The 57,671-nt window shown below is 41.4% G+C and carries 51 protein-coding genes and 1 riboswitch (2 of these 52 cut by a window edge); of the genes, 23 read left to right on the forward strand and 28 right to left on the reverse strand.

What is annotated here, in order from left to right:
* Positions 1-454 carry the 5' portion of a transporter substrate-binding domain-containing protein gene (locus tag EVU92_RS03110; protein ID WP_130049966.1) on the reverse strand. Its footprint begins 416 nt before the window's first position, so only the first 454 of its 870 coding nucleotides appear in the window; the start codon lies at positions 452-454; the stop codon falls past the left edge of the window.
* Positions 455-487: 33 nt separating this feature from the next.
* Here EVU92_RS03110 and chrA point away from each other — a divergent pair, with 33 nt between their 5' ends.
* Positions 488-1,624 (forward strand): chromate efflux transporter, encoded by a 1,137-nt coding sequence (gene chrA / locus EVU92_RS03115; RefSeq protein WP_130049967.1) that lies wholly within the window; start codon positions 488-490, stop codon positions 1,622-1,624.
* Here chrA and EVU92_RS03120 read toward each other — a convergent pair.
* From EVU92_RS03120 to speA, 4 genes are read right to left on the reverse strand one after another with little or no spacing between them, the layout of a single operon-like run.
* Entirely contained in the window at positions 1,621-2,871 is a 1,251-nt protein-coding gene (locus EVU92_RS03120; protein ID WP_130049968.1) for a mechanosensitive ion channel domain-containing protein, read from the reverse strand. The genes chrA and EVU92_RS03120 overlap by 4 nt on opposite strands.
* A complete protein-coding gene (locus EVU92_RS03125; RefSeq protein WP_130049969.1) occupies positions 2,868-3,791 on the reverse strand; it encodes an acetyltransferase in 924 nt (307 codons plus the stop codon). The genes EVU92_RS03120 and EVU92_RS03125 overlap by 4 nt, the downstream gene beginning before the upstream one ends.
* Before the next feature lie 28 nt (positions 3,792-3,819).
* Positions 3,820-4,698 carry an acyltransferase gene (locus EVU92_RS03130; protein ID WP_130049970.1) on the reverse strand — a complete coding sequence of 293 codons (879 nt, stop codon included), beginning with the start codon at positions 4,696-4,698 and terminating at the stop codon, positions 3,820-3,822.
* A gap of 21 nt (positions 4,699-4,719) precedes the next feature.
* On the reverse strand, positions 4,720-6,600 hold the full coding sequence (gene speA / locus EVU92_RS03135; protein WP_130049971.1) for a biosynthetic arginine decarboxylase: 1,881 nt from the start codon (positions 6,598-6,600) through the stop codon (positions 4,720-4,722).
* Positions 6,601-6,798: 198 nt separating this feature from the next.
* On the opposite strand from speA, the gene speE reads away from it, so the two are divergent.
* Entirely contained in the window at positions 6,799-7,662 is an 864-nt protein-coding gene (gene speE, locus EVU92_RS03140; RefSeq protein ID WP_130049972.1) for a polyamine aminopropyltransferase, read from the forward strand.
* 55 nt (positions 7,663-7,717) lie between these two features.
* On the opposite strand, the gene EVU92_RS03145 is transcribed toward speE, so the two are convergent.
* From EVU92_RS03145 to EVU92_RS03155, 3 genes are all read right to left on the reverse strand, one after another.
* Positions 7,718-9,319, reverse strand: a complete 1,602-nt coding sequence (locus tag EVU92_RS03145; RefSeq protein ID WP_130049973.1) for a methyl-accepting chemotaxis protein — start codon at positions 9,317-9,319, stop codon at positions 7,718-7,720.
* Between the two features lie 74 nt (positions 9,320-9,393).
* Positions 9,394-10,623, reverse strand: coding sequence for a hypothetical protein (locus EVU92_RS03150; protein WP_130049974.1), 1,230 nt, complete (start codon positions 10,621-10,623; stop codon positions 9,394-9,396).
* Complete coding sequence (locus EVU92_RS03155) at positions 10,613-11,227, reverse strand: methylamine utilization protein (protein ID WP_130049975.1); 615 nt, start codon at positions 11,225-11,227, stop codon at positions 10,613-10,615. Before EVU92_RS03155 ends, EVU92_RS03150 begins: the two co-directional genes overlap by 11 nt.
* Positions 11,228-11,388: 161 nt before the next feature.
* On the opposite strand from EVU92_RS03155, the gene EVU92_RS03160 reads away from it, so the two are divergent.
* Both EVU92_RS03160 and EVU92_RS03165 read left to right on the forward strand, forming a co-directional pair.
* Complete coding sequence (locus EVU92_RS03160) at positions 11,389-13,431, forward strand: glycoside hydrolase family 97 protein (protein WP_130049976.1); 2,043 nt, start codon at positions 11,389-11,391, stop codon at positions 13,429-13,431.
* A 148-nt stretch (positions 13,432-13,579) separates the two neighbouring features.
* Positions 13,580-14,161 (forward strand): hypothetical protein, encoded by a 582-nt coding sequence (locus EVU92_RS03165; RefSeq protein ID WP_130049977.1) that lies wholly within the window; start codon positions 13,580-13,582, stop codon positions 14,159-14,161.
* 110 nt (positions 14,162-14,271) lie between these two features.
* On the opposite strand, the gene EVU92_RS03170 is transcribed toward EVU92_RS03165, so the two are convergent.
* From EVU92_RS03170 to EVU92_RS03200, 7 genes are all read right to left on the reverse strand, one after another.
* On the reverse strand, positions 14,272-15,510 hold the full coding sequence (locus EVU92_RS03170) for a cysteine desulfurase-like protein (protein WP_130049978.1): 1,239 nt from the start codon (positions 15,508-15,510) through the stop codon (positions 14,272-14,274).
* A 9-nt stretch (positions 15,511-15,519) separates the two neighbouring features.
* On the reverse strand, positions 15,520-16,152 hold the full coding sequence (locus tag EVU92_RS03175) for a 2OG-Fe dioxygenase family protein (RefSeq protein ID WP_130049979.1): 633 nt from the start codon (positions 16,150-16,152) through the stop codon (positions 15,520-15,522).
* 196 nt (positions 16,153-16,348) lie between these two features.
* The gene (acnB, locus tag EVU92_RS03180; RefSeq protein WP_130049980.1) at positions 16,349-18,946 is read right to left on the reverse strand and encodes a bifunctional aconitate hydratase 2/2-methylisocitrate dehydratase; all 2,598 of its coding nucleotides are present in this window, start codon (positions 18,944-18,946) and stop codon (positions 16,349-16,351) included.
* A gap of 294 nt (positions 18,947-19,240) precedes the next feature.
* Positions 19,241-20,311 (reverse strand): OmpA family protein, encoded by a 1,071-nt coding sequence (locus EVU92_RS03185; RefSeq protein WP_130049981.1) that lies wholly within the window; start codon positions 20,309-20,311, stop codon positions 19,241-19,243.
* A 452-nt stretch (positions 20,312-20,763) separates the two neighbouring features.
* A complete protein-coding gene (locus tag EVU92_RS03190) occupies positions 20,764-21,822 on the reverse strand; it encodes an OmpA family protein (protein ID WP_130049982.1) in 1,059 nt (352 codons plus the stop codon).
* A 325-nt stretch (positions 21,823-22,147) separates the two neighbouring features.
* Entirely contained in the window at positions 22,148-23,560 is a 1,413-nt protein-coding gene (locus EVU92_RS03195) for a protein adenylyltransferase SelO family protein (RefSeq protein ID WP_130049983.1), read from the reverse strand.
* An 8-nt stretch (positions 23,561-23,568) separates the two neighbouring features.
* On the reverse strand, positions 23,569-24,264 hold the full coding sequence (locus EVU92_RS03200; RefSeq protein ID WP_130052214.1) for a DNA-3-methyladenine glycosylase I: 696 nt from the start codon (positions 24,262-24,264) through the stop codon (positions 23,569-23,571).
* A gap of 183 nt (positions 24,265-24,447) precedes the next feature.
* A riboswitch (Lysine riboswitch) is annotated at positions 24,448-24,644 on the forward strand.
* 137 nt (positions 24,645-24,781) lie between these two features.
* Here EVU92_RS03200 and dapA point away from each other — a divergent pair.
* From dapA to EVU92_RS03225, 5 genes are all read left to right on the forward strand, one after another.
* Positions 24,782-25,666, forward strand: a complete 885-nt coding sequence (gene dapA, locus EVU92_RS03205; protein WP_130049984.1) for a 4-hydroxy-tetrahydrodipicolinate synthase — start codon at positions 24,782-24,784, stop codon at positions 25,664-25,666.
* A gap of 14 nt (positions 25,667-25,680) precedes the next feature.
* Complete coding sequence (locus tag EVU92_RS03210) at positions 25,681-26,421, forward strand: 2,3,4,5-tetrahydropyridine-2,6-dicarboxylate N-succinyltransferase (RefSeq protein ID WP_130049985.1); 741 nt, start codon at positions 25,681-25,683, stop codon at positions 26,419-26,421.
* Positions 26,421-27,626, forward strand: coding sequence for a PLP-dependent decarboxylase (locus EVU92_RS03215; protein WP_130049986.1), 1,206 nt, complete (start codon positions 26,421-26,423; stop codon positions 27,624-27,626). Before EVU92_RS03210 ends, EVU92_RS03215 begins: the two co-directional genes overlap by 1 nt.
* Before the next feature lie 5 nt (positions 27,627-27,631).
* On the forward strand, positions 27,632-28,750 hold the full coding sequence (locus EVU92_RS03220) for a succinylglutamate desuccinylase/aspartoacylase family protein (RefSeq protein ID WP_130049987.1): 1,119 nt from the start codon (positions 27,632-27,634) through the stop codon (positions 28,748-28,750).
* 186 nt (positions 28,751-28,936) lie between these two features.
* Positions 28,937-29,974 (forward strand): phospholipase A, encoded by a 1,038-nt coding sequence (locus EVU92_RS03225; protein WP_130049988.1) that lies wholly within the window; start codon positions 28,937-28,939, stop codon positions 29,972-29,974.
* 44 nt (positions 29,975-30,018) lie between these two features.
* On the opposite strand, the gene EVU92_RS03230 is transcribed toward EVU92_RS03225, so the two are convergent.
* A complete protein-coding gene (locus EVU92_RS03230; protein ID WP_130049989.1) occupies positions 30,019-30,912 on the reverse strand; it encodes a bifunctional GNAT family N-acetyltransferase/hotdog fold thioesterase in 894 nt (297 codons plus the stop codon).
* Between the two features lie 228 nt (positions 30,913-31,140).
* Between EVU92_RS03230 and EVU92_RS03235 the strand changes: the two genes are divergently transcribed.
* Positions 31,141-31,830, forward strand: coding sequence for a methyltransferase (locus tag EVU92_RS03235; RefSeq protein WP_130049990.1), 690 nt, complete (start codon positions 31,141-31,143; stop codon positions 31,828-31,830).
* Between the two features lie 169 nt (positions 31,831-31,999).
* Here the strand turns inward: EVU92_RS03235 and dtd are convergent, their stop codons facing one another.
* From dtd to EVU92_RS03250, 3 genes are read right to left on the reverse strand one after another with little or no spacing between them, the layout of a single operon-like run.
* The gene (gene dtd / locus EVU92_RS03240) at positions 32,000-32,437 is read right to left on the reverse strand and encodes a D-aminoacyl-tRNA deacylase (RefSeq protein ID WP_130049991.1); all 438 of its coding nucleotides are present in this window, start codon (positions 32,435-32,437) and stop codon (positions 32,000-32,002) included.
* Positions 32,425-33,378 (reverse strand): alpha/beta fold hydrolase, encoded by a 954-nt coding sequence (locus tag EVU92_RS03245; RefSeq protein ID WP_130049992.1) that lies wholly within the window; start codon positions 33,376-33,378, stop codon positions 32,425-32,427. The genes dtd and EVU92_RS03245 overlap by 13 nt, the downstream gene beginning before the upstream one ends.
* A gap of 25 nt (positions 33,379-33,403) precedes the next feature.
* Positions 33,404-34,276 (reverse strand): virulence factor BrkB family protein, encoded by an 873-nt coding sequence (locus tag EVU92_RS03250; protein WP_055198935.1) that lies wholly within the window; start codon positions 34,274-34,276, stop codon positions 33,404-33,406.
* Between the two features lie 86 nt (positions 34,277-34,362).
* Here EVU92_RS03250 and EVU92_RS03255 point away from each other — a divergent pair, with 86 nt between their 5' ends.
* Positions 34,363-35,019: a DUF2959 domain-containing protein gene (locus EVU92_RS03255; RefSeq protein ID WP_130049993.1), complete on the forward strand. Its 657-nt coding sequence runs from the start codon at positions 34,363-34,365 to the stop codon at positions 35,017-35,019.
* A gap of 133 nt (positions 35,020-35,152) precedes the next feature.
* Entirely contained in the window at positions 35,153-36,244 is a 1,092-nt protein-coding gene (locus EVU92_RS03260) for an MBL fold metallo-hydrolase (RefSeq protein ID WP_130049994.1), read from the forward strand.
* Between the two features lie 15 nt (positions 36,245-36,259).
* On the opposite strand, the gene EVU92_RS03265 is transcribed toward EVU92_RS03260, so the two are convergent.
* Together EVU92_RS03265 and typA are read right to left on the reverse strand one after the other, a co-directional pair.
* The gene (locus EVU92_RS03265) at positions 36,260-36,685 is read right to left on the reverse strand and encodes a BLUF domain-containing protein (RefSeq protein WP_130049995.1); all 426 of its coding nucleotides are present in this window, start codon (positions 36,683-36,685) and stop codon (positions 36,260-36,262) included.
* Between the two features lie 499 nt (positions 36,686-37,184).
* Positions 37,185-39,008, reverse strand: coding sequence for a translational GTPase TypA (gene typA / locus EVU92_RS03275; protein ID WP_130049997.1), 1,824 nt, complete (start codon positions 39,006-39,008; stop codon positions 37,185-37,187).
* 507 nt (positions 39,009-39,515) lie between these two features.
* Between typA and glnA the strand changes: the two genes are divergently transcribed.
* The 5 genes from glnA (at position 39,516) to EVU92_RS03300 (ending at position 44,618) form a co-directional block, all read left to right on the forward strand.
* On the forward strand, positions 39,516-40,922 hold the full coding sequence (gene glnA / locus EVU92_RS03280; protein ID WP_130049998.1) for a glutamate--ammonia ligase: 1,407 nt from the start codon (positions 39,516-39,518) through the stop codon (positions 40,920-40,922).
* Between the two features lie 133 nt (positions 40,923-41,055).
* Positions 41,056-41,580, forward strand: a complete 525-nt coding sequence (locus EVU92_RS03285; protein WP_233786779.1) for a DUF4124 domain-containing protein — start codon at positions 41,056-41,058, stop codon at positions 41,578-41,580.
* Positions 41,581-41,659: 79 nt separating this feature from the next.
* Positions 41,660-42,730 carry a nitrogen regulation protein NR(II) gene (glnL, locus tag EVU92_RS03290; protein ID WP_130050000.1) on the forward strand — a complete coding sequence of 357 codons (1,071 nt, stop codon included), beginning with the start codon at positions 41,660-41,662 and terminating at the stop codon, positions 42,728-42,730.
* 18 nt (positions 42,731-42,748) lie between these two features.
* Positions 42,749-44,134 (forward strand): nitrogen regulation protein NR(I), encoded by a 1,386-nt coding sequence (gene ntrC, locus EVU92_RS03295; RefSeq protein ID WP_130050001.1) that lies wholly within the window; start codon positions 42,749-42,751, stop codon positions 44,132-44,134.
* Between the two features lie 25 nt (positions 44,135-44,159).
* A complete protein-coding gene (locus EVU92_RS03300; RefSeq protein ID WP_130050002.1) occupies positions 44,160-44,618 on the forward strand; it encodes a cyclic nucleotide-binding domain-containing protein in 459 nt (152 codons plus the stop codon).
* Here the strand turns inward: EVU92_RS03300 and EVU92_RS03305 are convergent.
* Positions 44,615-45,277: a hypothetical protein gene (locus EVU92_RS03305; RefSeq protein ID WP_130050003.1), complete on the reverse strand. Its 663-nt coding sequence runs from the start codon at positions 45,275-45,277 to the stop codon at positions 44,615-44,617. The two genes, EVU92_RS03300 and EVU92_RS03305, sit on opposite strands and share 4 nt — an antisense overlap.
* A gap of 57 nt (positions 45,278-45,334) precedes the next feature.
* Positions 45,335-45,622 (reverse strand): hypothetical protein, encoded by a 288-nt coding sequence (locus EVU92_RS03310; protein WP_130050004.1) that lies wholly within the window; start codon positions 45,620-45,622, stop codon positions 45,335-45,337.
* Between the two features lie 235 nt (positions 45,623-45,857).
* Here EVU92_RS03310 and EVU92_RS03315 point away from each other — a divergent pair, with 235 nt between their 5' ends.
* The 5 genes from EVU92_RS03315 (at position 45,858) to EVU92_RS03335 (ending at position 51,094) form a co-directional block, all read left to right on the forward strand.
* Positions 45,858-46,232 (forward strand): RNA-binding S4 domain-containing protein, encoded by a 375-nt coding sequence (locus EVU92_RS03315; RefSeq protein ID WP_130052215.1) that lies wholly within the window; start codon positions 45,858-45,860, stop codon positions 46,230-46,232.
* Positions 46,233-46,302: 70 nt separating this feature from the next.
* Positions 46,303-46,722 carry a hypothetical protein gene (locus tag EVU92_RS03320; RefSeq protein WP_130050005.1) on the forward strand — a complete coding sequence of 140 codons (420 nt, stop codon included), beginning with the start codon at positions 46,303-46,305 and terminating at the stop codon, positions 46,720-46,722.
* Between the two features lie 219 nt (positions 46,723-46,941).
* Complete coding sequence (gene acnA, locus EVU92_RS03325; protein ID WP_130050006.1) at positions 46,942-49,692, forward strand: aconitate hydratase AcnA; 2,751 nt, start codon at positions 46,942-46,944, stop codon at positions 49,690-49,692.
* A 187-nt stretch (positions 49,693-49,879) separates the two neighbouring features.
* Positions 49,880-50,767, forward strand: a complete 888-nt coding sequence (locus tag EVU92_RS03330; RefSeq protein WP_130050007.1) for a DUF4097 family beta strand repeat-containing protein — start codon at positions 49,880-49,882, stop codon at positions 50,765-50,767.
* Positions 50,768-50,848: 81 nt separating this feature from the next.
* Positions 50,849-51,094, forward strand: a complete 246-nt coding sequence (locus EVU92_RS03335) for a hypothetical protein (RefSeq protein ID WP_130050008.1) — start codon at positions 50,849-50,851, stop codon at positions 51,092-51,094.
* Here the strand turns inward: EVU92_RS03335 and EVU92_RS03340 are convergent.
* The 5 genes from EVU92_RS03340 to EVU92_RS03360 all read right to left on the reverse strand — a co-directional run bounded on the left by EVU92_RS03340 (position 51,091) and on the right by EVU92_RS03360 (position 56,810).
* The gene (locus EVU92_RS03340; RefSeq protein ID WP_130050009.1) at positions 51,091-51,633 is read right to left on the reverse strand and encodes a DUF4124 domain-containing protein; all 543 of its coding nucleotides are present in this window, start codon (positions 51,631-51,633) and stop codon (positions 51,091-51,093) included. The two genes, EVU92_RS03335 and EVU92_RS03340, sit on opposite strands and share 4 nt — an antisense overlap.
* Before the next feature lie 12 nt (positions 51,634-51,645).
* Positions 51,646-52,371 (reverse strand): transporter substrate-binding domain-containing protein, encoded by a 726-nt coding sequence (locus EVU92_RS03345; protein WP_130050010.1) that lies wholly within the window; start codon positions 52,369-52,371, stop codon positions 51,646-51,648.
* Between the two features lie 101 nt (positions 52,372-52,472).
* Complete coding sequence (locus EVU92_RS03350) at positions 52,473-53,213, reverse strand: phosphoadenylyl-sulfate reductase (protein WP_130050011.1); 741 nt, start codon at positions 53,211-53,213, stop codon at positions 52,473-52,475.
* Between the two features lie 38 nt (positions 53,214-53,251).
* Positions 53,252-54,949: an assimilatory sulfite reductase (NADPH) hemoprotein subunit gene (gene cysI, locus EVU92_RS03355; RefSeq protein ID WP_130050012.1), complete on the reverse strand. Its 1,698-nt coding sequence runs from the start codon at positions 54,947-54,949 to the stop codon at positions 53,252-53,254.
* A 49-nt stretch (positions 54,950-54,998) separates the two neighbouring features.
* Entirely contained in the window at positions 54,999-56,810 is a 1,812-nt protein-coding gene (locus tag EVU92_RS03360) for an assimilatory sulfite reductase (NADPH) flavoprotein subunit (protein WP_130050013.1), read from the reverse strand.
* Positions 56,811-57,157: 347 nt separating this feature from the next.
* On the opposite strand from EVU92_RS03360, the gene EVU92_RS03365 reads away from it, so the two are divergent.
* Positions 57,158-57,671: the beginning of an endonuclease gene (locus EVU92_RS03365; protein ID WP_130050014.1), read on the forward strand. It continues 1,127 nt past the right edge of the window; the window shows 514 of its 1,641 coding nt (coding positions 1-514); the start codon lies at positions 57,158-57,160; its stop codon lies off the right edge, out of view.

The raw sequence follows: 57,671 nt of genomic DNA on the forward strand, positions 1-57,671 counted from the left end.
GCTCGCTATCAGTTCTTGCATAAAACACAAAAGAAGACGACAACATCATGTATGGAGGGGTGAGAAACTGCATTTTTTGTTCACGCGCTTTGGTGCGAATGAGTCCGCCCATCACATCTAGTTCATTTTGTTCGAGCATTTTCAGACAACGAGAAAACGGGCAAGCAACATACTCAAGTTTGATTGGTAAAGTACGCCGCACCTCACGCATAATATCAACTATCGCGCCGCTCACTTTACCATCTTCAGTGACCATGCCATAAGGAGGCGCATGATCAACAGCCACCACAACCTTCTCAAAAGAAGTTGCAAGTGCAAAGCTGCTGCATAGCGATAACAATAAACAGGTAATATAGCGTTTCATAGTGATACTCATAACTACGTTCACTCGTTCTCTATATTGTAGACGGCCTTGTGTCATAAAAACCACAAAAATGTCATACAATTTTGTCATAATAGAAACATTCACCCTGGAACGGCAAAAGTAATGTTATTCATCATCTTTAAACAATTCTTTTTATTAGGCTGTATGAGCTTTGGTGGTCCTGCAGCACACCTTGGTTATTTTAAGCGCCACTTTGTTGATAATTTAAAATGGCTTTCAGCAGAACGTTATGCTCAACTAATTAGCCTGAGCCAAGCGTTACCAGGCCCGGGGTCGAGCCAAGTTAGCTTTGCAATGGGGGTTGAAAAAGGTGGGCTACTGGGAGGTCTTTGTGCTTTTGTAGGCTTTACCCTGCCCTCATTTTTAATCATGTTTTTTCTGGCTCTCAGTGCTCACCAATTTGGTGATATTTACTTTGCAGTCATTGCTGGACTTAAACTATTTGCTGTAGTGATCGTTGCCGATGCAACCTACAGCATGGCAATGAGCTTTTGCAAAAGCCACTTACATAAACTCATAGCAGTACTGAGTACTGTTGCGCTGATTGTATTTTCACAGTTATCAAGTCAAATTTTAGTACTTATTGCGGCTGCAGCCATAGGTTGGTTTTATCCTCAGCTTAAACTTCCAGAGAACCAAGAACATAAACCTGTGAAAATTGCTTGGTTACCGCTTGGTTTATTTACCGCCTTGTTACTGATGAGCTTTTTACCTTTAGGCGAGTGGTTCTCTTTGTTTGCCCCATTTTACCAAACAGGCGCTATGGTCTTTGGCGGCGGCCATGTTGTATTACCCATTTTACAAGCTGGTGTGCCGAGTCTTGAAACCGAGCAGTTTTTATCTGCTTATGCCAGTGCTCAGGCCATTCCAGGACCAATGTTTACCATAGCAACATACCTAGGCGCACAAGTGTCTCCAAATACGCCACTTATAGGTGCAATTGTCGCGACCATCATGATTTTCTTGCCGGGATTTTTATTGATGTTAGCTTTTATGAAAAGCTGGCTACAACTGGCTGATAAGCCTCGCTTTGCAGGCAGTATTTCAGCATTAAATGCCGCCGTGGTAGGCTTTTTAGCTGCCGCCCTTTATTCACCTATTTGGCAATCGGCCGTGCAAAATCTGTGGCAAGTAGCTTTAGTTATTGTGGCATTTACTTGGCTAAGAATAGCAAAGCCACCAATTTGGTGGCTATTGTTAGGATTTATTGCTATCAGCGTACTGATTAGTCAGTTTTAAGCTTTTTCACGCACAGTGTTAGCAACCTTGATACTTGGTTTTAGCCCTGTTTGGGATTCGCTTGTACTTAACTGCCCAGTAACACTTTGATAAGGTCTAAGTCCAAATATAGGCAACACAGCAAGTAGATGATCCATAATCTCTGCTTGCAAGTGCTCATACGAAATCCAGCGCTTATCTTCACTAAAGCAGTAAAACTCAATGGGTAAACCATGATTCATCGGTTGTAACTCACGCACCATTAAGGTTAAATCACGATTAATTTTTTCGTGCTGTTTTAAGTAACCTTCAGCATAACGACGGAATAAACCAAGGTTTGTCACCGGATCAGGCAAGCTTGAAACACGAATATAATCATTAAGTGGGATAGCAGCATCAATTTGTTCACGAAACGCATCATCGACTAAACGTATACTATTCATATCAATATTTAAAGCACGCTTGATACGACGACCACCTGACTCTTGCATACCTCGCCAGTTTTTAAATGATCCAGCAACCAGCATATAAGTTGGGATAGTTGTAATGGTGTTATCCCAGTTTCGTACTTTTACGGTATTTAAGCCAAGGTCGATAACCTCACCGTCTGCGCCATAGCTATCCACTTGGATCCAATCACCATAGGTCACTAAACGATTAGCTGCAATTTGTATACTGGCTACAAAACCCAAAATAGTATCTTTGAACACCAGTAAGGTGACCGCAGCTATCGCACCAAAACCTGAGAGAATATATGTCGGTGACTTCTCTAGTAAAATGCTCACAATGAGGATGGCACAAACCATAAAAGTGATAAGTTTTACTACCTGTATCAAACCCTGAATCGGAATATCACGGGCAAAGTCAAGTTGGTTATAAATACCACCTGCAATACTCACCACACTACTTAAAATGAAACCACCATAAATGATCAGGGCAACTTGCCCCACGGTTTTAAGGACCAACGAGGCAACATCATGGACAGGATATACGTAATCAAAAGTTGCTAAATAAAGAACGCAACACAATGCTCCAGCAAAGCGACGATTGAGCTTATTGAGCATAGGTGTCAGCGCGCCAATGCGCTCTGGTGAAAGACGAGTAACAACCTTTTGGATGCCCGGCAGTAGCAGGCGGCGGGTAAACGTATAGATTATTAGTAATGAGCCAACGCCGATAGCTGTCGCCGTTAATGCGCTTAACAGCGTCGCGTCTGGCATTGATTCAAACCAAGGCATCACCAATTCTTGCAGGTGAGTTTGCTTCATGGCGCTTCAACCTCTTTATTGATGTTGGCAAGGTACTCAGCTTGCTGGGCTTGATGATAAGTTAGTAGCTGAGCGTCTTTTTGCAACCATAACTCATTAATATGTTGTTGAAAAGCTGTTCTAAAAGCTCTGTCATGCTGATAATCACCAATCATATCTGCGCTAATTGCTTGCACATGCATCTCAACTTTTATGACATTAAGACGACCACGCATCAGATTTCGGCAAATATGCTCGCCTTCCCCCTGGTAAATAATCGAGGTATTTAATAATGCATCAAACTGCTCACCTAATACCTCAAGGGCAAATGCAGTACCACCCGCTTTTGGCTTTAAGAGGTAAGTAAACGGGCTATTCTGTTTACTGTGTTTTTGACAAGTAAAGCGAGTGCCTTCAACAAAGTTAATTATAGTCGTTGGGTGATTACGAAAATCGCGGCAACTGCGTTTGGTACGCTCTACATCAAGTCCTTTCAGCTTGGGATTTTTTGCCAGCTGCGCTTTGCTAACGCGCTTCATAAAAGGCATACCCATAGCCCAAGCGCCGGTGCCAATGAACGGCACATACTTCAGCTCGTCTTTTAAGAAGAATTTTGGCGCAGGTAACACATCAATCGCACTTAACACAACAATGTCGAGCCAACTCATATGATTAGAAATAAGTAAGTACCAACCATCTTTACTGATATTGCCTTTAATATCGATATCAATCGTTGGGCAACCTAACCACAAAGCGAAACGGTTACCTTTGCACCAACCACGATAAGCTACATGGAGAATATCGCTAACCACTTTAAACGGTAGTAATAATTTAAGCACACCGAACAGCAGCACTAGCGTGCCCCAAATAATCACATTAGCAAACAAAACAATGCTGACTAGGATGCCTGTTAACCAATTTGGTAAAAATTTCTTTAACATATATGTGCTCTCGACTGCGTTAGCAATACTACTGCGTTTTTGCTTCTAACTCGGCTAGCTGCTGATTTTTTTCATCCCAAATGCGATTTAACTCAGCTTGAAAGTTAACTCTAAAGTCAGCATCACCGGTGTAATCACCGATTAAATTAGGGCTCACTTCCATCACTTCTACTCGCAAATCAACTTGCGTAACACGACCACTGGCAAAATCAACAAAGCTCGGAATACCATCAGGATAATGAATGGTTACATTGACCACTTTTGAAATTTGTTCACCCATAGCTTGCATAACAAACGCAACCCCGCCCGCTTTTGGCTTTAACAAGTGTTCAAAAGGGCTGTTTTGGCGTGAATGTTTTTCGGCAGTAAAACGTGTGCCTTCAACAAAGTTAACGATACTTACCGGCATTTCTTTGAACTTTTCGCAAGCTTTGCGCGTTGTTTCTAAGTCCTTGCCACGTAATTTAGGGTTTTTCTTTAATTGTGATTTGCTAGTGCGAGTCATAAAGGGAAAATCTAATGCCCACCACGCAAGACCTAAGAAAGGCACGTAAATTAGTTCTTTTTTTAAGAAAAAGTTTAAAAAAGGAATGCGGCGATTAAACACGCGTTGCATTACAACAATATCTACCCAACTTTGATGATTAGCGATCACCAAGTACCAATCTTTTGCTTTGAGCTGCTCAAGTCCGGTTACGTTTAGCTTATAAGAAGCAAATAAGTTTTGGTTAATACTGTTACAACTCACCCACATAGTGGCGCATTGCTTAGCAACCCAACTCATTAATTTTTGCAGAGGTTTAATTGGGATCAGTTTAATCACGCCACAAATAAAGATGGGCACGAACCAAAAAAGTGTATTGAGGGTGTAGAATAAAAAACTGAACACACAACGGATCATGGACATTACTACTTATTCCTTTAATGCTTAATCTTCAAAATACGTGTAGCCAGAAAGGCCAGCATTTAGTTCTGACAAATATTGTGCCTTAGATTGCTCATCAATTGCCAGTGACTTAACCCGTTTTGCAAAGTTTTCAGCAAGAATGTCACTATCATAATCAACAAACTTTAATACGTCCTTAACGCTGTCACCTTTAATCGCGTTAGTCAGCTGATAACCGGCTTCAGTAAGCTCAACATGCACTGAATCTGTGTCGCCGAATAGGTTATGTAAATCACCTAAAATTTCTTGATACGCGCCCACTAAGAACATCGCAATGTGATATTGCTGGCCTTGCTTGTACTCAGGTATAGGTAAGCTGCTCTCAATGCCGGTACCTTCAACATAGTTACGAATTTGTCCATCAGAGTCACAGGTAATGTCTTGAATAATAGCGCGTTGCGTTAACGGCTGATGTAGGTTTTCAACAGGCATCACAGGGAATAATTGCTGAATACCCCAAACATCAGGCAGTGATTGGAATAATGAGAAATTAACGAATAGCTTGTCGGCCAGTTTTTCGTTTAAATCGTCTAACACTTCACGGTGGGCACGGGCATTTTCGCTGAGGGATGCTCGAACGCGGTGTAAAATGGTGAAATACAGCTGCTCAAGCTTCGCCCATTCAAGCATAGTGAGTAAGCCATGCACATACTGATCATGAGCTTCACTAAATAGATGCATTGCATCATGATAAATTTCCAGCGCCATACGCGGTGTTAAACGCTGTAAACACTGCCACATTTCATCTAGTACCAATACGCTACCGGCCTCAGGCGCTGTTGGGTTTTCATGATTTGGCGCACGCTCAACATCGATAACATCAGTAATTAATACCGCATGATGCGCTGTTAACGCACGACCTGATTCGGTAATAATGGCTGGGTGTTTAAGGTCATGTTGTTGGCACACTTCAGCAAACGCATTCACTACATTACGTGCATATTCATCAACACTGTAGTTCATTGAACACGAACTACGTGAACCAGACCCTTCATAATCAACACCTAAACCGCCACCTACATCAACTGTATTAAGTGGCACGCCTAACTGAGTTAACTCAGCAAAATGGCGAGCACATTCACGCAGTGCCCGATGAATATCACGGATATTGGCAATCTGAGAGCCAATATGGAAATGCACTAGTTGCATTAAATGAAGTTTATTACGCGACTTAAGTAGCTCAACCGCAGAAAGTACTTGGCCTGCAGTTAAACCAAACTTGCCTTTTTCACCACCGGTATTTTGCCATTTACCTTTACCTACCGAGTTTAAGCGAATACGGATACCGATTGATGGCTCAATTCCTAAGTCATCAATTTCAGCTAACAAGGTAGTCAGTTCAGAGAGTTTTTCAACAACAATGTGAACCTTGTGCCCCATGCCTTGACCAATACAGGCCAAGCGCAAAAATTCACTGTCTTTGTAGCCATTACATACAATGGTAATTGGCTCTTTCGCTACACCTAAAATCGCCATAAGCTCAGGCTTTGAGCCGGCCTCAAGGCCCACTAAACCACTTGGATGAGCGAGTAGTTTACTCACAACAGAGCGCTGTTGATTAACCTTAATTGGATAAACACAAGTATAACTACCTTGATATTCACGGGCGTTACACGCTTTGGTAAAAGCACTCGTCAGAGTATCAACACGATTTTGTAGAATGTCAGTAAAGCGTACTAGTACAGGTAAAGTAAGACCTTGCTTTTTGAATTGCTCGGTCAGTTCAGATAAAGACACCGCAGCTTTAGTTTGATCACCATCAGGGTAAGCCACCAGCTCACCTTGCGCGTTAATGTCAAAGTAACCGTCACTCCAGTGAGCAACATTGTATGTATCGCGTGCTTTGTCTAAACCCCAAGTCATGGCAATATCTTCTGTAATTTCATTAAATATAAACGCACATTTTAATACGCTAGGGCTGACCACGCTAACAAAAATTGCGCTATATGCCAAAGTGATAAAAAATATTCGCTATACTGATTAAAATTTGATTGAGCAATTGGTCAAGCACTGGCAAAATTGCCCCCCTTTTTTACCATTAACCAAAAGTGTATGAGCAAGATGGCTAATTTAGATCAAAACAACTGGTTCACTGAAATTAGTGACCGTGATGGTAGTGCCTTTTCACTACGCATTACTAAAAAGCTTGATGAACAACAGTCGCCATTTCAAAAAGTAGAAATGTACGAAACAACTGACTTCGGTAATCTGATGATTATTGACGGTTGTACTATGGTAAGTAGCCGTGAAAACTTTTTTTATCACGAGATGATCAGCCATCCGGCATTGCTTGCACACCCAAATCCAAAAAATGTTGTGATCATTGGTGGTGGTGACTGCGGTACATTGCGCGAAGTATTAAAGCACCCAGGTGTTGAAAGCGTAACACAAATTGATATCGATGAAGTCGTGACACAAATGTCACTTAAATACTTCCCTGAGCTGTGTGAATCAAATCAAGATCCTCGCGCTACAGTGATGTTTGACGACGGCATCAAGTACATGCGTGAAGCAGCGCCTGAATCAATCGATGTAGTGATTGTCGATGGTACAGATCCTGTTGGTCCAGGCGAAGGTTTATTCAACCATGCTTTCTATACGAGCTGTTTAACTGCACTTCGCCCTGGCGGTATCTTAATTCAGCAAAGTGAATCACCACTTATGCATATGCCACTATTAGTAGAAATGCGCGATGCGATGACAGAAGTGGGCTTTGTTGATCTACAAACTCTGCCTTTCCCACAGCCAATTTACCCAAACGGTTTATGGTCAGTAACTCTTGCTCGTAAGTCAGAAGCATTCGCAGGGTTTCGTGAAGATGATGCAAATACACTCGCGCAAAGCACAGAGTACTATAATGCAGGTATTCACCACGGCGCATTAGCGACACCAAATTATATGAAACGTGCTTTTGAGAAAAAGTAAGCGTTTTAGTTAGATGTAAAAAGGGCTCATTGAGCCCTTTTTTGTTGGCTTATGATTAGACTTTAAATCGATTTACTAAATGATTGAGCTCATCAGTGAGTTGGTTCATACGATTAGCTACTTCTTGTGTTGAACTAGCTAAGCCGCCCCCTTGTTGGGTTTGATCGTTTAAGTCTGATAAATTTTGGCTAATTTCATCTGCCACAGCAGTTTGCTCTTCCGTCGCTTGCGCTGTCTGCATTGCCATATCATTTACCTTAACTGATGACTCTTGCATTGAGTTAAGCACATCATTGGTTTGTGTAAATGACTCAACCGCTTCATCGGCATAGCGCTTACCACTGTTAATAGCTTGCAGTGACTGCTCAACGCTTGTAGCAAACTGTTCAACCATAGTTTGAATGTCATTAGTACTTTCTTGTGTGCGAGTTGCTAGGGTACGAACCTCATCAGCAACGACCGCAAAACCGCGACCTTGCTCACCGGCGCGCGCGGCTTCAATTGCAGCATTCAGAGCAAGCAAATTTGTTTGTTCAGCTATTGCCCGAATTACTTCAAGCACTTTGGCGATGTTGTCTGAGCTTTGCTGCAATTCTGTTGAACGCTGGCTGGCATGCTCCATGTTGTCTGACAGCGCAATAATTTTACGGCTTGAATTATCAACCGCAGCTAAGCCTTGTTTAGCTAGCTGTTGTGAATTATCGGCTTCATGAGATGAGTTTTGCGCCACATTGGCCACTTCGCGACTTGCTACACTCATTTCGTGTACAGCACTGACTATCGACTCAGACGCTTGGCTGAGCTTTTGATTTACTTGGTGGTTTTGATTAGCAAAGTTGTCTAAATCATTACCAAGATTATGTAGCTCTTTCGCTTGTTCTAAAATATCTTTGATTAACTGTTGTAAGTTATCTAAAAAGCGGTTGAATGCAGTAGCCAACTCAGCAAATTCATCTTGCGTTTTAACATTAATACGACCTGTTAAATCTCCATCTCCAGAGGCAATTTCGTTAATTCGTTCTGTGACAAAGTTAATTTGTTTTGTAAGCTGGCGTGGCACAAAATAACTAAACCAACCAGCAACTGCCAGAACAACTGCAATCATCAGCATAAGCATCACTTTAAAGCCCATTACTTTATCCATCAGCTTTTCTGTTTCTGCTTGAGAGGTTTTATCTGCCGCTTCACCGGCTTTATCTAAAATATCACGTAGTGCCGAAAAGGATTGCTCTGCAGCTTGTCTTTGCGAAGCATCAGCAGGGTTATTTATGTAACTTGTTGATGCTGTGTACCATGCATCAAATGCGCTATCAAAGTTACGGAATTGACTCGTAATCTCAGAGTATGGCGACATATAAGATAGATATTGCTTAAATCGTTCTTTAACTTGCTCGGCATTTTCTTGGTGATCTGTTAGTTGCTCTTTATCACCTTTCATTTGAGTAACAAGATGCAACTCTGCCACTTTAGCTTGGTACAGGTCTCGGTCAGCATTAACAACCACAGAAACCGCATTTAAGAAACGTTCTGACTGTGCATCAATCGCTTCTTTTTGAAGGTTAATTAGATAGGTATAGCCGGCAATTAAAATGACGACAGCAATGCCAAGTAGCACAATTGGTAAAGAGCTTTTGACGCGAATGCTTTGTAACTTCATACATTATCCCAATTCAAATTCTAATCAGCACGTTCATTAGAATGTTAGTAGAAAAACTAAAAAAGTGTATGAAATTAAAAAAACCAACTCGCTGAAAATTGCAATTGCTGCTGCGAGTTATGCTCATTAAATCCCATACAGGGTCTGTTTTGAGCGTCACTGCTCAGCACTGAATATTCAGCACCTACTTGCCACTGAGTTGACAGTTGATAACGCCAACTTGCGGTTAAAGCTTCTCCACGACTTTGGTTAGGATCAAATTGCCAATCATCATGATCGCTAACCTTGAAATAATCATACCTAATTGTGAGACGATGCTGGTCTAACTTGTGGCTTAATAAAACAAAATGACTATAAAAATCATTATCTACCCCACGGTGAGGGCCCATTGAAGTTTTACCATCTAACAATTGCGCAATAATGCGTGTTTGCTTATTAACTTTATATAGCCAAGCAACGCTTAAAAAGCGAGTATCCCATGCGTATTGACCAGTATCGGTATTCAAAGCACCTGGATCGCCATTGTTATCATAATAATAAACACGTAATTGCGATCGCTTCTGATAATCCCAATGCGCGCCAACGTAATAACCAAAGCGGCCATCAACTTCTTCGAAAGGCTCAACATGCTCAGCTTGCTTACTTAACTGATACCAATTAAATGAATTAGGGGTTGCAAAATCAATACGTTCATTAAAGGTAGTTTGCCTATCATGCATAGCAAAGCCCCGCCATGACAATAAAGTACCGGCGGGATCATTGCCTTTAAACACCGAGGCAACCCCTTCAAAGCTGTGGTTACTTCTAAACTGTCGACCTGGGCGCTTAATGCTTGCCTCTAAACCAAAAGCACGTACCTCTTCACCAATCCATGTATTAATCGCAGAATTAGTATAGTTATAAGGTGACATCCAGCCACTTTGTGGATTCTCTAGTGACATTTTTGGATAAAAGCCACCAGCTTTAACAGCCCATTTGTAGCGACTTGCAGTGAGAGGCTGATATTGTAAATAAGCCTGAGTAAAGCCTACTGTCAGTTCAGGATCTGGATGAGCGTTAAGCACAGTATGCGCAGACCAATCGCTATTTAATTCAAAACGACTACTTAGCATAGCTTGTGATATTACGACACCATCATGCTCTTGGTCATAACGGTATAAGCCGATTCCCTTACGCTGATAGCTCGACAGTTGGTCGCCACGCACAGCCGTTACGGTTAGCTGCCCATCATGCTCGGCAAAGGCCTGTATAGGTAACCCCACAACACTAAATAATGCCAAGGCGTGCCATTTATTAATAATCATCAAATTCGTCACTGCTTAGTTCTAATTTTGGTAATAAAGTTTGTTTTAACTGATAACTTAATTGCTTAGCCGTGTTTTTGATCTCGATGGTTTCTGGTGTGCTGATATCATTAAATCGGTCATGCCAAACAGCCAAAGTAAACTTACCTTCAGGTAAGCTTAGTTCAACCATACCTTGCTCATCGGTTTGCCCATAAATACCGCCATCAACGACTACAATATAACCCAGCATCCAGTCATGAATGTTACAGCCAAGCTCGACAACGCCTGTTTGTGCAAAGTTAATCGGTTTTTCTGGTTTATCGTGGTAAAGCTTTAACTCAAATTGCTTTGTTTTAGAAAATGAATAAACGTGGTGCATGATTGAATCAAGGTTAGGAAACTCAACATTAGCCCCTTGTGGCACTGCCAGCACATGAGGCACAAAGGCACGTTTTTTTTGACTCATAGTGTAATGACTATCAAGAGCTGTAACTTGTTTTGAACCTTTAAGCCAAACCACGGCATTTTTGAGAGGTTGATTCTGCTTATCAACTATCTGTATTTGCTGTGCCAATAAACATTGACTAAACAATAGTAGTAGCAACAGGGTTATTCTTGTCATTTTTGCTAAACCTTTTTAGGTGCTGGACTTGGTATCGCAGCGTTCACTTTGTTGAATACGTATGCAGATCTCTCGTATTAACCGGCAAGTCACTTTATGCTTTAAGGATGTATGTGAATACGTGACAACAATCCATAACCATAAGCCGCCAAGGAACAACAATGCGATTAACTGCCTTAATGTTAGCAGCCTTTTCAGGTACTTGCCTAGCACAAACCACAACCGTCAGTTCACCTGATGGGCAGATCAAAGTAACTATCTCAGATGAGCAACACACACCTAGCTACGAAATCAGCTTTGCAGGTAAACAAGTCATTGCTAACTCTTCGTTAGGCCTTGTTTTTAAACAACAACCAGCAATGAGCGAAGGTTACAAAATTAGCAGCCAAACCACTGATTCGGTAAAAAGCAGCTGGGAGCAACCTTGGGGTGAACGCCAAACGGTAGTTGATAACCATAACGAAGTCGCTGTTACCTTTAAAAAGCCACATCCACAAGGTGGCACGTTTACAGTACGTTTTCGCGCTTTTAATGATGGTGTAGGTTTTCGATACGAATTACCAAAACAAGCTGGCTATGATGATGTAGAAATCACTAAAGAGCTTACAGAGTTTGCTATTACAGATTCATCAGATGCAACAGCTTGGTGGATCCCCGCCCGAGGTTGGAACCGTTATGAGTATGTTTATAACACTACCCCACTTCATAAAGCCGCACTTGTGCACACACCATTTACTTTAAAAAATAAAGATGGTGTGCATATCAGTATTCACGAAGCTGCCCTTGTTGATTATGCAGGCATGGTTTTAAATCAACGTCGTGATGGTACTTTCCAAGCAGATTTAACACCTTGGTCAGACGGTGTAGCGGTTAAAAAGCACGGCGCATTCAATACACCTTGGCGTACAATTCAAATTGGTGATGAAGCCGTTGATTTAATCAATTCTGATATCATCTTAAACCTAAACGAGCCGAATAAACTCGGTGATGTATCTTGGGTTAAACCGGGTAAATACGTAGGTATTTGGTGGGGTATGCACATCAATGAAAATACTTGGGGTAGCGGTAAAATTCATGGTGCAACCACTGCAAACACTAAATATTATATGGATTTCGCTGCTAAATATGGCTTTGATGGCGTGCTAGTCGAAGGCTGGAATATTGGCTGGGATGGCGACTGGTTTTATAACGGTGATGTATTTAGCTTTACTCAACCTTATGACGACTTTGATATTGAAGAGCTAACACGTTACGGCAAAGAAAAAGGCGTGCAATTAATTGGTCACCACGAAACTTCAGGTAACGTGACTAACTACCGTAACCAAATGGAAGCTGCATTTGCGTTATATGAAAAATCAAATGTAAGCCAAGTTAAAACAGGTTATGTAGCTGACGGTGGTAACATCAAGCGTATCGATGAAAATGGCATTGTCCGTAAAGAATGGCACGATGGTCAGTTCATGGTAAACGAGTACCTATACAACGTGAAACTTGCTGCTAAGCATAAGATTAGTATCAATACGCATGAGCCAGTAAAAGATACTGGCCTACGTCGTACATACCCGAACTGGATTGCTCGTGAAGGTGCTCGTGGCCAAGAGTTTAACGCATGGGGTACACCGCCGAACCCACCTGAGCACATTCCAATGCTTGCTTTCACCCGTATGCTTGCCGGCCCAATGGATTTCACACCAGGTATTTTTGATATGGGCTTTAACGGTCTAGGTGCCGATACCAATCGCCCACAAACAACTCTAGCGAAGCAATTAGCGCTATATGTTGTAATGTACAGCCCAATTCAAATGGCCGCTGATTTACCACGTAATTACTTGGCCAAGCCAGATGCATTTCAGTTTATTCAGGACGTACCAACTGATTGGCAACAAAGTATTGCACTACAAGGCGAAGTTGGCGATTACGTTGTATTTGCACGTAAAGAGCGCAAGCGTGAGCAATACTCAGGTAACGACTGGTATCTAGGCGCTGTCACAGACGAAAAAGCCCGCACTTTAGAAGTGAAATTAGACTTCTTAGATAAAGGCAAAAAGTTTGAAGCGCAAATCTACCGTGACGGTGATAAAGCACAGTGGGTTAATAACCCTTACGACTTAAAAGTAGAAAAACGCATTGTTACTGCTGATGATAAGTTGACGTTAAAGCTTGCTACCAGTGGCGGCACAGCGATTCGATTTAAAGCGATGTAAGTTGCTAAAAATTATGAAAAGCGCGGCATTTGATGTCGCGCTTTTTTATTTGCTTTGAGAAATAGGAGCACTAGTAATGGCTATGCTCACTTGCAATTTACCTTTCTCAAAGGTAAATTTTTTGAATGATTACTCAAGTAAGTAAAGAATGGATCCTTTAGAAAGACTTGCACAGAGAAATACCGCACATAAAACAGCTCGTAAAAAAGAAAAACGTGAATTACTTTGGCATATTCCGATCACTGTAATCAGTATTTTGACTTATATGTCTATTTATATCTTTTTAGTGACTGACGACATAAATCCGAATGATTTGCCAATAACTGTAAAGCCAGTATGGGTGGTTTCAAATCTACTAACTCTGGGGCTAGGTGCCACGCTCTTTGTAAGCAGTATTGCGTTTTTAGTATTGCTATATTTTTTAACGAAATATATAAAGGTAAATATTTTAAAGCTCAAAGTGGCAACTATAACTACTATGCTATTTCTGGTTAGTATATCTTTTTTTGCACTTGGCAATTTTTGTAACAGCCTAATTTATAAAAATAAAATTTTAATTGCCGATTTCATGCATTTTGGATTTTATGAACCTCCTACTCTCATTCAGATGGCTTTAAACTGGCTAACCATCTTAATAGTTATCTTGTTACTTTCTTTAAATTTCATCATTGCTTCAGCACCTTTCAAAGCCAGAAAGCACTTTAAAACTAGTTTTCTTGATAACTCATAACTGTAACAACTTAAACTATAAGTAACTGACTGCTCTGTAGATCTCCCCCCATAAAAAAGCAGCCTACTAGGGCTGCTTATAACTTAAGGTTTGAAGCTAAAAGCTCGGCTTTAATCTGCTAGTAATTGATCAAATAAATCAAAAACTTTATCGAGCTCTTCAATAGTGTTGTAGTGCATACAACCAATGCGAACTACGCCGCCGGTTTCTAATACCCCTAGCTGCTTACATAAGCCTTGGGCATAGAAGTTACCATCCCACACACAAATGTGCTGCTTACCTAAAAACTCAGAAACAATACGTGGCTCAATGTCTGCAAAAGTTAGTGCAAAAGTCGGTGTACGCTCAGATAAACGATCTAAAGCATCAATACCGAACAACTTGATACGCGGATAATCAGCCAAACGCGTTAAGAAATGCTTACTTAATGCCATTTCGTGTTGTTTAGTGATAGCAAATGCAGCAGCTAATTTATCTCGGCGTGAGTGACTATCATCAAGCTCACTAATTGCAGCAATGTAGTCCACAGCAGCAATTAAGCCAGCCAATGCTTCAAAGCTTTGTGTTCCAGTTTCCCAGCGACCTGGCGCAACATCTTTTGCAGGCTCAACTTTATATGGCGTGAAACCTTCTAGGTGCTCACGTTTGCCATATACAATACCAAGGTGAGGGCCAAAGAACTTGTACGCAGAGCAGGCTAAGAAGTCGCAATCAAGTGCTTGTACATCCACAAGCTCATGAGGTGCATAATGAACGGCATCAACATATACTAGCGCACCAACAGCATGTGCAAGTTCAACGATGCGTTTAATATCATTAATTGAGCCAGTAGTGTTCGATGCATATGTCACTGCAACAAGCTTTGTTTTGTTAGATAAAAGGCTTTCCAAGTGTGCCATATCTAAGCTGCAATCAGCTTCGTTGATAAGGGTAGTTTTTACAGTAGCGCCTTTATCTTCAGCAGCTTGCTGCCAAGATGATACATTTGAGAAGTGATCAGCATTGGTGACGATAATTTCATCACCTGCAGTCCAATCACGCGAGATTGCACGGCTAAAGCTAAACGTTAAGCTTGTCATGTTTGCACCAAACACGATTTGCTCTTTAGATGGCGCATTTAATAAGTCGGCTGCAGCTTGGCGAGCGTTTGCCATTAACTCTACTGTTTTGTCACTTGAGAAAAATGCACCGCCTAAGTTTGAGTTGTAGTAACCCAAATAAGCAGTCATGGCACTTAAAACTGACTGTGGCACTTGAGAGCCACCCGGGCCATCAAGGAAAATCGGTGACTGACCGGCAACTTGTTGCATAAGCGCAGGGAATTGGCGACGTAATTGCGTTAAGTTCATGATATACCCTTACGCAGTTAGTACGAAGCAATCAAGGTAACCTTCTTTGCTTGCGTCTAATTTATTCATTGGGGTTGCGTTATGCCATACTTCACGGTCATTAATAAGCGCAAACATGCCGTCCTTAATTTCCATTTTGAAACATGGCTCAGCTTGTTGGTGCTCATAAACAAGTAGCTCACCACCTTCTAGGTTTTCATGTGATACACCACATACACAAACGTGATCAAAACCATCTTGGTGAACACCTTCAGGCGCAGCAGGTGTGTCGCTGTCGATAGCAAGCATTCTAAATTGGTGAATTTCAATATTGCGGTCATCGCTAATACCTGTCATATCACGAAACTGATTAACGATTTGCTTCATGCCATCAGTCGCTAATAAGCTATCTTCTAGGTTTTCATAAGTACGCTCAACATTACCTTGAAAGGTATTAATTGAGTCATCTTGCACGAATGCTTTTGTTGGTTGTAATTTTAATTCTCCATCAACAACTTTAATTACTGAATAACGACGCTTACGAAACTCACCATCTGCGTATGGATTCGCAGGTAGGTTAGCAAAAGAAGGTTTTACTGCGTCAATATGCGCTTGGCTTACAAAACGAAGTTGTAGAAGGTTCTGGTTGTTTAATGTAGTCATTTAGATCTCGCCTTAATACGTTGAGAATATTGGCGAGGATTTTAATGCAATTGATAGGAAATTTTTGCGTTATTATGTAAACAGCAATGATTATTTATGTAGATTTAAGATCGAATAAACAAGTAATTTAGAAATTTTATCTAAAATAAAAAGCCCGCTTAATGCGGGCTTTTCTTGCAATTTAATTTATCTCTAATTAAACAGCTTGTTGAACGATTACTTGGTCTGCCTTTTTAGTGTATTGAGGCATACGGTGGAAGTTCAGGTAACGATATGTATCAGCTGCCGTTGCATTGATCTTATCTGCATACTCTTGGTACTCAGCAGGTGTAGGTAATTTACCTAGGATTGCTGCTACTGCAGCAAGCTCTGCTGATGCTAAGAATACGTTCGCGCCAGTACCTAGACGGTTAGGGAAGTTACGCGTAGAGGTAGAAACAACAGTTGCTTTATCAGCAACACGTGCTTGGTTACCCATACATAGTGAACACCCTGGAGTTTCGATACGTGCACCTACGCGACCAAAGATACCGTAGTAACCTTCGTCAGTAAGCTGGTCTTTATCCATCTTCGTTGGTGGTGCAACCCAAAGTTGAGTTGGGATACGACCACTGAAGCCATCTAGTAATTTACCTGCGGCACGGAAGTGACCGATGTTAGTCATACAAGAACCGATGAATACTTCGTCGATTTTCTCGCCTGTTACGTCTGAAAGAAGACGTGCATCATCAGGATCATTTGGAGCACAAAGGATTGGCTCTTTGATGTCAGCAAGATCAATTTCAAGTACATGTTTGTACTCTGCGTCAGCATCAGCTTCCATAAGCTCAGGATTAGCTAACCACTCTTGCATTGCATTGATACGACGCTCAATAGTACGCACATCACCGTAACCTTCAGAGATCATCCACTTAAGCATTACGATGTTTGACTCTAGGTATTCAGCGATAGACTCTTTAGAAAGCTTAACTGTACAACCTGCAGCTGAACGCTCAGCTGACGCATCAGAAAGCTCGAAAGCTTGCTCAACTGTTAGGTGCTCAACACCTTCGATTTCTAGCACGCGACCAGAGAATTCGTTGATCTTACCTTTCTTCTCAACAGTAAGAAGACCTTCTTTAATACCGTAGTAAGGGATAGCATGTACTAGGTCACGTAATGTGATACCTGGCTGCATTTCACCTTTGAAACGTACTAAGATTGACTCTGGCATATCAAGAGGCATTACACCAGTTGCTGCTGCGAATGCTACCGCACCAGAACCCGCAGGGAATGAAATACCTAGAGGGAAACGAGTATGCGAGTCACCACCAGTACCTACTGTATCTGGTAATAACATACGGTTTAACCATGAGTGGATTACACCGTCACCTGGACGTAGTGATACACCGCCACGGTTCATGATGAAATCAGGAAGTGTGTGGTGAGTATTTACGTCGATTGGCTTAGGATAAGCTGATGTATGACAGAAAGACTGCATTGTTAAATCTGCAGAGAAACCTAAACACGCTAGATCTTTAAGTTCGTCACGCGTCATAGGACCTGTTGTATCTTGCGAACCAACAGTTGTCATTTTCGGCTCACAGTATTGACCAGGACGTACGCCAGGCATGTTACATGCTTTGCCAACCATCTTCTGAGCTAATGTGAAGCCTTTACCAGAATCAGTTACAAGAGCTGGCTTACGGAAGATATCTTCAGCTTCCATACCTAGTGATGCACGCGCTTTATCAGTTAAACCACGACCGATGATAAGTGGAATACGACCGCCAGCACGAACTTCATCAAGAATTACGTCTGATTTAAGAGAGAAAGTAGAGATAACTTCATCTGTACCGTGACGCTTAACAACACCTTCGTATGGGAAGATATCGATTTGGTCACCCATGTTTAGCTCATCAACAGGTAGCTCAATTGGTAACGCACCAGAGTCTTCCATTGTGTTGAAGAAGATAGGAGCGATTTTACCACCTAAACATACACCACCAACGCGTTTGTTTGGTACGTGAGGAATATCATCACCCATGAACCAAAGTACAGAGTTAGTTGCAGATTTACGAGAAGAACCCGTACCAACTACATCACCAACGTATGCAAGAGGTAAACCTTTCGTTTTAAGCTCTTCTAGCTGTGCGATTGGACCAACTTCACCTGGTTTGTCAGGATTGATGCCATCACGTTCATTCTTCAGCATTGCTAAAGCATGTAGTGGAATATCAGGACGTGACCATGCATCAGGTGCAGGAGAAAGGTCATCAGTATTTGTTTCGCCAGTTACTTTGAATACTGTAACTGAGATTTTTTCAGCAACTGCAGGCTTGTTTACAAACCACTCAGCATTTGCCCAAGATTCGATTACTTGCTTAGCAAACTCGTTACCTGCTTTCGCTTTTTCTTCTACATCGTAGAAAGCATCGAACATTAATAATGTGTTTGATAAACCTTTAACAACGATTGGTGCTAGCGCTTCGTCATCTAAAAGATCAATCATAGGTGCGATGTTGTAACCACCTAACATAGTACCAAGTAGCTCAGCTGCTTTTTCTTTTGATACAAGTGGAGAGCTCGCTTCACCTTTTGCAACTGCAGCTAAGAAACCTGCTTTGATGTAAGCAGCATCATCAACACCTGGTGGTACGCGATTAACTAGAAGATCAACAATAAATTCTTCTTCGCCTGCCGGTGGATTTTTGATTAGTTCAATAAGATCAGCCGTTTGCTGAGCATCTAATGGCGCTGGTACGATACCTAACGCGGCACGTTCTTCTACGTGTTTACGATATTCTTGTAGCACAATATTGCCCTCTTGGTGACGTGAAAGTACTCGGTAGTAGTAAGCTAAATACCAATTAAGACCCAGTACTTATAGTATTCTGACGGTTAATTATAAAGCTTTTAAGTATAGATGAAAATCCATGCTGTAGTTAGAGGCTTTAATACTCACTATAAATAGCATGAATAGTACTAGAAAAAAACGCTATTCAAATGAATATTTATTAAGAATCATTCCTATCTATCAATTTCTAGGGCTTTAAAATGAAAAAACCCAGCACTAGGCTGGGTTTTAAAATTTGCGTAAAGGGTTAGATTAACGCTCTACTTTAACACGCTCAATAACAGTCACTTTCGCTTCAACACGACGGTTTTCAGCGTGAGCTTCTGGCGTATTTGCTGGGTTTTTAAGACGCTCTTCACCTAAACCAACAGTAGTAAGACGCATTGGGTCAATGCCATCTTCAATTAGTTTCTTAGCAACAGCATCAGCACGTTTTTTAGATAACCACTTGTTGTAGTCAGCTTTACCTACTGACGAAGAGTGACCTTCAAGTACTACGTCTGTTCCTGGGTGCTCTTTCAAAAACGCAGCAGCAGCATCAATATCGTCTAAGTATTGTTGAGATACTTTAGATGTATTGTTAGGGAATGTGATTAGTAAAGTCTTAGACACTTCACGGTCTTCATACAATGTACAACCAGTACCATCAACAGCATCTGTCATTGGTGTATTTGCACACTGGTCATCAGCATCTGGGATATTATCTCCATCGCTATCTACTGGCTCAACAGCTACAGGAACAACAGTTGGAGCTGGCTCTACTGGCTCAGCAGGAGCGCTTTGATCACCAAATATATAGCTAAGACCTAGCTTTGCACCAACATCTGTGTAACCACGGTCAAGACCTTGATATAAAGATGTTTCAGCGTTGAATGCAAAGTTATCGGTGAAGTAATGTTGGTAACCGGCACCTACGTTAGCAAACATTAGATCTTCATCAACAGCATCAAGATTTTTTAAACCAAAAATACCGTAGAAAGGACCACCGCCAAAATGATATAAGCCATCAATACCGTAACGCTTACCACTTTCAGAGCCACTTACAGTGGTACCGGCTGTGGTTTCAGCGCTCCAGTCAAAATCCATATCAGCATATTCTAAACGAGCACTCCAATAATCGCTGAAGCGGTAACCTAATTCCAAACCCCACCCAGTTGAGTCATCTACATCTAAACCGCCAGGTGGATAGTCACGGATATTTTCCCAAGAGTTATCATAATAATCGCCAAATGCGCCTATATAAAAACCTTGTTTTTCTGCAGCGATACCTGAAGCACTTGTTGCAGCAAGCGCTAAAGCTATAGTTAGTGATTTTAGTTTCATGTTTCATTCCCTTCCATTTTAGTAACTAAAGGCAGTGTAGCCTACACTCAGTCAAGATAGGTGATGAGTAATTAATCCAAACTTAATAAACTCAAACAACTAGTAAATTTTTATAATTCCATAGCATCAACTAAATACAGCGACATAAAGCACCTTAATAATCCATGTCGGACTGGTGCAAATTACACGTCATTAAAAATAATTATATAACCTAATAATAATTCAACAAGGTGATTAAACACCATACTACAATAATTTGAACTTTGATTAGGTGATTCATATCAATATATGATGGTTATTACATCTAAAATTGGTACAAATTAAGATTAACTTGTTTCTTAGGAAAGTAAATATTGAATTTCATTCAAAAAAAGGCCGGACTAATAAAATTAGTCCGGCCCTAGTTATATATTATTAATTAAATAAGGAATTTCTACCTTAAATATAATAACTTACTTACGAAGTACTTTAACTTTTTCAACGCTCGTGATTTGAGCTTCTACGCGACGATTCTCTGCATGTGCCTCAAGTGTATACGCTTTATTTTTCAAACGCTCTTCACCATAGCCAACCGTAGAGATTCTATCTGAAGAAATGCCGTCTTTAACTAGCTCTTCAGCAACATCTTTAGCACGCTTTTCAGAAAGCATCATGTTGTAATCAGCGTCACCAACTGCTGATGCATGCCCTTCAAGTACTACTGAAGTACCTTCATTTTCTTTCATAAAGGCTGCAACATCTGCAATGTCGCTAAAGTATTGATTAGGTACTTCTGCAACGTCATGCGGGAACGTAACTAGTAAAGTTATAGTTGCCTCTTTTTCTTCATACAGAGTACAACCAGTGCTGTCGACAGCATCAGTCATCGGTGTGTTTGCACACTGATCATCTGCATCCATTACACCGTCATTATCACTGTCAGTTGGTGCAGCGACTACAGGTGCAGGCTCTACCGGAGCAGGCGCACTTTGATCGCCAAAGATATAGCTAATACCCAGTTTAGCACCAACATCTGTATAACCACGATCAAGACCTTGGTATAAAGATGTTTCAGCATTAAAAGCAAAGTTATCTGTGAAGTAGTGCTGGTAACCAGCACCTACGTTTGCGAACATTAGATCTTCGTCAACTGCATCCAGATTTTTAAGACCGAAAATACCGTAGAAAGGGCCGCCACCTAAATGGTATAGCGCATCGATACCGTAGCGCTTGCCGCTTTCTGAACCACTTACAGATGTGCCATCATTAAGCTCTGCATTCCAATCGAAGTCCATATCAGCGTACTCTAAACGAGCGCTCCAATAATCGCTAAAACGATAACCTAATTCCAGACCCCATCCAGTTGAATCATCTACATTTAATCCACCTGGCGGATAATCGCGAACATTTTCCCAAGAGTTATCATAGTAATCGCCGAATGCGCCAATATAAAAACCTTCTTTTTCGGCAGCGAAGCCTGTTGTACTAGTTGCAGCAAGTGCTAACGCAATAGTAAGTGATTTTAGTTTCATTATTTCCTTCCCATTTTCACAATAAAGCTATTGAAGCTAATGTATTTCGAGTACTTAAAACTATATAGCAGCTTAAAAACTAATTTAATGAAATTTTATAAACAGCTATATTTTATATTTACTAATACTTTACTATTAATAAAAGTAATCTATTCAGTGGCAATTTATACTAATTAAAACTTTCAAACTACCAGCATAGTAGTGTAACACCACTTAAAGCAATAATTTACTTTAAATCAATGATATCACCAGTCAATGTCCTGCTCAATCTACGAACATTTTAAAGCGATAAATAACTTTTTTCTTTCAGAGGTGTAACTATCATTTATGTGCCACAGAAAGTTTGATAGTTTTTGTCACCATCACTTGGCAACTCGTACCAACTTTGATGTTCTTTAAAGTATGTGTATGGCTCTGAAATCACTTCAAGAAAATCATTTAATAATAAGCTACTACCTGCTTTTTCAAATTCAGCTATTATGCTTTCTATATTATGATTACGCGGGATGACTGCAGGATTAACGGCTCTCATGACGCTGTAACTTTCAGCAGTTGTTCTTAGCTTCCACTTCAAAACCCACCCTTTCAACCTACAATCCACAGTAAAATCACTTACTAAAGATTCAGTGAGTGCATTAAATGTATTGGTATAATCAAGTTGATGCTGCTTCATTAAAGCAAGTAATTCTGAAACCAAAACATGATCACCTTCTTGCTGACCTGCTAACCCTAATTTCTGCTGCCACATAGCCTTAAATGCATCATTAAATTTATCAGCAAAACCATTCACAACCGACGAAAGTTTTTCTACGGCACCATCTTGCTCATCAAATAAAGGAATCAAGCTTTCAGCTAAACGCGCAACATTCCAATTGGCAATATTGGGCTGATTACCAAAAGAATAGCGCCCTTGGTGATCAATCGAACTGAACACCGTGTCTAGGTCAAACTGGTTCATCATCGCACATGGGCCATAATCGATAGTTTCACCACTAATCAAAGTGTTGTCGGTATTCATTACACCATGTATAAAGCCAACTCGCATCCAACTTACGACCAGCTCAACTTGTTTATCTAATACAGCAGTTAAAAACTCAATGTAGCGTTGCTCACCAGCACTGCTAATTTCAGAGAAATGACAATTAATTGCGTAATCGACCAGCTTTTCTAGCCCTTCAATATCCCCTTGCGTTGCTAAGTATTGAAATGAGCCGACACGAATATGACTTTTAGCTAAACGAGTAACTACGGCGCCTGGACGAGGCGGTTGGCGATAAACGGTTTCACCGGTAGCAACGACTGCTAAACAACGTGTAGTAGCAATACCTAGAGCATTAAGAGCTTCACTCATAATATATTCTCGCACCGCAGGACCAATTGCACAGCGACCATCACCACCACGAGAAAATACAGTTGCGCCAGCGCCTTTTAGCTGTAAGTCCCACAATGTGCCATCTTGATCTGCAATAGCACCAAGTAAATGTGCTCTGCCATCACCCAGACGCGGTGAAAAATGACCAAATTGATGACCTGAGTAACCAAGTGCAACTGGTGCAACGTCGTTACTTATTGTTGAACCAGTTAAGAATTTAGCTAAAAACTCGCTGTCATGATTAATCGAAAAATTATCAGCTAACTGATCATTAAACAGTAGCAATTTAGGCTCAGCCACAGCACTAGGCATATCTTCAATCGTGAGCAGTTCACTAATGTCTGTGTATCGAGATTGCAGTTTCATAATTTTCCTTAACGCGTTGCTACACCTACGCGGTTATCACCCACACCATAGGCAACAAGCTGACTAAGCGCCTGCAGACTATAGCCACTTTGCTGTTGTAATTCATTGAAGAAGTTTTGCGCTGACTGTAGTGACTTTTTAGTTTGTAAGCCACCGTCTATCAATTCGTGGGCACGCAAGTAGGCTTCTACATCACGAGAAAGCAAAAAGGTATCTTTACCTAGCGCCCGTAAAGCGTATGGGCCAGTATTCCCGCCTAAACGTGCACCATGCTTTTTGAGATAAGCCCATAACCCAATAATATTATCACTTGGCCAGTCAGCAATAAACTGACTAAAGCTGCCATGTTTCTCCGCGACTTCATGGATCATATACGCATTTTCAGGGATTGTTTGTACTTTTTTAAAATTACGAACAATTCGTTCATCACTGGCTTTTTGCTCGAGCATATCCGGCGGCATCATTAACAATTTTTCAATGCTAAAATCCCAAAACACTTCGCAAAAACCAGCCCATTTATTGTTAATAACTGACCAATAAAAACCACTTTGAAAGATTTTACGAGTAAACTCTTCTAACCATAAATCATCATGCATTTTGGCAATATCAGTATCATCGAGCGGGTTTGATAGCAGTGCTCGCAGCATGTCTTCGCTACCCTTTCGAGATACGGCTCGCTGATAAATATCGTTAAATTTTTCCATCATTTTTCCAATTTATTTGGTTAACGCTAAGTGTACGTAAAAACACGGTTATACGTAACCATGTTGCAAAATTGGTCACTAAAAAACAAACTCATCAGCTTGACACCTAGATGGCTAAAATGCTTTAATCGCCGCCAATACCCTATTTAACTATGTTGGCTTTTACCTTAAAAGCGAGCATAAAGGGCTGGAAGAGGTGCGTTATTCAGGTAACGTATGGGAAGAGCACAGACTCTGTTGATCATACGTGAGGGGAATTAACGCCGAGAAGTAACACCGTTTGTGAGGTGCTTATTTCGGGCGACTGGGCTGAATCCCAGCGACTGTCACCAACAATAGCAAAGCGCTATTGATTAGTTTGGTGGAGAGCTTCTGGTCTTAGTATAATAAGGCCGTCGCGTCTATATTATTTTAAGCCCATTCGCTCTTCGAATTATACCTTGTTCGAATGACGACATGCGGCCCCATTCAAATGTTCCCGCATATACTCTTCGAATACCTTATAAGTTCGTGAGAGATGATCAACAATTTTGATTTAAATGACTATCCATTATGGACAGCGCTTGTCACGCCATTTTCTGAATCTGGCGAGGTCGATTACACGGCCCTAGAGCAACTGGTCACTGAACAGCAAGCCGCAAATAACGGCATTTTATTGCTTGGCAGTACCGGTGAAGGACTAGCGCTTTCACTTAAAGAACAACAAGCCATTGTCGAGCATGTTTGCCAATTGGCACCGAGTGTGCCACTGATGATCGCTGTGGGTGGCATGAACCTAAAGCAGCAAATTGCATGGGTTGAATACTGCAATCAGCTGCCAATTCATGGCTACCTGTTAGGCTCACCTCTGTATGCAAAACCTGGTGTTGTGGGTCAAACACATTGGTTTGAAAGCCTACTTAACGCAAGTCATCACCCTTGTATGTTGTATAACGTACCAGGGCGCAGCGCAGTTGAAATTTCACCACAGGTAATTAAAAACCTTGCCGACCACAAAAACCTTTGGGCTTTAAAAGAAGCCAGCGGCGATATTAGCAAGTTTGAAGGCTTTAGAACGGCATCGCCAAAACTTGCCATTTTCAGTGGCGATGATGCACTTATGCCGTATTTTGCTCAAGCCGGTGCAAAAGGTTTAGTTTCGGTTGCCGCTAATGCTTGGCCAAGCCAAACCCATGAGTTTGTTAAGCGCTGTTTAAGTGGTCAATACCCAAATCTATTCACTGATTGGTCGCAAGCAATTCAAAGTCTATTTGCTGTAGCAAACCCAATCCCCGTAAAAGTACTGATGCACCTGCAAGGTAAAATAAATACCCCGCATTTACGTCCGCCACTTACGCATTTAGAGCTTGAGCAAACAGACGGCATCACCCACGCAAATAACACTATTTTATCTTGGAACTAAAAACAGGTTTTATCATGAGCTGGTTAGAATTATTAAACAACTTAGAATCAGGCGCAGTTCGCGCAGCAACACAAGACGAGAACGGCAACTGGCATGCTAATATTGAAGTTAAACAAGGCATTTTAGAAGCATTTAAAAATGGCACTAACACCGAGTTCCCAGGTGGTTTTGTTGATAAGCACAACTTAGCACCACAAGGCTTTGCAGCAGATGCAGGCGTACGTATGGTACCAGGTGGTAGCAGTGTTCGTCGTGGTGCACACGTTGCTAAAGGCACTATTATTATGCCACCAGCGTATGTGAATATTGGCGCGTTCATCGACGAAGGTACTATGGTCGACAGCCACGCATTAGTGGGTTCATGTGCACAAGTGGGTAAAAATGTTCACCTAAGTGCAGCAGTACAATTAGGTGGCGTGCTTGAGCCTATTGGTGCAAGCCCAGTGGTTATTGAGGATGATGCATTCATCGGCGCAGGCTGCGTAATTGTTGAAGGTGTAGTTGTGAAAAGAGGCGCGGTACTTGCGCCGGGTGTGCGTTTATCTGCAACCATTCCAGTCTACGACTGTATTAATGAGCGCCAGCTAAACAAAGGTGAAGCAATCCCAGAAAACGCGATTGTGATCCCAGGTTCTCGTCCTGCTTCAAACGCATGGGCTCGTGAGCAAGGCCTAAGCATGTCTTGTGCATTGATCGTGAAATACCGAGATGAACAAAGCGATGCATCATTACTGTTAGAAGAGGTTTTACGTTAATGAGCTTTATGAGCACGCCCATCAAGCAAGCAGTTGAACAAGTAGCAACGCACCTTGATACGCCATTTTTTATCTATGATTTAGATAAATTAACTGCACATTTAAATCAACTGACGGCGCAAACCGATGTGAAACTTTGGTACGCAGTCAAGGCCAACCCGCTGTCTCGCATTATTCAATGTTTAGACAGCGCAGGGTTTAATTTTGATGTTGCAAGTAAAGGTGAACTTGAGCAAGTACTTGCTCAAGGCATCGATAACGAGCGCGTGCTCAATACTGGGCCAGCAAAGAGCCCTAAACAAATTTCACATTTTATTGCTCGCGGTGTACGTACTTTTGTGGCAGAGAGCATTAACCAAGTTCGCTGGTTAAACGAACAAGCAACAAAAGCAAATTGCCATCTGCAAGTATTATTGCGTGTACAACTTCGTTGGCCAGACAGTGAAAAGAACCCACTTGGCGGCGATAGTCTCACCCCCTTTGGTTTGGGCTGTGATGAATGGCAAGCACTAACAGTAAGTAATTACCCAGCACTTAACTTTGATGGTCTGCATATTTTCCAATGGGGCAACATGCTCAGCACCGATAAACTCGCTGAGCTATGGCGTGCCATGATTGAGCCATTACAACGACTCGCTAACTCATTAAATATTAACCTTAATGTTCTCGATTTGGGTGGTGGCCTAGGCATTCCTTATACTCAAGATGCTAACCGACTTGATTGGTCTGCACTTATCGAGACTCTGGCGAGCATTAAAGCGGATGCCGGTGTCAATGAGCTTTGGATGGAACTTGGTCGCTATGCAGTGGGCGAGTGTGGTCATTACGTAACGCCGATTGTTGAGCGTAAAGAAAATTACAATCAACAGCAGGTGATTTTATCAGGCGGTATTAACCATTTACTTCGCCCAGCTGTGACAAGCCAAGATTTTCCTGCGGCGTTACTACGCGAATCGACGGCTGAGCCTGCAGCAATGACGTTATACGGCCCACTTTGCACCGCGCTTGATTGCTTAGGTGAGCACCTCTTAGCTAGCGATTTAAATGAGCAAGACTGGTTGGTATTCAGCCAGTGTGGCGCATACGGCTTTACCGAAAGTATGCCGTACTTTTTATGCCACGAATTAGCGGCTGAATACATCCTTGAACAAGGCAGTATTGAGTGCATCCGTAGCGCTGAAGATGCTAGCTATTATTTAAGGTAATCGCCATGAGTAAAGAACTAATCAGCCAAGAGAATATTGTGGTTGGCGAGATTGCCAACGGCCTTCCACTGACAATCCCTGTGTATCGCTTAAAAGGCGATGGCACAGGACCAAGCGTGTATATACAAGCTAATATGCATGGCGCAGAAGTACAAGGTAATGCAGTAATTTATCAGTTACTTGAACAGCTAAAATCTCTAAAGCTACGTGGCGACATTACTCTTGTGCCTTATGCCAACCCAATTGGTTGTAACCAAAAATCAGGTGAGTTTACTCTGGGTCGCTTCGATCCAATTACTGGTACCAACTGGAACCGCATGTACCGCTTTAACAAAGCATTACCCTCACAGATTGCTGAACTGCACAAAGGCAGTGATGATGCGACTCTTAAAGCTGCATTCAAAGAGGCACTCGTTACTGACATCGACAGCCAACTAACCGGTCCTGACTACAGCTTAACAACAGGTAAGCGCATTGCTCTGAACCTGCAAAAGCTTGCGCATCAGGCGGATATTGTTTTAGACCTACACACAGGACCTATCTCAAGTCAGCACCTCTATTGCCCAGAATATGCCAAAGACAGCGCAAGCTATTTCAACATTGAACATATCTTATTGATCCCAAGTGACTTTGATGGAGCGATGGATGAAGCGAGCTTCTGTCCTTGGTGGTCGCTTTCTGAAGAACTTGCCAAACAAGGCCGTGAATTTGCAGTTCAAGTTGAAGCATTTACCGTTGAATTAGGTAGCCAAGAAAAAATCGATTTAAGTGCAGCCCTTGAAGATGCAAATAGTATTTTAAGTTACCTCACTCACAAAGAGGTATTTGTGGATGCTGCTTATAAACCAAAAGCGATAACACGCTATGCCTGTATGCTTGAAGATTATGTTCCTTACTATGCGCCTATGGGTGGCATGGTGGAATATCTTGCCCCGCTTGGAGGCCATGTAAAAGCAGGCGAGCCTATAGCCCACATTTTACGAATGGAGCGCTACCTTTCTGAGCAACCCCTTCAAACATTAAGTTTTGATAAAGACGCCATCGCTATTTTGCATTTTGCTTCAGCAAGCGTGAATCAAGGTACTGAACTTTATAAGTTTTTTACAAACATATTTGAGCTATAAGCTCACACCTTCTCATTGCGTGAGAGTCGACGGCTTATGCCCTTAGGCCGTTACAGTAGAGCTCCAAGCTTAGCTTGGGGCTCTCTATTTACCCAAAATTTCAACAATTCAGTACAAGTTCACGGTTACTTATGTAAAAATCGTTATAATTATACCTACTTACAAGTCTACTGAAAGGGAACTGCAATGGGATGGCGCATTTGGCTGGCAGCCGCTGGCTTATTTTCTGTACCTGTATTCGCTCAAACTGAACAACCACAAACTAACGAACAAGATGACGCGCTAGAACTCGTAAAGCAGTGTATTTTGAACGAAGCTATTGGCGGTGACGGTAAACAAACACTCGAAGAACTTCGTAAAAAGTGCTCTGACTTAGACGAGAGCAAAAAGCTCACGGCTTTAGACAAACGCAAAGCTCGTGAAGAAGTGAGCAAGAAAAACCGTAATGTAATCACTCCACATAAGCGTAACTACATTTTACCGCTCTCTTACGTGTCTAACCCTAATGAGCGCCCTTTTGATGGTTTAAAAGACCTTGCTGAAGAGGTCGATGGCGAACCACTCGATAACCTTGAAGTGAAATACCAACTATCAATTAAAGTACCTATCTTCGAAGGCTTCTCAGATAAAGACCAAGGTATCTTTTTTGCTTTTACATTGCAGTCGTTTTGGCAGTTTTATAACAAAGATATTTCATCACCATTTCGTGAAACCAATTACGAACCGGAGATATTCTGGATGAACTATCTTGATCCTGAGCATGTACTGTGGGGTGATGAAATGGCAATCGCAATTGGTGCCTCGCATCAATCTAATGGTCGAAGCCAACCTAATTCACGCTCGTGGAACCGTATCTATGCTGATTTCTTATGGGAAAAAGATGGCTTTGTATTTAGCTTTAAGCCGTGGTATCGCATTCCTGAAGATAAAAAAGATGATGAGCTAAAAGCACGTGGCGATGATAATCCAGATATCTACAAATACATGGGTTATTTTGAATTCTCAGGTGCATACCGTTACAACGAGCATGAATTCAGCTTTATGACGCGTAATAACTTAAACTCAGATAACCGTGGTGCAATCCAGTTAGATTGGTCTTTTCCTCTTTGGGGCAGGTTACGTGGTTACGCACAATACTTTAATGGCTATGGCGAGAGCTTGATTGACTACAATGCTGATATTGAACGCTTTGGTGTCGGTATTCTGTTAACTGACTTGCTTTAACTGTAATAAAGAGCGAGCTTTAGTTAGCTCGCTCTAAATAGTCGTTATTTTTTAACGATGAAGTGGCCTTCAAATTCAGCAACTAACACATCACCATCATATACATTCACTGGCACATGGTAGCTTGCTTTACCATTAGACTCTAAATCCGCTAACTTACCTTTACAACCAGCCAATTCAACGCTCCCGCGAGGGTCGTTATTCAGTGGCTTAAGGTATTTAATATTAGCATCAGCTAACACGATATTTCCTTCAAGGCCTGCTTCTTTCAGCGCAAGGTAAGTTGCTCCCCACCCTGTTAGCGTTGCTAAACTATAAATAGAACCAGCAAACATTGTATTATGAAGGTTTAAGTTCGCATCTAAATCAGCACGAGTAGTAAACTGCCAATCAGTATAGCTTTCAACTTTAATCCCCATCGCATCACTGATTGGAATCGACTCACGCCAAGTATTTTGTAGTACTTGTGTCCAGTTTGGATGACGAAACCAACCCGGTTCAGACGGTTTTTGTTTTACCATTTTCCAGTGCTGCACATCGTCATACGCGAGATGCGCTTTTTCTTTTACTTCGTAGCCATGACGCTTGTAGAAATCAAGCGCGCGTTCACGAGCAAACAATACCAATTCATCGGCATCTTGAGTCCATGCTATTTTTTCTAATTCATGTAATAAACGACTACCGATATGCTGGTTACGGTTACCTTCAGCCACCGCCATATAGCGAACTTGCGCTTGCTGATGATTATTAAAATGTAGGCGAGCTACACCTAAAACTTCGCCGTCATTATTTTTGATAAAGCGGTGCTCTGCGTCTTGCTCCAAGTCATCTTGCTCAGAACCACGCGGCTCGCCCCAAGGCGCTCTTAAAACCTGCCAACGTAGTGAATAATACGCTTGCCAATCTTCGCTGCTTTGTGGGGTGGTCACTTTAAACATAAAAACTCCTGTGATAATTCAGCCACTGTCTGTTGTTTTTCTCACGTGGCCTTTGGAATGCGAATTACGATACGCGATCTTCTAACAAGTTGGAATAATACTTTGGTGACCCAGTCTAAATTATTATTCCAAGCTGTAAAAACTAATGCACAATTGCACTTTATGCCTACTGGTCTATGCTGAAATAATTGTCTTATTTTTATAAATAAATAGCTAAAGGCCCGAAATATGGAACATTTTATTGAACCCAGTGGCGCAGTAAAACATAGTTTTATTGAGGACTGCCACCGATTAGGGCAACTCATCTATTGGCATAAGCAAGGCAATTACAGTATTCAAGTTAGACAACTTAACCAATTACGCTGGTTACTGATCAACGAAACTCTACAATCCGTCATTGAGAAACGTCGCCCTGCGAGGTTGCTTTTTCCTCATTTACAATACCTTGCAAAGCTTTGGCAAGACTTAGAAGAGCCTAAAAAAATTTTAGAATTAGGGTTAGGTGGCGGTGCTATTCGTAACTACTTACAGCACACCTACCCCGACAGCCAGCTGACATCAGTTGATAAAAATCCCGACATAATCCACTGCTATAAACGCTACTTTGGTGGCGATCATGCCAATAATCTACACTGTTTTGATGCGCAACAAGTTTTAGAGCAAAATAACAAATACAATTGGATTATCTTAGATTTATTCAGTGAAGTAGACGCACCGCTATTTTTATATAAGCACCAGTTTTACACTAAATTAAGAGCTGCAATGGCAAAAGGTGGTTTATTGTTTATTAATTTTTTATCTAATCACCCATCGCAACTAAAGCAACTTGAGCACCTACTGATCACCGAGTTTGGTAAGCGCCCAAGTATTGTGAAAATCCCAGACTATGTGAACCACATAGTGATGATCAAAAAGTAAAAATACTTATACCAACCCGCTTAATTAAGTAGTCTATTTTGAGGCAATAAAACCTCGTTGATAACAAGGCAAAAATTTCGTTATTTAGTTGTTCTAAATGAGAAATTTTTAACGCAGTTAGCGACAGGTTTAATCCCTCAAAATGATTAAGTATTATTGCGAGTTGGTATTACACAGCTAAATTAAAAGTAACTGGACCATCGTTGCATAAGCTTACTTGCATATCAGCACCAAAACGCCCAGCAGCGACTGTTAGGCCCGATTTTTTAGCTTCAGCGATAAAATACTCATAGAGCGTATTTGCTTGTTCAGGTGTGCCAGCACTTGAGAAGCTCGGACGCATGCCCTTTTTAGTGTCAGCTGCTAACGTAAACTGCGAAACCACTAATAGCTCACCCTTAATATCCTTCAAACTTAAATTCATCTTTCCTTGTTCGTCGGTAAAAATGCGGTAATTACTGACTTTATGTAAAAGCTTCTGAGCGCTTTGCTCGGTGTCTTGTTTTTCAACACCTAATAACAACAAAATACCTTGTGAAATTTCACCCACTACCTCGCCTGCCACTTCTACTTTTGCCTGTTTTACTCTTTGAATTAAGCCTTGCATTGATCCCTCGATAACTTGATATACATTAAATCTGCGGCACGTCGCATTGCCGCCAAATATACCTGATTATCGCTGCTGTGCCCAATGCCATCTAAAATCAATAATTGTGCATTTAACTGTTCAGCAAGCTGCTGTACCGCACTATATCGACAGATCAAATCGGCGCGGCCATGAATAAACCAAATAGGTAAATGAGTAAGTAAATGTGCATTTTCTGCGATAAAGGCCTCTTCGATAAAGCAGTGATTACGAAAATAATGCACCATTAACCTTGCTTGATTTAACCCTACATGGGGCTCTTGTAAACCCCAGTTTGTTAATGGCTCACCATGGCACAGCACCTGTTCCCAATGACACCATAGTTTGGCAAATTTACTTGCTTTTATTTGATCGTCACTGTTTAACTGTTGCTGATAAAAATCGAGTAAGGCATGCCAATCGGAGTAATTGTGCGCAAACTCATTGAAGCACTCTGGATAAAAATGCGCGCCGGCTCCATTTTTTGTATAGAGCCATTCAAAGTCGCTATTACAAGCTAGAAAGCTGGCCCGTAAAATAAGTCCTGCAATATGTTCCCGATGATTTATTGCGTATACAAGTGCCAACGTGGCGCCCCAAGATTCGCCACAAACAAGCCACTTATCAATACCTAACTGGTTGCGTAAGAACTCAAGGTCTGCGACTAATTCGGAAGTGGTATTTTTAGATATATCATGAGGTGTAGAATGACCACAACCACGCTGGCTGAACATGATCACCCGAAAACGTTCTAAGTCGAAAAAGCGGCAATTTTCTGGGCACAGCCCCGCACCAGGACCGCCATGACATAACACCACAGCAATTCCCGTAGACGCACCATATTCTTGAACATGGATTTGATGACCATCACCAACACTCAAATGATAGTCACGGTTAGCAACATAATGTGGATGTAACTGCACCTCGCTCTCCTTAGGTGCAGTATATTTAAACCTCTATATCAGGCGTGTCCTCAATATTCTCAGGGCTGATACATACAGTAAATTCTGCACCGAGTAATACGACAATCCACGACAAATACACCCATACAAACAGAATAGGTATTGTTGCCAACGCCCCATAAATAACCTCGTACGATGGGAAGTGACTGATGTACAAAGCAAAGCCTTTTTTTGTCAGCTCAAACAACATAGCTGCAAACAAAGCGCCTGGAATTGCCGCTCTAAATGGAACTCGTGTGTTAGGAACTAAAGTATAGAGCATAATGAAGCCAATCATTGAAATTATGTAAGGTAATAATTTCAATAAAAAGCCGCTAAACCCGGGAATCCCCTGATCAGCAAATGACACTAAAGAGACAATGTATGAGGTCACACCAATACTTGCACCTAGTAGTACAGGGCCTAAACTGAGCACCATCCAGTATACGGCAAACGAAATCATCATTGGGCGTTTTTTCTTAATACGCCAAATTCGGTTTAATGTAGCATCAACATTCCGGATAAGTAGTAAGGAAACCGCTGCTAAAAAGCCCACACCGACAGCAGTCATTTTATTAGCATTACCTGCAAAAGCACTGATATGCTCTTTAATTACATCTGTAGAGGTCGGCACAAGATTAGTAAACAAAAAGTTTTCTATGGTCACCAATGTGCTTTCGAACCCAGGAAAAGCAGAAAAGATTGCCACACCGACAGCCACTAAAGGTACGATCGATAACAGGGTTACATAAGCCAAATAACCAGCATTTACAGTGATTTGATCGTCAATACAACGATTAAGATACTGCATCCACCAAGTAGGTTGTTGCTTCAAGAAAATGCTTATTTGCAGCTTATAACGACTGAGCTTCTCATCCATAGAATCTAATTTCTGCTAAAATGTTTTGATAATCATAGCAATCCACCACATAATTTGAAATGACAGGTACCTAAAAAGGATTCTCAATGAAAAAACTGACACTTTTAAGTGCACCACTATTTGCAGTAACAATGGCATTAACAGGCTGTCAGTCAGCTTATTACTCAGCCATGGAGTCTGTCGGTGTGCATAAGCGCGACATTTTAGTTGATCGCGTAGAAGAAACAAAAGAGGCGCAGCAAGAATCGCAAGAAGAGTTTCAATCAGCATTAGATAGATTAACCACACTAATCAACTTTGAAGGTGGTGAACTACAAGATGCCTACAATCAACTTAATGATGACTACGAGTCGAGCTTAGCGGCAGCGAATGATGTAACAAGTAACATCAATAAAGTAGAAGATGTAGCTGAAGCCCTATTTGATGAATGGGCCGATGAGCTAGAGCAATACAAAAGCGCCTCACTAAAACGTGAAAGCAGCAAAAAGCTCAATGCAACTAAGCGCCAATTTGATCAACTACTTCGCTCAATGCGCAGTGCAGAAAGCAAAATGGAGCCGGTATTATCATCACTACATGATAATGTTCTGTATTTAAAACATAACCTCAATGCGCAGGCCGTTACTGCAATCAAAGGTGAGTTCACAAGCCTAAAACGCGATATAAAAGTGTTAATGGACGACATGAACAAATCAATTGAAGACTCTAATAAGTTCATTGAGCAAATGAATAAAGCGGGCTAACCAACTCAAGCTATTAGTAACAAAAGCCTACTTAAACGTAGGCTTTTTTGTGTAACCTCTTGTTACTTTTTAATGATTTATCTTAAATTTTATTTTGCTAAACTCACGGCAAAGAATAAAAAGTAAGCATGGTATGCATTTAAAAACTCTCTCAACACTTATTGCAGCAGCACTCTTGAGTGCATGCAGTAATTCAAACACTGTTAATGTTATTGCCGGTGAAGGCACCATCACTCCATTAAAAACCGAGGGTGAGTACGAAGGTCGCTACCACAACCTTTATCCTGGTGATAAAGAATACCCAACAACCTGCACTGACAATTGCTATGAAGCGTCAGAACTACTCGTGTGCGACGACAGCAACTCACAATGCCAATATCAAGCACAGCAAAATGTACCTGCAATCAACTCAGGCTTTAAGGTTCGTTGGTTAGGCCATGCTAGCTTTTATATTCAGTCACCCAATGGTGAACAGCTGTTGTTTGACCCTGTTAAGGATCAGTTTGATTCACCCGTAGACTTAGCCTTTAAGCTAGCAGGGGGCATCTATCGCAAACCCGGTTTTTGGCCATCAAAAGTACAACTTAATGGCTTAGATGCGGTAATGTACTCACATATTCACTATGACCATTTTAACAAAGCGGATATAGAAGAAATTGGCAATGCTCCGCGCTATTTAGTGCCATTAGGGTTTGCAGATAACTTCCCGACGGGTGGCTTTAATATTTCAGAAATGGCATGGTACGCAAGTACACAAATTAATGACTTAACGGTTAATGCGGTGCCAGCGCACCATTTTAGTAGCCGTATAATGGTGCCTTTCATTTACGACGACCACAACAAAGATCTCTGGAATGGCTGGTTACTAGAACAAAATGGTAAAACCTTATTTTTTGCTGGCGATACCGGTTACTCAAAACATTTTCAAGATATTAACCAAAAATATGGCGAGATTGATGTGTGTTTGCTGCCGATAGCTTCCTATTACCATGAAGAAAATGGCAAATGGTATCGTTATGTTCACACAACGCCAGAAGATGCATTAAACGCGGCAGAGGAACTAAGCTGTAAAGTGATGATCCCATGGGGTTATGGCAACTCAAGCTGGCAAATGGGTGATCACTCGAGTCACTCTGCGTTATTGAGATTACTACATATGCAAAAGCAGATGAACAGCCAAGTTCCTCTTTACATATTAAATGAAGGCGAGCAAGTGTCACTGTAGCGACACCTGCAAGCATTACATCGTATGTTTGAGCAATGAGTCACGTAAAGCCAGCATAAGTTTATGCGCGCTTCCTGCAGACATGGCTAATGGGTTAAATTCGCTGGTCCCTGAATATTTAAGATTAATAGGGCTTACTTGTTTAGTGTAAGGAATATAACCCATAGACCAATTTTCAAATTCCCTTTCATAAATTTCACAATAATTCAGCATGATAATATTACGATGACGCTTGTCATTAAGAATACGATGATAAGTCTCATTCACTGCTTTTCGTGACCCTTCGAGGCATTGCATAAAATGAGAACTATTAAAACAAAGTAGCCCTGTTACATTACATTTAGCATTATTCTGTTTAGCTTTCTCTAGAATATTTTCGATGTCATTAGGTCCAAATCCATCGCTAATTTCACTTGTGTAAATCAGTCTAACTAAATACATCTTACTCTCCTGCAAGGTAGATTTAGAAAAGATAGTACAAGTGGGGGGGTTAGTAAAAAGTTGCGAGTTGCTCATTAAACTAATTAGTTAGGTTAGAAATACAAAAAATAAGCAAAGCTATAGCTCTAATAGCAATGTTGGAACAATTCACTCCTAGTGAATGAGCTTAGGCTAAATTCCAGTGGCATTAACTTTGTTATGGAAATATTTTCCTAAAATTCCTGTAGGTAGCGATAAAACATTAATCACTGTGGTACGAAATATTACACCAACAAGAAAAGTAATATCAAGGTCAGGATTACCATCCCACTCAGGTTGGGACATTAGTTGCGACACATAGTGTAAGTCACTTGCGATCTGACGGCTGACGGCTGACGGCTGACGGCTGACGGCTGACGGCTGACGGCTGACGGCTGACGGCTGACGGCTAATCATACAACAAAAAACCGCCGTATTTTTCAATACGGCGGTTTTAATTTTGAAAAACTAAAAGACCTTATTAGTCTTTAGCTGCACGACTCGCACGTTTACGTTCACTTTCAGTTAAGTGACGTTTACGAATACGGATGCTCTGAGGTGTAACTTCCACTAACTCATCATCATCGATGAATTCAATCGCTTGTTCAAGCGTATAGTTAAGTGGTGGTGTTAACGTTTGTGCTTCATCTGTACCAGATGCACGAACGTTAGTAAGTTGCTTACCTTTAAGTGCGTTTACTGTTAGGTCGTTATCACGGCTGTGGATACCGATAACCATACCTTCGTAAACTTCAACACCGTGACCGATGAATAACTTACCGCGGTCTTGTAAGTTGAATAATGCGTTAGTAAGTGCTTTACCAGTTGCGTTTGCAATCATTACACCATTCTTACGCGCACCGATAGTACCGCCTTTATGTGGACCGTAGTGATCGAATGTGTGGTAAAGAAGGCCAGAACCAGACGTTAATGTCATGAATTCAGTTTGGAAACCAATTAAGCCACGGCTTGGGATCATAAAGTCCATACGTACACGGCCTTTACCATCTGGAGACATGTCTGTTAGTTCACCCTTACGAAGACCAATTTGTTCCATGATAGAACCTTGGTGCTCTTCTTGACAGTCGATTGTAAGTGTTTCGTATGGCTCTTCTTTTTGACCATCAACTTCACGAAGGATTACTTGTGGACGAGAAACCGCAAGCTCGTAACCTTCACGACGCATGTTCTCGATTAAGATACCTAAGTGTAACTCACCACGACCAGAAACACGGAAGCTATCTGGATTGTCAGTTTCTTCAACACGTAGTGCTACGTTGTGTACAAGCTCAGCTTGTAAACGCTCAAGGATGTTACGTGAAGTTACGAATTTACCTTCTTTACCAGCAAATGGTGATGTGTTTACAGAGAACGTCATTGTTACTGTAGGCTCATCAACGCTTAGCGGTGGTAATGCTTCAACGGTATTTACATCACAGATAGTGTCTGAGATTTTCAGCTCACCAAGACCTGTGATAGCAATGATGTCACCCGCGCCTGCAGATTCTGCTTCATGACGCTCAAGGCCTAAGTAGCTCATTACTTGGCCAACTTTACCGTTACGCTTAGTACCGTCTGCACTAACAATTGTTACTTGTTGGTTAGGACGAACAGTACCACGCTTGATACGACCTACACCGATAACACCGATGTATGAGTTGTAGTCAAGCTGAGAAATTTGCATTTGGAAAGCACCTTCAGGATCTGCATCCGGTGGAGATACTTCGTCAACGATCATCTTGAACATTGGTTCCATGTTATCTGATGGCTCGTCTAAATCCATTGTTGCCCAGCCGTTGATCGCTGATGCATAGATTACTTTAAAGTCTAACTGTTCGTCAGTTGCACCTAGGTTATCGAATAAATCGAAAACTTGGTCCATAACCCAGTCAGGACGTGCACCTGGTTTGTCGATTTTGTTGATAACAACAATCGGCGTTAAACCTTGTGCGAATGCTTTTTGCGTTACGAAACGCGTTTGCGGCATTGGACCTTCTTGAGCATCAACAAGTAGTAATACTGAGTCAGCCATCGAAAGTACGCGCTCTACTTCACCACCGAAGTCGGCGTGTCCTGGGGTGTCTACGATATTGATATGGTAGTCGTTCCAAGAAATAGCTGTGTTCTTAGCTAAAATGGTAATACCACGCTCTTTCTCAATGTCGTTTGAGTCCATTACGCGCTCTTCGTTACCGCCGCGCGTTTCTAATGTGCCTGATTGCTCAAGCAGTTTATCAACCAAAGTTGTTTTACCGTGGTCAACGTGGGCGATAATCGCTATATTTCTTAACTTTTCGATGCTCATATTTTTTCTCAGAGAAATTGAATCTCATTGATCCTGCAAGATCTACGCAGTCACCTGCGTTTTCACCAGATGTCCCAGCATAGGATTTAAAAGGGCGCATATTATCCCTTAATAATGGCATGGATGAAAGTTTATCCAATATAAATTTATAAACTTTCTTCAGGCTTTTTATAAGTATCTGTTTTATAAATGACAAATTTATGAAAATTAAAGTGAATCTGAACGTAAAACTGGCGAAAATTTAGTTTTTGAACCATATTTTGGCACTAAATCGTGTTCGTAGCAGAAAAATTGGCACGCGCAATAATTGTGCAAAAATAAGGTTGCACTTTTTATGCACCACAATGAACTTTTTGTGCACCAACTTGGTGCTTGAAGAGTTAACAAAACTGAGCCGTGTTTATTTTTATAAGCCTAAACAATGTGTTAAAAACATGGCACGAAACCAGCTTACAATAGCGAAAAGCAATAATGCAGCAAAAATAAAACCCAACAATTGGAGGACACATGTCACAATCGGTTTTAGATTTTATCAAAGAAAATGACGTTAAGTTCATTGATTTACGCTTTACTGATACCAAAGGTAAAGAACAGCATGTTTCTATTCCTCATCACCAAATTGATGAAGATTTCTTCGAAGACGGCAAAATGTTTGACGGTTCTTCAATTGCTGGTTGGAAAGGTATCAATGAATCAGACATGGTACTTATGCCTGTGCCTGAGTCTGCGAAAATGGACCCGTTTTCTGAAGAAGCTACACTAATCATACGTTGTGACGTAGTTGAGCCTTCAACACTTCAAGGTTACGAGCGTGACCCGCGCTCTGTTGCAAAACGCGCTGAAGAATACATGCGTTCTACAGGTATTGCTGACACTGTGTTATTCGGCCCTGAACCAGAATTCTTCCTATTTGACGATGTTAAGTACAAATCAGACATGTCTGGTTCTATGTATAAAATCGATTCTGTAGAAGCAGCTTGGAACTCAGATAAAGATTACGAAGGTGGCAACATGGGTCACCGTCCAGGTGTTAAAGGCGGTTACTTCCCGTGTTCACCTGTTGATTCATCACAAGACTGGCGTTCAGCAACTTGTTTAGTTCTTGAAGAACTTGGTCAAGTTGTAGAAGCTCACCACCATGAAGTAGCAACTGCAGGTCAAAATGAAATCGCAACGCGCTTCAATACAATGGTATTAAAAGCTGACGAAATCCAAGAGATGAAATATGTTATCCATAACATGGCTCACTTATATGGTAAAACAGCGACTTTCATGCCTAAGCCAATTGTAGGTGATAACGGTTCAGGTATGCACTGTCACCAATCTTTAGGTAAAGATGGTGTAAACATCTTCGCTGGTGACAAATACGCTGGCCTTTCTGAAGAAGCTCTTTACTACATCGGTGGTATCATCAAGCACGCTAAAGCAATCAACGCATTTGCTAACGCGTCTACTAACTCATACAAGCGCCTAGTTCCAGGCTTCGAAGCACCAGTAATGCTTGCATACTCTGCACGTAACCGTTCTGCTTCAATCCGTATTCCAGTGGTACCGTCTGCAAAAGCACGTCGTATCGAAATTCGTTTCCCTGATCCAACAGCAAACCCATACTTAGCATTCTCAGCAATGCTTATGGCGGGCCTTGACGGTATCAAAAACAAGATCCACCCTGGCGATGCAATGGACAAAGACTTGTACGATCTACCTGCTGAAGAAGCTGCTGAGATCCCACAAGTTGCATCTTCTTTATCTGAAGCACTTGCATCACTAGACGCTGACCGTGAGTTCTTAACTCAAGGTGGTGTGTTCACTGATGACCTAATCGATGCTTACATTGCTCTTAAGAGCCAAGAAGTTGAAAAGCTTAACATGACAACTCACCCAGTTGAGTTCGAAATGTACTACAGCGTTTAATTTAACGCTGTATCAGAATTATCTGAAAGATAATAAATGTGTGTTCTCAAGCCCGCTTTGCGGGCTTTTTTAATGGTAATTGAGCGGGTTCTACTCTACAGTTTTATTTAAATAAAAAATGCAGGGTTGCAGGGTGAAAAGCACAACTTTATTAGTATTATTGCTGATTTTTATAAGCTTTTTTGGCTATAGCGCAGCGCAAAAAGTATATTCTTGGAAAGATAAGAACGGCGTTTTAGTATTTTCTGATACACCGCGACCTGGTGCTATCGAAGTAAAAATAAATACCCAAAATTTGACTATGCCAGCTACCGATACCAGTATACTTGATAGGGGCGCGCCAAACACCACACCTATTAAATTTAAAGTCAGTATTTCATCTCCTAAAAACGAAGCCACTGTTCGCGAAAATACCGGCTCTGTATACGTTACTGCGCGAATTAGCCCACGCTTTGAAACAGGGTTTAAAGTACAGCTTTTACTTGACGGTACGCCCCATAGTGAACCTAGTAATAGTACGACCTTTGCACTAAGAGAGGTCAACCGCGGTGAACACACATTACAAGCAAAACTTTATGATGCTAATAATAAACTCGTTTCGGTTAGCCCAATCAGCACCTTTTTCATGCATAGAGCTTCTGTAATTAGTGGAAACTAATATTTCAACTTAACGTCTCGCAACGCAAAAAGAATATGCTAAGCTGCAATAAATCGAAACGCACTAAAATGGTGCAACCATGCTCAGTGATACACACTTTAATTCTGAATTGCTCGACAGTATTTGGAAAAATTTAAGTACTGCCGTTATTCTACTCGACCATGATTTTAAACTGGTTTATGCCAATGATAGCGCCAGTGAGCTTTTAGGTTTAGGCCCGAAGCGAATCATCAATCAACCTTTCGACAACTTATTTAACTACCACTCAATAGACTTAAAGCGCATAGCTCAATATTCATTATTCGATGGTGTCGATTGCCATCAGCATAGAGCTGACGTAGTGTTCGTTGATTCTCGTCATGCAAAATTGACCATTAGTACACGACGTATAAGTCACAACGATAGTCACTATATATTGTTCGAATGCCGTCAAATGGATGATGAAATCCGTCACGATCAAGCCTCTAATCAAATGCATCAATATCAAGCTGCACGAAACTTAATTCGTGGTTTAGCACACGAAATTAAAAATCCTTTAGGTGGAATTCGCGGAGCGGCGCAATTATTGCAGTATGAGGTTGATCAGCAAGAACGAGATCAATGTGCTGAATTAATCATTGAACAAGCCGACCGTTTACGCGAGCTTGTAGACCGTTTACTTGGTCCGAATCAATTGCCACATAAATCTTATGGCAATATTCACCAAGCTTTAGAGTCAGTGATTAAACTGAGCATGTTAGACAACAATGCCAATATCACTTTAGTGAAAGACTATGATCCAAGTATACCAAGCGTATACATCGATCAAAGTAAAATTCAACAAGTGGTACTGAACATTATTCGTAATGCACAACAGGCACTCGTTGATGGTGGTGAGATAAGAATAAAAACCCGCATCAATCATCAACACAGACGCCCTGGTAAAGCACCGAAAAAGACCTTGCTGATACAAATTTCAGATAACGGCCCAGGTATAGACAAGAGTTTACGTGAAACCTTGTTCTACCCAATGATCACCAACAAAGAAAATGGATCAGGGCTTGGTTTATCGATAGCGCAAACCTTGGTTGACCAACATGACGGCCACATTGATTGTGACAGTTGGCCAGGCCATACAGAGTTTAATATCTATTTGCCTTTTACGGATTAATGGTTTTTTGGAGTAGTCATGAAAACAGTCTGGTTAGTTGATGATGATGCCTCAATTCGCTTTGTACTAGAAAAAGCGTTGGCACGTGCAGGATTTGAAACTGAAAGCTATGCAAACGCACAAGATGTGCTTAATGCATTAAAGTTTAGCCAGCCCACGGTATTGGTATCTGATGTGCGTATGCCAGGTATGGATGGTATGGCGTTACTTGAAACCATTGCTGAACAAAACCCGGGCTTACCGGTGATCATCATGACTGCTCACTCTGACTTAGATTCGGCGGTTAATGCATTCCAAAAAGGCGCATTTGAGTACCTTGCCAAACCGTTTGACTTAGATGAAGCTGTAGCGCTGGTAGAAAGTGCATGCCGAGCTAATTCCACGAAAAAAACTAAGCGAAAACAAGCACCACAAACTAATGCACATATAATAGGTGAAGCACCCGCTATGCAGGAGGTGTTTCGCGCGATTGGTAAATTATCAGCATCAAGTATGAGTGTGTTGATTAACGGTGAGTCAGGGACAGGTAAAGAGCTTGTCGCCAGTGCCCTTCATAATCACAGCCCACGCAAAGAAAACCAATTCATCGCCCTGAATATGGCTGCAATTCCTAAAGAGTTAGTAGAGTCAGAGCTATTTGGTCACGAAAAAGGCGCATTTACAGGGGCAGACAGCATCCGTAAAGGCCGCTTCGAGCAAGCAAATGGCGGCACCTTATTTTTAGATGAAATTGGTGACATGCCACTCGACGTACAAACACGTTTATTGCGCGTTTTAGCTGATGGCGAGTTTTATCGTGTTGGTGGTCATCAAAGCATTAAAGTTGATGTACGTATTATTGCTGCTACGCACCAGAATCTAGAAGATTTAGTAAAACAAGGCAAATTTCGTGACGATTTATTTCATCGTTTGAATGTTGTGCGCTTACGCTTACCTGCCCTACGCGAACGTACTGAAGATATTGAACGACTAGCACAACACTTTTTACATAAAAGTGCCAAAGAGCTACAAGTTGAAAGCAAAATATTAAGCCCAAAAGCCACAGAGCAGCTACGCTTGTTTAATTGGCCTGGTAACGTGCGACAACTAGAGAATACTTGCCGCTGGTTAACCGTAATGGCACCGGGTGAGCTTATCAGTGAACAAGATTTACCACCGGAGATTGTTGCTGTCGAGCCTACTGAGCAAGAAGGTGATTGGCTGGATGCATTTCAACAATGGCTTAACCTTGAACTTAAGCAAGGCAAAACAAATATTTGGCCAGCTATTCAAGCTCAACTTGAAACTCGCTTGATTAAAACAGCTCTTGCCAACTGTGCTGGCCACAAGCAAGAAGCCGCAGTAAAGATTGGCTGGGGTCGCAATACATTGACCCGCAAGCTAAAAGAGCGCAATATTAGCTAATTTTAAGCTATACCGATGTGAGTCAATGAATTTAATCGAGCACATTCCACTCATTAAACAAATGGAAATTATTAACAGATTGCCGTTTTTTAGGGAGTTTACTCTCAGTGAGCGACAAGTGTTATTAGAGTCCTTCAGTCATTTATATTTGGTCAAACAGGGCCGCGCAGTTTTCAAACAATATGATACTGATAAACGACTTTATATTGTGCTAAGTGGCTCACTCATGGTGTTCAAACAAAGTCACTTACTTGAACTTGGCACAATCGAGCCCGGTGAGTTTATCGGTGAAGGCGCATTTATTAATAACCGAGAGCACAGCACCAGTGCACGCGCTAGAGTCGATACCATTTTGTTAGCTATCACCCCTGAAGCACTCATCCGCTTACCCAATGTGATCCGCGAGAAAATTAAAGATCGCATAATCGAAGGCATGAGTGAGCGTATTACTAAACTCAGTAATTACCTCGAATCAGGTAGTTAGTCCATATACACCACTTGCAATGAGCAATTCAACCAACTGGGCTTATTAACGCGAGCCGTATAACGATAAGTATCAGATGGTTTTAGACCAAAAGGGGTACTCACTTTTGGCGTTAAATGACTGTATGTTTGCGAGTAATTTTTATAATAAATGACTAAGTAGCCATATAAATAATCCCAATCTAGTGAGACTTTTCTACCGCTTGCAAGGGTAAAGTGTGCCTGCTTGTCATTAAATGTAACAGCAAGATCATTGTACTTGTCTTCAACACATCCAGTGGTGAGTACACGAGTCGGCATAGTAAAACTAGTTGCAGTATTTTTAGCCCTTAAGTAAAAGCCAATATTTCCATGATTGTAAAAGTGATTGGCATCTGTGGTGTACTTAATTTCAGCTTGATAACCCAGCCCCTGCATAATTTCTGCAAGTTGCTCGGTTTCATGAGTCAGAATTTTATCGCTCGATAACATTAAGGTCGCATCAGCAAAGTCTCTTGGAATAGGTAGCTTTGTGTATTCATAAGGTAAGCTTTGCTTATTTAAAGCTTGCTCTAATGTGTGCAGCTGTTGTTCATCAAGTTTTTCAGTGTATACGTACACTGTTGGTTGCTGACAACCTGCCAAAATTAAAAATAGGGCTGCTGAAATTATCCTTTTCATTTTCTTTCTCACTTTGGATTACAACTGTAGTCTAAAGTGAGAAAAACAATAAATCAATTAATTAAGATGTTTTTTCAGCCAACTATTAACACTTTGACGGGTATATAGAATATCTTTAAATAAACGGTGGGTTTGATGCTGGAGCAGTTTTTCTTTATTTGTTTCCCCTGAACTCAGCTGGCTATGATTATCATTAAATCGCAAAATTAACGCAAAACCTTGTTCTGATTTTTCAGGCTGAGACTTAATTGTTTGTGTTAACAAAGCTCGCACATCATCTGCTGCAAGCAATGACGAATCTTGCAAACCCATTAACTCTTTTCTTAGCGCTGATCTTACGCCCATTACAACTTCTCCTGAACGAATAAAAAATGAAACGGACATGCATTTAGCAATTTGTACACCAATTCCAAACGCGCGCAGTGTACCCAGTAAATACTGCAGTTTTTTTACTTTTTGTAAAAATTTAAGATTATTTATTGCTGTAAATTTTAACCGCTTGAAGAGCTTAAAAATTTAATCTTGGTTCAATTGAGTGCTAGGCTTTATAATGGCTGCGATTGAATTAAGAGAGACCAACATGAACGAAGATTTCATCGAAATTGAACTAGAAGAAGAGCCAATAGAACTATGCAACTTGCTAAAAGTGCTCGACCTAGTCGAAACAGGTGGCCAAGCAAAAGCCTTAATTGGTGAAGGTTATGTTGGGGTTAACTATGAAATTTGTACAATAAAGCGGAAAAAATTATACAGTGGTGACGTGCTGGCTTTTGATGGTGAATTGTTCCAACTCACATTAAGTGAAGATGCTACACCGAATCCTCGCCCACCGGAATCTGTTCAAAAAGCACAACCACAAAACAGTGAAGAAGCGCCAAAAAAATCAAAGCGTAAACGTACTAAAAAGCCAAAAGTGGACGAAAAAACCGGCCGCCGCCCTATCTCTTTTGGTTAACTAAATCTTGCTTAGTTAGCATAAATCACCTTTAATTGGATGCGATAATAACAACAATAAAAGGTGATTTATGGCTCCTCCGTCTTGGCTCAAGCCACTTGCTTGGGCAGCATTTGTTTGGAATCTTTTAGGCGTCATTGCATTTGTAATGCAGCTGTTGATAACACCCGAAATGATTAGCCAACTCCCTGAAGCACAACAAGCCGCATACCGCGACATCCCGCTCTGGTCAACGGCTGCCTTTGCAATAGCCGTATTTGCAGCAAGCTTTGCGAGCATCTTATTACTGGCAAAAAAAGCCCTGGCACGCGAGCTATTTTTAATCTCGTTTATCGCCGTATTAGTCCAGCAATATTATAATTTTGTGGTGATAGATAGCCTTGCCATGTTTGGTACTAGCGCATTAGCAATGCCATTCTGCGTGATCGTTATTGGTTTACTATTACTGTTTATTAGCCATAAAGGTAAACAACAAAACTGGCTCAACTAAAAGCACTTATTTCTGAGGGTAGTTTAAAATAACTACCCATTTATCTGTCCCTATCCCTTGAAATAAATCACATCGGCATCAACTATATTAGATAGCATATTTTTTCATCAGCTAGATGAATTTCTCAGCTGGTATTAAGTTTGCAATAACGCTGTGTCAATTTCGAAAAGGAAACAACAAGGCAAGCCAAACTGCTTGCTCAAACCACAGGGGCAAATAATGAATAACAGTTTTGATACCCAAAAGCAGCTTACGATTAATGGTGAGCAATATCATATTCACTCTTTACAAGGGTTAGGCGACAAAGCAAAACGTCTGCCATTCTCATTAAAAATCTTACTTGAAAACCTATTGCGCAATGAAGACGGCGTAAATATTAAAAAGCAAGACATCGATGCCTTATTAAACTGGGACCCACAAGCCAAACCGTCAGCAGAAGTGGCGTTTACGCCTGCTCGTGTTGTAATGCAAGACTTTACGGGTGTTCCAGCCATAGTTGATTTAGCTGCGATGCGTGATGCCATGGAAAAACTTGGTGGCGACCCTGCGAAAATTAACCCGCTATCGCCTGCTGAGCTGGTAATAGACCACTCAGTGCAAGTTGATGGCTATGGTGAAGATGGCTCATTCGACTTAAATGCAAAACTTGAATATGAGCGTAACAAAGAGCGTTACGAATTTTTACGCTGGGGACAAACCGCCTTCGATAATTTGAAAGTCGTGCCACCAGCTACCGGCATCGTACACCAAGTTAATTTAGAATATTTAGCCCGTGTGGTGTTTAACGATAGTAAAAATGGTAAATCACTCGCCTACCCAGATACCCTAGTCGGAACCGATTCGCACACCACCATGATCAATGGTCTTGGGGTACTTGGCTGGGGAGTGGGTGGTATTGAGGCCGAAGCAGCAATGCTTGGTCAACCAATCAGCTTACTCATTCCACAAGTCGTCGGCTTTAAGCTCAATGGTCGCCTGCCAGAAGGTACGACCGCAACAGATCTTGTGCTAACCGTGACAGAAATGCTGCGCAAGCATGGTGTCGTGGGTAAATTTGTTGAGTTTTATGGTGATGGTCTTGCTGATTTACCACTTGCAGACCGTGCAACTATCGCAAACATGGCGCCGGAGTATGGAGCAACCTGCGGTATTTTCCCAATCGATGATGAAACCATTAACTACCTGCGTTTAACAAACCGCGATGACAAACAACTTAAACTCATCGAAGACTATGCGAAGCATCAAGGCTTGTGGCGTAATCCTGGCGATGAAGCTCATTATACCGACACACTTGAGCTATCGCTTGATGATGTAGTGCCGAGCCTTGCCGGCCCAAAACGCCCACAAGATAGAATCGCCCTAGACAAAGCTGGTGATATCATTGGTGAGCACTTAAAAGGCTTCCAAGATGAGCGCATGCAACACCGTGATAAAAGTGATGTTCAAGAGGCTCGCATTGAAGATGAAGGCCCAGCAACCAATCCTGATGAGCCAGTGAACGAAGCGCAATATATGGGTGCAGCTAAAGTTAACTTTAAAGGCGAAGAGTTTGAGCTTAAAGATGGTGCTTGTGTGATTGCAGCAATTACAAGCTGTACAAACACCTCAAACCCAAGTGTTATTTTAGCTGCAGGTTTAGTTGCTAAAAAAGCCAAGCAATTAGGCTTAAAGGTTAAGCCATGGGTAAAAACCTCACTTGCTCCAGGCTCACAAGTCGTGACTGATTACTTGAAAAAAGCCGACTTAATGGATGATTTAGATGCTTTAGGCTTTAATCTTGTTGGTTATGGTTGTACAACCTGTATCGGTAACTCTGGACCTTTAGCTGATGAAATCACTGATGCAATTCAAAAACATAAACTAGTAGTCAGCTCTATTTTATCGGGTAATCGTAACTTTGAAGGCCGTATTCACCAAGATGTGAAAATGAACTTCTTAGCGTCACCACCACTTGTGGTTGCATACGCTATAGCTGGTCGTACAGATATAGACGTTTATAACGAGCCCCTTGCACAAGATCCTAATGGTAATGACATTTACCTAAAAAATATCTGGCCAAGTGTCAGTGAAGTTAGCGAGCTAGTCCGTGAAACAGTAACCAAAGAAATGTTCGCATCAAGCTATAGCAATGTGTATCAAGGCGATGATCGTTGGCAAAAAATTCAAATTCCTGATGGCAAACTTTATGATTGGGATGATGCGTCAACCTATATTAAAAGAGCGCCATTCTTTGATGGCATGGAGATTGAGCCTCCAGGGATCCCAAGCATAAGTGGTGCACGCTGTTTAGCTAAACTAGGTGACTCAGTAACCACTGACCATATTTCACCAGCGGGTGCGATTAAAGCAGATGCCCCAGCAGGTCTTTACTTGCAAGAGCATGGCGTACAAAAAGCACAATTTAACTCATATGGTTCGCGCCGTGGTAATCACGAAGTAATGATGCGCGGCACCTTTGCCAATGTGCGTTTACGTAATCTATTAGCACCGGGTACTGAAGGCGGTGTTACCCGTATACAACCAAACGATGAGCTCGCTAGTATTTATGATGCAGCCATGCAATATCAACAAGATGGCACGCCACTCATTATTTTAGCAGGCGCGGAATATGGCACAGGTTCATCACGAGATTGGGCGGCTAAAGGTTCACTATTACTTGGTGTTAAAGCCGTTATTGCACAAAGTTATGAGCGTATTCACCGTTCTAACCTCATTGGTATGGGTGTATTACCACTGCAATTTAAAGAAGGTGAAAGCTATGAATCACTGGGCCTAACAGGTCAAGAGTCATTCGATTTTGAAGGTTTATACGACAAAACCAATGAAGTAAGCGTAATTGCCACTAACAGTGAAGGCAAACAAATTAGCTTTAGTGTTGATGTGCGTATAGACACCCCTAAAGAATGGGATTACTACAAGCACGGCGGTATTTTACAGTATGTACTGCGTAATATGCTGGCTGAGCAGTAATTGATTTAAGTTAACTAAGGGGCTGAATTTTCAGCCCCTTTTTTTGTTTAAAACACCAATTAATTGCAGTTTAGACCAACACAATTATTTACAAAAAATGAAAAGCACATAAAAATCAGCATGTTAAAATTGGACCATAGTTTGCAAATACTAACCAGATAAAAATCACAATAACTTTGGAATCCATATGACTATTGCCTCATTCAAACGCGCAATTTGCGCGACTGCCATCTCATCAAGTTTATTATTAACTGGCTGTGTTATTCATGTCTCTCCGGGTCAAATCGCAGAACAAAAACAACAAGACTTAAACGTTTCGGCTGCAGATATAAGCGAATTAAAAATTGATGCCGAAGCAGGTTCTCTGATCATCAAAGGCGACCATAACGCCACAGCTATCACTGTGAATGCCAATATCTATGCGGCTAAAGGCGATGAAACCTATACACTAACCCTCGAAAAGCACGGCGACACCGCAGAGCTTATCAGCAAGCTCAATAATGGTAGCTTGTCGTTTTACAGTGGTTCATCACCTCATATTGATTTAATTGTCTCTGTACCTAGCAACCTTAAACTGGATATCGATGATGACTCAGGTGACATCGTTATACGTGCAATGCAAAACGATATCAGCATTGATGATGACTCAGGATCAATTTTGATCGAAGGTGGTCACAATATTAATATTGATGATGACTCGGGCGATATTCGCATTAGCAATGTAAGCGGAAATATCAACATTGAAGATGACTCTGGTTCAATTATGATAGACCAAGGCCAAGGACGTATTGATATTGAAGATGACTCAGGAGATATCCGCATCGAGAACAGCCAAGGTCCAGCACGTATTATTGATGAATCAGGTAGTATCAGCGTTAAAACACTGGCGGGTGCACTTACTATCGAAGACGGATCTGGTGATATAGATGTAAGACAAATCAAAGGACTTGTTATTATGACCGATGGCTCTGGCAGTATTTATGTTGATGACACACTAGGCCTGACAATTATCGAAGCAGGTTCAGGTGATTTAAGTATCGATAACATCAACGGTCCTGTAAAACTGGATAGATAATCAACAATTGCTTGATTTAGAACAATCTATTAAATAACCACAGCACCTACACTTTAATTAAGGCTAAAGTGAGGTGCTTGTATGACTGAACGAAACATCATTCGAATCTTAAAAACCTTCATCATTTTAGGTTTATGCTTAATCGTTTTGGGGCATTCTTTATTAGCCGGCAATTACTTAGGTGATAGCATGGGTGTGCATGGCATAATGATCAGCGCAGCGTGTATTGCTGTTGGTGTGCTATTCTCACTGCCAACAAAAATTTATCTCACTATTTTACTGATGAAAATGGAAAGTGACCTCACCGCACAGAACAAGCAAAGTTAATTGCCACCTTGCTCTTTTAGCTGCTTTTCAAGCTGCTTAGTACGCTGCTCCATGAGCTGTTTTACCTGCTCGGCTTCTTGCATCATCTTTTGTACATTTTTAGGGTCGTATACTCCAAGTGCTGAAGATTTTTCGTCAGCTTTAACTACTGCTGGTTGCTTTTCATCAGCCTGAAAAGTCTCTGCAGGTAGCACCGTTATCTCGTTCGGATCTAAACTTACTGCGGTACTAGCGTAATTTGGGTGAGGTGTATCAGCATAGTGCCACTGACCCTGTTCATCTTGCCATTTATAAACTAAAACAGGTGCATTTACATCTTTGTTAAAGTTCAATTTCTCAGTTAGTTTTTTAGCTTGAATGCTTAAGGTATCGGCACCCTGCGAAGCAAAATCACTCACATCATCGCTAACTTTTTCTGAGTAACGCTCAAACATACTAAGCTCTAGGTAAGGCCTACCGTCTGGCTTTTTAATGTAAAATAGCAGCGCCACACTGGTCAGTAACATCATAACGGCAAGATAACAAAAACGCTTAATCATTCCATTTACCTATTATTGGTAGTTACTCTCAATCTTAGCAAATTCACCAGTTGATTTAAGATTTTTAATAAACTTACTGAATTGCTCACTCATTCGTTTTCCTTTTTCATTATAAGCAAACTGTAGTTGCATCGGCGCTTTGCCAACACTGTAATCACTCACAGTGAATTTGTTAAAAATTTTATTCTTCGATTTATACCACTGTAGAGTATTTTTTGCGATGACGGCAACGCGTTGGTTTTGTTCCATATCAACCAAAGCGTTAAGCATTTCAATCTCAGAATAAAAGTCCTCGCGATGTAGCTCTCCTGAAGCAAACATAGATTCAAACTGCGGGTAGGTATAACCAAACCGAGCCATTAAAACATAGCCATTGAGTTTATCAAGTTTAGGAATATGGCAACCAGATGGCATTACAAGAATATCCTCAACAACGGAAATACTATCACTCCAATAATATTGGTTGTTTCCTCGATACCATTGTTCAGACTCTAAACGAGCGTCGACTTTGCCTTCATCAAGTAAGTGCTGCGAGCGCACCTCTGGTACAAGGATATATTGAATATTATGATTGTATTTTTCAGCAAAACGAATTAATAGCTCATCAACAAGTCCCTTCTGGCCACTATCGGCGAAGTGATAAGGGGGATAATCTGTGTCATACAGCGCAACTTTGAGCATTTCAGCCCGAGTCAATGGCGCAATAATTAACAGTAATAAAGCAACAACACGAGTCATAGATTTCTCTCACAAAATTACGCCTGAGAATTGTATATAAATAATACAAAAAAAGCGCAACCTAGGTCGCGCTTTACGAAAATTCTGATAGGAATTTAGGATTAGATACCATCACCATCAATATGTAAACCACATTCACGGTTTAAACCGAAGAAACGAGTCTCTTCTTCTGTCATTCCAGGCTCAAGTTTACGGGTCGTGTGTACATCCCCCATCGACACATAGCCTTGCTCCCAAAGTGGGTGATACGGCAAATCGTGCTTAGTTAGGTACTGATAAATATCTCGGTTGTTCCACTCAATAAGTGGATACACTTTCACTGTACCTCGGCTAATTTCAACAATCTGCTTATCAGCACGACTTGATGATTGGTCACGGCGTAAACCGCTAAACCACGTACCGGCTTCCAGTTCGTTTAATGCGCGGCTCATTGGCTCAACTTTATTAAGTTGATTGTACTGTTTGATGCCAGCTTCACCTTGCTCCCAAAGTTTACCAAACTTCGCTTCTTGCCACGCAGGACTAAGCTCAGCTTTATAAACTTTAAGATTAAGCGCAAGTCGCTCTGTCATTTGCTCGATGAACTGGTAGGTTTCAGGAAACAAATAACCAGTGTCAGTCAGTACCACTGGAATATCTGGCTGCTGTGATGTCACTAAGTGCAACATCACAGCCGCTTGAATACCAAAACTAGACGACAAAAAGTGCGTGCTTGGTAAGTTTTCAAGTGCCCACGCAACACGCTCCTCAGCGCTTTTATCAGCCAGAAGACCATTAATATCAGCCAGCATGGCTGTTTGGTCTTCTTTGCTCATCGTTAAGATGTCTTTAAATTCACTCATGGTTAATTCCAAACCTTAAAGCGGTGTCGCTTATAAAATTATGCGTGAAAATCGGTTACTGAAACTTTGACTTCAGCAACAATGCCTTTGCGAATTACAAAATCACCAAAACACTCACCGTCATTACGCTCACTTGCCCATTGGCCGATTAGCTTATCGAATGCGTCTAGGTATACCTCTTCGCCAACATTTTCTAAATACAATTTAGGAATACGCGTACCTTCACGGTTACCACCTAAGTACACGTTGTATTTACCCGGACCTTTACCAACAAGACCCGCTTCAGCCAACATTGCTCGGCCACAGCCATTCGGGCAGCCAACAACACGCATAATGATATTGTCATCACTAATGCCGTGCTTAGCTAATAGCGCTTCAGTCTTCTCAATTAAGCTTGGTAAATAACGCTCAGCTTCTGCCATCGCTAATGGACAAGTTGGTAATGCCACACACGCCATTGAATTTTTACGCTGCTCTGTATGACTGTCATCAATTAAGCCATGGTTGCGCGCAATCTCTTCGATCACGGCTTTTTGATCAGCAGGAACACCTGCGATGATCAAGTTTTGGTTTGCCGTCATACGGAAATCACCTTGGTGAATTTCTGCAATTTTACGGCAGCCTGTTTTAAGAGGTTGATTTGGGTAATCTAAAATACGTCCACTTTGGATAAACAGCGTTAAGTGGTGCTTACCATCAATACCTTCAACCCAACCGATACGGTCACCACGGTGAGTAAACTCATACGGGCGGCTCTGCTCGAACTGAACACCGGCACGTTTTTCAACTTCTGCTTTAAATACATCAGAACCTACACGGTCTAGTGTGTACTTAGTTTTCGCATTTTTACGATTTGAGCGGTTACCCCAATCACGCTGTACAGACACAACGTGCTCAGCAATTTTTAGGGTGTGCTCAAGTGGAATAAAGCCAAAGTCATCCGCTTTACGAGGATACGTTGCTGTATCACCGTGAGTCATCGCAAGACCACCACCGACTAACACGTTAAAACCAACTAACTTGCCGTTTTCTGCAATCGCCACGAAGTTTAAGTCGTTAGCATGAACATCCACTTCATTGTTCGGTGGAATTGTTACTGTGGTTTTAAACTTACGCGGTAAGTAAGTTGAACCTAAAATTGGCTCTTCAGTGGTTTCACTCTTTTCACCATCTAACCAAATTTCAGCGTACGCTTTGGTTTTTGGTAATAGGTGTTCAGATATCTTAGCAGCCCATTCGTAAGCTTCTTGGTGAAGCTCAGATTCAACTGGGTTCGTCGTACATAATACGTTTCGGTTTACATCGCCAGCAGTTGCAATTGAGTCAATGCCCACGCTATTAAGCATTTGGTGCATGCCTTTAATGTTTGGCTTAAGCACACCATGGAACTGGAACGTTTGACGCGTCGTTAAACGAATACTGCCATAGCTGGTTTTCTCTTCAGCAAACTTATCAATCGCTAACCATTGCTCTGGTTTGATGATGCCGCCTGGCATACGAGCACGTAACATAACGTTATGTAACGGCTCTAATTTTTGTTTAGCTCGCTCAGGACGAATATCACGGTCATCTTGCTGGTACATGCCGTGGAAACGGATCAGTTGGAAGTTATCAGCAGTGAAACCACCGGTGATCTCGTCTTTTAAATCTTGTTCAATTGTGCCACGTAAAAAGTTACTTTCTCTTTTCAAACGCTCGTTATCAGAAAGCTTTACGTTTTTGTCTTGTTCGCTCATGGTATTTCCTAAATTTGTTACAGTGACGGCTGTTAGCTTTTAAACGTGATTAGTACACGTCTTTCTGATAGCGATTTGCGCTACGTAAATCTTTTAAATATTGCTCTGCTTGTTCGTCATCTTTACCGCTATTTTCTTTAATGATATCAACAAGCGCCTGATGAACATCTTTCGCCATACGGTTTGCATCACCACAGATATAGAAATGAGCACCCGCTTCTAGCCAAGCAAATATTTCTTGGCTGTTTTTGCGAAGTTTATCTTGAACATATACCTTCTCGGCTTGATCGCGACTAAACGCCACATCCACTTTAGTGAGCAAGCCTGATTTCAAGTAACCTTGAATTTCAACTTGGTATAAGAAGTCTTGAGTAAAATGTGGGTTACCAAAGAATAACCAGTTTTTACCGCTTGCTTCGCGGGCATCACGCTCTTGTAAAAACGCACGGAATGGTGCAATACCAGTTCCCGGGCCTACCATGATAATTGGCGTTTCATCATTAGCCGGTAGACGGAAATTATCGTTATGCTCGCTAAATACTTTTACTTTACAGCCTTCTTCAGCACGACGTGCTAAATAGCCAGAACAACCACCTAAGTGTTCGCTACCGAATGCATCAAACTCAACCAGCCCCACAGTTAAGTGAACTTCTTCTTCAACTTCGGCTTGGCTAGATGCAATCGAATATAAACGTGCTTGTAGTTTACGTAAGCAATCTACTAAAGTTTGCGCTTCAAGCTGAGCTGGGTTTTGACGAATAATATCGAAGATTTGGCGAGGTTCGATGTACTCACGCATTGCTGCTTTATCTTCAACTAACTTTAATAATTCAGGGTTGCCAGTTGCTGTTGCGTATTTTTCAACAAAACCTGGATATGACTGGGTTAATTCTAATTTTTCGATTAATGCATCACGAATACTCAGCTCTTCGTCGCCTAATTTAATCGTGCTAGATGCATCGATTTGTGTAAGCGAAAGTACTTCATCTACAAGTGCTTCGTCATTTAAGAAGTAAACACCTAGCGAATCACCCGGTGTATAGGTGATGTCTGAACCTTCTAAAGAAATTTCAACATGACGAACATCTTTGCTTGAGTCACGACCCGTAATTTTTTGCACAACACTTAGTTCTGCAGCAAATGGATTTTGCTTAGTGTACTGACTTGCTGCTGGTGCAGCTGCCCCAAATGGCATAGCTACAACTTGACCACCACTCGTTTGCTGCGCTTTAAGATCTGGCTCGAACGCATCGAGAGCACCATCAATCCACTTCGCAGCTTCATCATCGTAATCAACGTCTAAGTCAGCACGCTGGAAAATAGTTTCTGCGCCAAGCTTGTTAAAACGCTCTTCGAAATCTTTTGCTGTTTGGCAGAAGAACTCGTAGCTTGAATCACCTAAGCCAATCACAGCCACTTTAACACCATCTAGTTTTGGTGCTTTTTTAGTCGTTAAGAATTCATGTAGGCTTTCAGCATCTTCTGGTGGCTCGCCCTCACCATAGGTTGAAACAACAACAGTAATGAACTTTTCTTTTTTCAGGGCAGTTGGTTTGTAATCAGCCATGTTTACTAGCTTAACAGTTAGACCGCGCGACTCTGCTTGCTCTTTTAACTTAGTCGCAACGCCTTTTGCGTTACCCGTTTGAGAGCCGTATAAAATAGTTAACGGTGCAGCATCACTAGCAGCTGGAGCGGCAGCAACACCACCCGTTATTGCACCTGCGTTGGCATTAGCAGCTAAGTAACCACTTACCCACGCTTGCTGAATTGGATTAAGTTCAGCCACTAAGCCTTGCAGCTTTTGTACTTGCTCTTGCGATAGCGGGCTCGCCGCTGCATTTAGTTGACTTAACAACATGAATTTATTCCTCGTAACCCTGAAAAGTTAACTGCGAAATGAACTTGCTACTGTCATTTCGCGAACAATTTTTTCGACTTTAAAGACCAAATAGAAATGCTTTAAAGGTTTATCTGAGCGTGAAGAATAACGAGGTCTGATGCGATTAAAAAAGAATAGAATCTGCTTTTATATTCCATTTAGTTATTAATTTAGCATTTATCCAAAAAAAACATGTTAAAAGCAAAAACTCCTAAATAAGAAACTTTTATTAATTAACATTATTGCAACATAAGCCAATTAGCCTATACTCGCTGTGTTCATTTTGAGAACAGTAAAAACTATTAAAATATAAAAAGGAAACTACAATGTCACACGGGACATGTAATAAATATATGCTAGCCAGTGGCTTACTGTGTCTAGCGAGTTCAGCATTTGCAAATGTTAATAATGCCGACTTCGAAACTTGGTCAGCAAATAGCCCTGCAAGCTGGAGCATCATAGATAGCGGTATTAGTCTTAGCGCTAATAGTAATGTGGTTTACTCAGGTAATTACTCAGCGCAAGTCGTGGTAAATACTGGCACGCAAAGTAATACCGATTTACAACAATTAGTTGATGTTGTGGCGGGCGAAAGTTATGAGTTTTCTGCTTGGGTTTACCATACAGAAGGCGGCGTAAAAGCACGCTTAGTGGTTGATGGCTATCAAGGCTATTCTAATTCAGCATTAACTAATCAGTGGCAACAAGTCAGTTACCAGTATACAGCCTCTGCAACAACGTCTATTAATGTTGGCTTACGCTTTTACGACGTCGCAGGTTTTGATGGCAGCGAAGTAGTTTATGTAGATAACTTGGCACCAAGCACAGGCTCAACCCCAC

The organism is Pseudoalteromonas sp. MEBiC 03485 (assembly GCF_004195145.1).
Classification (GTDB): domain Bacteria; phylum Pseudomonadota; class Gammaproteobacteria; order Enterobacterales; family Alteromonadaceae; genus Pseudoalteromonas; species Pseudoalteromonas apostichopi.

What these genes read in the sequence shown, in the direction of transcription:
- EVU92_RS03190 (WP_130049982.1), bottom strand. Translation starts at nt 21,822, where the DNA reads ATGAAACTAAAATCACTTACTATTGCGTTAGCACTTGCTGCAACTAGT.
- dapA (WP_130049984.1), top strand. Translation starts at nt 24,782, where the DNA reads ATGATCAACAATTTTGATTTAAATGACTATCCATTATGGACAGCGCTT.
- EVU92_RS03220 (WP_130049987.1), top strand. Translation starts at nt 27,632, where the DNA reads ATGAGTAAAGAACTAATCAGCCAAGAGAATATTGTGGTTGGCGAGATT.
- dtd (WP_130049991.1), bottom strand. Translation starts at nt 32,437, where the DNA reads ATGCAAGGCTTAATTCAAAGAGTAAAACAGGCAAAAGTAGAAGTGGCA.
- glnA (WP_130049998.1), top strand. Translation starts at nt 39,516, where the DNA reads ATGTCACAATCGGTTTTAGATTTTATCAAAGAAAATGACGTTAAGTTC.
- EVU92_RS03320 (WP_130050005.1), top strand. Translation starts at nt 46,303, where the DNA reads ATGGCTCCTCCGTCTTGGCTCAAGCCACTTGCTTGGGCAGCATTTGTT.
- EVU92_RS03165 (WP_130049977.1), top strand. Translation starts at nt 13,580, where the DNA reads ATGGATCCTTTAGAAAGACTTGCACAGAGAAATACCGCACATAAAACA.
- EVU92_RS03260 (WP_130049994.1), top strand. Translation starts at nt 35,153, where the DNA reads ATGCATTTAAAAACTCTCTCAACACTTATTGCAGCAGCACTCTTGAGT.
- EVU92_RS03310 (WP_130050004.1), bottom strand. Translation starts at nt 45,622, where the DNA reads ATGGGCGTAAGATCAGCGCTAAGAAAAGAGTTAATGGGTTTGCAAGAT.
- EVU92_RS03255 (WP_130049993.1), top strand. Translation starts at nt 34,363, where the DNA reads ATGAAAAAACTGACACTTTTAAGTGCACCACTATTTGCAGTAACAATG.
- EVU92_RS03145 (WP_130049973.1), bottom strand. Translation starts at nt 9,319, where the DNA reads ATGAAGTTACAAAGCATTCGCGTCAAAAGCTCTTTACCAATTGTGCTA.
- EVU92_RS03225 (WP_130049988.1), top strand. Translation starts at nt 28,937, where the DNA reads ATGGGATGGCGCATTTGGCTGGCAGCCGCTGGCTTATTTTCTGTACCT.
- EVU92_RS03185 (WP_130049981.1), bottom strand. Translation starts at nt 20,311, where the DNA reads ATGAAACTAAAATCACTAACTATAGCTTTAGCGCTTGCTGCAACAAGT.
- EVU92_RS03160 (WP_130049976.1), top strand. Translation starts at nt 11,389, where the DNA reads ATGCGATTAACTGCCTTAATGTTAGCAGCCTTTTCAGGTACTTGCCTA.
- glnL (WP_130050000.1), top strand. Translation starts at nt 41,660, where the DNA reads ATGCTCAGTGATACACACTTTAATTCTGAATTGCTCGACAGTATTTGG.
- EVU92_RS03170 (WP_130049978.1), bottom strand. Translation starts at nt 15,510, where the DNA reads ATGAACTTAACGCAATTACGTCGCCAATTCCCTGCGCTTATGCAACAA.
- EVU92_RS03215 (WP_130049986.1), top strand. Translation starts at nt 26,421, where the DNA reads ATGAGCTTTATGAGCACGCCCATCAAGCAAGCAGTTGAACAAGTAGCA.
- EVU92_RS03130 (WP_130049970.1), bottom strand. Translation starts at nt 4,698, where the DNA reads ATGTCCATGATCCGTTGTGTGTTCAGTTTTTTATTCTACACCCTCAAT.
- cysI (WP_130050012.1), bottom strand. Translation starts at nt 54,949, where the DNA reads ATGAGCGAACAAGACAAAAACGTAAAGCTTTCTGATAACGAGCGTTTG.
- EVU92_RS03200 (WP_130052214.1), bottom strand. Translation starts at nt 24,264, where the DNA reads ATGGAAAAATTTAACGATATTTATCAGCGAGCCGTATCTCGAAAGGGT.
- EVU92_RS03175 (WP_130049979.1), bottom strand. Translation starts at nt 16,152, where the DNA reads ATGACTACATTAAACAACCAGAACCTTCTACAACTTCGTTTTGTAAGC.
- acnA (WP_130050006.1), top strand. Translation starts at nt 46,942, where the DNA reads ATGAATAACAGTTTTGATACCCAAAAGCAGCTTACGATTAATGGTGAG.
- EVU92_RS03360 (WP_130050013.1), bottom strand. Translation starts at nt 56,810, where the DNA reads ATGTTGTTAAGTCAACTAAATGCAGCGGCGAGCCCGCTATCGCAAGAG.
- EVU92_RS03305 (WP_130050003.1), bottom strand. Translation starts at nt 45,277, where the DNA reads ATGAAAAGGATAATTTCAGCAGCCCTATTTTTAATTTTGGCAGGTTGT.
- EVU92_RS03235 (WP_130049990.1), top strand. Translation starts at nt 31,141, where the DNA reads ATGGAACATTTTATTGAACCCAGTGGCGCAGTAAAACATAGTTTTATT.
- EVU92_RS03265 (WP_130049995.1), bottom strand. Translation starts at nt 36,685, where the DNA reads ATGTATTTAGTTAGACTGATTTACACAAGTGAAATTAGCGATGGATTT.
- chrA (WP_130049967.1), top strand. Translation starts at nt 488, where the DNA reads ATGTTATTCATCATCTTTAAACAATTCTTTTTATTAGGCTGTATGAGC.
- EVU92_RS03345 (WP_130050010.1), bottom strand. Translation starts at nt 52,371, where the DNA reads ATGACTCGTGTTGTTGCTTTATTACTGTTAATTATTGCGCCATTGACT.
- EVU92_RS03230 (WP_130049989.1), bottom strand. Translation starts at nt 30,912, where the DNA reads ATGTTTAAAGTGACCACCCCACAAAGCAGCGAAGATTGGCAAGCGTAT.
- EVU92_RS03330 (WP_130050007.1), top strand. Translation starts at nt 49,880, where the DNA reads ATGACTATTGCCTCATTCAAACGCGCAATTTGCGCGACTGCCATCTCA.
- EVU92_RS03125 (WP_130049969.1), bottom strand. Translation starts at nt 3,791, where the DNA reads ATGTTAAAGAAATTTTTACCAAATTGGTTAACAGGCATCCTAGTCAGC.
- EVU92_RS03150 (WP_130049974.1), bottom strand. Translation starts at nt 10,623, where the DNA reads ATGATTATTAATAAATGGCACGCCTTGGCATTATTTAGTGTTGTGGGG.
- EVU92_RS03155 (WP_130049975.1), bottom strand. Translation starts at nt 11,227, where the DNA reads ATGACAAGAATAACCCTGTTGCTACTACTATTGTTTAGTCAATGTTTA.
- typA (WP_130049997.1), bottom strand. Translation starts at nt 39,008, where the DNA reads ATGAGCATCGAAAAGTTAAGAAATATAGCGATTATCGCCCACGTTGAC.
- EVU92_RS03315 (WP_130052215.1), top strand. Translation starts at nt 45,858, where the DNA reads ATGAACGAAGATTTCATCGAAATTGAACTAGAAGAAGAGCCAATAGAA.
- speA (WP_130049971.1), bottom strand. Translation starts at nt 6,600, where the DNA reads ATGACTTGGGGTTTAGACAAAGCACGCGATACATACAATGTTGCTCAC.
- ntrC (WP_130050001.1), top strand. Translation starts at nt 42,749, where the DNA reads ATGAAAACAGTCTGGTTAGTTGATGATGATGCCTCAATTCGCTTTGTA.
- EVU92_RS03300 (WP_130050002.1), top strand. Translation starts at nt 44,160, where the DNA reads ATGAATTTAATCGAGCACATTCCACTCATTAAACAAATGGAAATTATT.
- EVU92_RS03120 (WP_130049968.1), bottom strand. Translation starts at nt 2,871, where the DNA reads ATGAAGCAAACTCACCTGCAAGAATTGGTGATGCCTTGGTTTGAATCA.
- EVU92_RS03350 (WP_130050011.1), bottom strand. Translation starts at nt 53,213, where the DNA reads ATGAGTGAATTTAAAGACATCTTAACGATGAGCAAAGAAGACCAAACA.
- EVU92_RS03335 (WP_130050008.1), top strand. Translation starts at nt 50,849, where the DNA reads ATGACTGAACGAAACATCATTCGAATCTTAAAAACCTTCATCATTTTA.
- EVU92_RS03250 (WP_055198935.1), bottom strand. Translation starts at nt 34,276, where the DNA reads ATGGATGAGAAGCTCAGTCGTTATAAGCTGCAAATAAGCATTTTCTTG.
- speE (WP_130049972.1), top strand. Translation starts at nt 6,799, where the DNA reads ATGGCTAATTTAGATCAAAACAACTGGTTCACTGAAATTAGTGACCGT.
- EVU92_RS03210 (WP_130049985.1), top strand. Translation starts at nt 25,681, where the DNA reads ATGAGCTGGTTAGAATTATTAAACAACTTAGAATCAGGCGCAGTTCGC.
- EVU92_RS03340 (WP_130050009.1), bottom strand. Translation starts at nt 51,633, where the DNA reads ATGATTAAGCGTTTTTGTTATCTTGCCGTTATGATGTTACTGACCAGT.
- EVU92_RS03195 (WP_130049983.1), bottom strand. Translation starts at nt 23,560, where the DNA reads ATGAAACTGCAATCTCGATACACAGACATTAGTGAACTGCTCACGATT.